We start from the raw sequence: 48380 nt of genomic DNA, 5'->3' as shown, positions 1-48380 counted from the left end.
TGGCGGACGGTGGTCAGCGGCGGGTTGGTGCAGTTCATGAACGCCGAGTCGTCGAACCCCACCACCGAGACGTCCTCGGGCACCGACATGCCGAGCCGCCGCACGGCGCGCAGCACGCCGAGCGCGAGCACGTCGCTCGCGCAGATGATGCCGGTGATGCCGTTCTTGACCAGCCGGGTCGCCACGGCCTGGCCACCCTCCAGCGAGAACAGGCTGTGCTCGACGGTGTCCGGCCCGGCCGCGAGCCCCGCGCGCCCGGCCTCGGCCTGGAACGCGGCCAGTTTCCGGCGCGAGGGCACGTGGTCGCGCGGCCCGAGCACCATGCCGATGCGGGTGTGCCCGAGCGAGGTCAGGTGGCCGAACGCCTGCTCCACGGCCACCACGTCGTCGGTGGCCAGGCACGGGAAGCTCAGTTCGGCGATCGCGGCGTTGACCAGCACGGCGGGCAGGCGCCGGTCGAGCAGGCGCAGGTAGTGCTCGTGCGGCGCGTCGGCCTCCATGTAGTGGCCGCCGGCGAACACCATGCCCGACACCTGCTGCTCCAGCAGCATCTCGACGTAGTCCGACTCCGACAGCCCGCCCGCGGTCCGGGTGCACAGCACGGGGGTGAAGCCGCGCTGGGCCAGCGCGCCGCCGACGACCTCGGCCAGCGCCGGGAAGATGGGATTGCCCAGTTCGGGAAGCACCAGGCCGACCAGCCGGGCCCGCTCACCGCGCAACTGCGTGGGCCGTTCGTACCCCAGCACGTCGAGGGCGGTCAGCACCGCGGCCCGGGTGGTCTCGGAGACGCCCGGCTTGCCGTTCAGCACCCGGCTCACGGTGGCCTCGCTGACGCCGACCTTGCGGGCGACCTCGGCGAGCCGCCGGGTCGTGGCGCGGGAGGCGGGGATGTCACCGTTCGGACCGGGAACCGCACTGTCGCTCGTCACGCTCGCAAATATACGGCAGCGACCTGCAAATGGTTTGCGGAGGGTCTCCGGTGCACTCGCTCCGCGCGGCGGCTCGCGAAGGCGTCATCCCCCGAATGGCACGAGCAGGGCGACTTCGCGACTCGCGAGGTGGTCGAGGACCGCCATCCCCGCCCGGCACGGACCGGGCCCCGGCGGCAGGGGGACGTACCTGCCGCCGGGGCCCCTCCCACCGCCGGCGGCCCGGATCTCCGGCCGTCCTGTTCGCCGGTCTCCCGGCGGGCGACGGCCGCCCGCGGCGTCCGGTGGTCGCCCGGCCCGGGGCGTACGGTCGTCAGGCGGTCTGCTCCTCCACATGGAAGGAGATGCCGCCCTGGTCATCCACATCGGCGTCCAGCGACTTGTCGTCGAGCACACTCGCGGCCACCGGGTCCAGGTAGACCTTGGCACCTGAGCTCTCGACCACCTTGTCGGTGCTCTCGGGACCGTCGGCCACCGACAGCATCAGCGAACCGGCGTCCTCGCCGTGTGAGGAGATCCGGATTCCCTTGTCGGACGACGCGCCCGCTTGCGCGTTGAGGTCGCGGATCACCTTGGCGGCGGTGTCTGTCAGCGTGAGCATGGGGTCTCCTCGCCGGGGTCGACTTTCTCGGGCTATTTCGGCCCATGCCCGGTTTGTCGCGACCAAACCACTTCGCCGGATTCCTTGGGCCGAATCTCGCTAATCTCGCCGACGCGACGCCGACCCGTGGCGCCGGTCGTACCGCTCTCCGCCCGCCGGCGCGTACGCCGCCCAGCGGGCGGCGAGAACGCTCACGAGGTACGTCCCGCCGCGGAACGCTACGCAGGGCACGATTGTCGGCGAATGCGTGGTCAAGCAGGGCATCAGCGGTCATAGTGGAGCGGCGGGACGGCGCGGTGCCGATCCCGCCGTCACAGGGGAGGGGCGTCCTTCCCGCGCGCGGCACCGGGGGCGAACTGGCCGTCACGCTCGCCGGCGTCGCCCCGGACGTCCTCGGCGTCCAGGAGGTCGGCGACCCGGGCGCGCTGGACGACCTGGCGGCGGCACTCGGCGAGGGCTGGCACACGGCGCTGTCCGGCCACCCCGATGCCAGAGGCATCCGGGTCGGCGTGCTGAGCCGCCTCCCGATCACCGTGCTCCACGACGTCACCGCGTTCACCGCCCCGCTGGCCGCCGTGCAGAGCGCCGACTCCGGGCCCGCGACCGCGCAGACCAGCCGCGGCATGCTCGCCGTCCGGGTCGAGCCGCGTCCCGGCGTCCCGCTCGACGTGGCCGTCTGTCACCTGAAGTCCAAGCTGCTCAGCTTCCCCGGCGGCCGGTTCCAGGCCCGCGACGAGGGCGAGCGGGCCCGGTACGGCGCCTACGCCCTGTACCGCAGGGCCGCCGAGGCGACCACGCTGCGCGGCCTGGCCGACCGCCTGCTCGGCGGGCACGGGCCGGAGCGGCCGGTCGTGGTGCTCGGCGACTTCAACGACGAACCGCAGGCGGCCACCACCCAGATCGTCCTCGGCCCGCCCGGTTCGGAGCTCGGCACGGCCGGGGCGCTGCGCCCGGACAGGGGCGACGCCTGGCGGCTGTGGAACCTCGCCACGCTGATCCCCGAGGCCGAGCGCTTCTCCCGCGTCCACAACGGCCGCGGAGAGCTCATCGACCACATCCTGGCCAGCCGCGCCCTCATCGAGCGGGTCGAGGAGGTGCGGTCGGTGGTCGGCCACGGCCTGCCGTCCGTCGCCGAGGACCCCACCCCCCGCCGCGACGCCCCCGACTCCGACCACGCCCCCATCCTCGCCCGCTTCACCCTCTGAGCGCGGAGCCGGGAGGCACGGCTTGCCGCCGGTGTTGTACCGGAGGCCTAGCGCAGGGTGGAGGAGACGATCTGGGGGCGGCCGGCGCCGAGGAAGAAGATGCCGGGGAAGCCCTTGGTCTCGAAGCCGGCGCTGTGGTTGCGGCGGAACGACGACCGTTCGATGCGCAGCGTCCCGGTGCGGTCGTTGCTGACGAAGAAGATCGCCCCGCCGCCCTCCCGCGCGGTGTTGCCGGTGACGATCGAGCCCGCGACGCGCACGGTGAACCGGTTGCCGTCGGCGTAGATCGCCCCGCCGCTGCCGCCGCCGGGGGTGCCGCCCCGCGCCGGGTTGGCGCCGCGCCCGATCGCCCTGTTGTGGGTGAGCACGCTGTTCAGCACCTCCCACGACACCCCGATGCCGCTCAGCGCCCCGCCGTTGGAGCATTCCCCGCCCTGCCCGGCGGCGCCGCCGAACGTGCTGTTCACGACGTACACCGGCAGGTCACGCCACTGGTCCAGCACCCGGATCGCGGCCCCGCCGACGTCCGGACCGGTGGGGTCGCAGCGGTTGCGGACGAAGGTCGCGTTCACGGCCTTGAACCGGCCGCCCCGCGCGAACACGGCACCACCACCGCCGCCGTCGGCCCGCTCTCCGGTGGCGTTCCCGTCGGCGAAGCGGATGTTCTGCACGGTGAGCTGCGGCCACTGCTGGTCGTCGCAGTGCGGCGTCGTCCACACCTGCGCCTTGTCGCAGGTGTTCATGTACAGAACGCGCCGCTTCCCGCCACCGCTCAGCGTCACCTTGCCCCCGCCGTCCAGCACCACGCGCTTGCTGGTGTTGCGGACCTTCGCGGTGGCCTGCATCGTGATCGTGACGGCCTTGGACCCGCAGGCGAACCGGATGAGCCCTCCCTTGGCCACCGCCGCCACGACCGCCGCCGACGTGCAGCTCGCGGGCGTGCCGTTCCCCACCACCCGATCGGGGCGCGATGTGTCGATCGCCCTGCCGTCCGCGGGCACCACCGCGCGGCCTGCGGGGTTGCCCGGCCCGGCGGCCCCCTGAGCGCTGGCCGGCACGGCCAGAGCCGTCCCGGTCATGACGACGACGACAGCGGCATGGCTCATTCGCACGCCCGCGATGCTACTGCGGCACTTGGCCGCATCACTCCCTTTCGTTCGATTTCGTCACCGGAAGCGCGCCAGTCACGGTCGGGCGGCCCGCACCGGGGTCAGGAGCCGGGTTCGATGTCGTGGAGGACGGCTTCCAGGGCGCGCAGGACGGAGGACCGCCAGCCGCCGTCCATGATCTGGCGGGCCCGCTGCTGGAGCGGGTCGCCCGGGTCGAAGCCCTCGTGCGACAGGAAGAGCCGGGTCCCCCTGCCCTCCGGCTCCAGCGTCCAGGTGATCGTCCAGTCGGCGTCGCTGCCCGGCTCGGCGTCCCGCCACCGCACGCTGAGCATCTTCTCCTCGGTGAAGGCGAGCACCTCGGCGGCGGCCGTGCCGGAGAACCCGGTGCCGGGCATGGCGATGCCCTGCATGGTGTAGCGGTGGCCGACCTCCAGCCGGAAGTCGCCGGGCATCATCCACCGGGCGAGCAGAGCGGGCTCGGTCAGCGCCCGCCACACCTTGGCGGGCGGATGCGGCAGGTACTGGTCGAGCCGGATGGCCGTCGGATCGCCGGCGGTGTGGCCGTCGCTCGTGGAGGGGCCGCCGGCGGGAGCGTCCTGCGGGGCGTGGCCGTCGTTCGTGGCCCTGGGGTTCATCGCCGTTCCTCTTCCTGTCCGTGTTCTTCGCGTTCGTCGCGGTCTTCGCGTTCGTCGTCCTGGCCTTCGTCGTCCAGGCGGTCGAGCAGGTCGCGCAGGCCGGTGAGCCGGTCCCGCCAGAAGCGCTCGAAGGGACTCAGCCACTGCTGCACTTCGGTCAGCGGAACGGCCTCCAGCCGGTAGAGCCGTTCCCGCCCTTCCTTGCGCTCGGTGACCAGCCCGGCCTCGCGTAACACGCGGAGGTGCTCGGAGAGGCTCGGCCGGGCCATCGCGAAGTTCCCGGCCAGCTTCCGTACCGGCTGCGGCCCCCCATCTCTGAGCAGGCGCAGCACCTCCCGGCGCACCGGGCTGGCCAGGGCCGCGAAGACCTGGTCCTCGGACGCGCTCACCGCGTCCACGGCCGGTCCTCCTCAACGGGGGTGACGTGCATGGGTCCCACTATAGGTAGGAAATCTCCTACCTGTCACACCGGCCGGTCGGCGACCGGTGCGGCACGGCCACCGAGGGCTTCCGGCGCAGGTCAGACCGCTTCGAGCGCGCCGAAGGCCGGCCGGGCGATGGAAGGCCGCGGCGGGGCGGCGTCCGACCGTGCCGCGCATGAGCGCGGTACGGGCCGAGGGTCAGCGTCCGGTGGCGCCGAGGACGATCGCGGCGAAACGGGTGGCCACCGTGCGCCACGCCGCCGTCGCGGCCTCCTGGTCGGCGACCGCCGCCGCGTACAGCTCCTCGCGGTCGAACCCCTGCTCCAGAAGCGGCCCGGCGTCCCATTGCAGGATGCGCTCGGGGGTCACCTCGGGGTGGAACTGGACGCCCCAGGCGCGATGGCCGACCCGGAACGCCTGGTAGGGGCACCGGGCGGTCTCGGCCAGCCAGACGGCGGCTGACGGCAGCGCGGTGATCGCGTCGACGTGGTGCTCGATCGCGGGCACCACCGCTGGCAGCCCGCGGAACAGCGGATCGCCCGCCGCCTCCGCGCGCACGCCGACCGGCGTGCTGCCGTGCTCGGGCGCGCCCGCGTCCGCCCGGACCTTCCCGCCGGCCACCGCGGCGAGCATCTGACCGCCGAGGCAGACGCCGAACATCGGCACCGAGCGGGTCAGGGCCTGGGAGACCAGAGACCTGGTGGCGGGCAGCCATGGCGCCCGCTCGTCGTCATCGGGCATGTAGCCGCCGCCGAGCACGAGCAGGCCGTCGTGCGCGAGCCGCGAGGGCGGGACGGCGCCGTCGAACGCGGCCACGACGTCCACCTCGACGCCCGCCTCCGACAGCCACTCCCCGAACCGCCCCGGCCCGCCGTTCACCCCGTGCTGGACGGCCAGCACCCGCGCCACCTCGGACATGAGCCCCGATGCTACCCGGCCCCCTCCCGCGTGCCTTCGCGCGGTCCGAGCCCGGCGTGCCCGCTCCGTACGCCCCGGGCTCAGGCCACCCTCGTCGCCCGTCCCGGTTCGGTGGTCTCCGCGGATGCCGGAGTCGTCCCGGATTCGAGGGAAGCGGACCCCTGATGCCGGTGCGGCGGCCCTTCGTGGCCGCAACCGGGAGGCGAGCCGTCTGGTGCTGCGTTTTACCCGGCCATTGCCAACGCCTTCACTAATCGTGATTGTTCCACTACTCTTCGTGTTCGACGCGAGCCGCGATTGCGGCCCGACAGGGACGGAGATCCAGTCATGCGCGGTATCACCAGGAAGATCGGCCTCGCCCTCGCGGCGGCCGGTGCGTTGCTCCTCACGGTCGCCCACCCCGCCGCGGCCGGGCGGGTCGGCGCTTCGCCGGGGCACGCCGCCGCGGCGGCGTACTTCGAGTTCGACTACCCGCCGATGCCGGACAAGTTCGTCGTCGAGATCGCCGATCCGGCCGAGGTTCAGCACGCCAGGGCCCTGCTGGACGGGACGGCCACGGACCGCCCGCACGTCATGGGGCGCATCGTCAAGCGCTCTGCGCCCTACAACCCCGGCTGGAGCTACCACCTCGACCCGGCGAGCGTCCGGTTCTTCGACGTCGCCATCGAGGTGTGCGACGCCGCGCCGCAGTACGTCGAGGACCACCTGGACGAGGCGGGCGGCGCGTTCCTCCCCGGCGGTTTCTGGTGCCCCTGGGGCTCCCGTCTCCTGCGTGAGGTGCGGGCGTCCTAGCGGCCCGGGCCGGCCCGGAGCGGGGAGGCGCGCCCTGGCTCCGGGCCGGCCCGGCGGACCGGTCTGGTGAGCGCGACCGGCCCGCCGAGCTCTTCCGTGGTTTCTCCAGACGCGCCCGCGGTCGGCGTCAGTCCGATGGCCTGCCGGGCCAGTGCTGGAGCAGGAAGTGGAGCCCGTCGAGAGCGCTGTCCCAGGACGCCCGCACCTCACGCGAGTGGCTGAATCCGCCGTTCAACTCCAGCGTGACGTACCCGTGGAAGGTGCTGCGCAGCAGGCGGCCCGCGTCGGTCAGGTGCGGCTCGTCGAGGTCGTAGGCGCGCAGCATGGCGTAGGTCAACTCGACGTTGCGGACGTAGGCGGCCGACCGGGCGGCGACCGCCGGGTCCAAAGGCGTCTGGTAAGCCGCGTACCGGCCGGGATGGGCGAGCGCGTAGGCGCGGTAGGCGTTGGCGAAGGCCGTCATGGCCTCCTTACCCGACCGTCCCGCCACCGCCGCGGCGATGCGGTCGGCGACCTCGCCCGCGGCGAGCAGGGTGACCCGTTCTCGCAGGTCCTGCAGGTTCTTGACGTGCGAGTACAGACTCGCGTCCCGTACGCCGAAGCTCCGGGCCACCGCCGACACGGTCACGTTCTCGAACCCGATGGCGTCCGCCAGGTCGGCGGCGGCCTCGGTCACCCGCTCGGCCGTGAGACCCGCACGAGCCATCCATCGCCTCCACGAAAACCGTTACCTAGGAGCCCTAGGTTTGTGCCTATTATGCCTAGGCAATGGTAGCGCCCTGGCGGCACGCCTGTCCTGGGCGCCGCGGAAGGGCGACCCGATCGAGGAGGACATCATGGACTTCGGCGGAGCGGCCGACGAGGGCTTCAGCGCGGTGGCGGACGTCTTCGCGCGGAACTTCACCGACTTCGGCGAGCTCGGCGCGGCCGTCACCGTGTACGCGGGCGGGCGCCCGGTCGTGGACCTGTGGGGCGGGGTGGCCGACCCGCGGACCGGCCGCCCATGGGAGCGCGACACGGTGGTCCCGGTCTTCTCCTGCACCAAGGGCATCGTGAGCATCTGCGTCCACCTGCTCGCCCAGCAGGGGCGCCTGGACCTCGACGCCCCGGTGGCCGCCCACTGGCCGGAGTTCGCCCGGGGCGGCAAGGACGCCATCACCCCGCGCATGGTGCTCACGCACCGCGCCGGCCTCCCTGTGCTGGACCGCACCCTCACCTTCGCCGAGATCACCGAATGGACGCCGGTGATCCGCGCGGTCGAGGAGCAGGAGCCGCTGTGGACGCCGGGCGAGGCCTACGAGTACCACGCCCACGTCTTCGGGTTCCTGCTCGGCGAGCTGGTCCGCCGGATCACCGGGCTCACCCCGGGCGCGTACTTCCGCACCGCCGTGGCCGACGAGCTGAAGCTCGCCACCTGGATCGGCCTGCCACCCGAGGAGGTCGGACGAGTGGCCAGGCTGGCCGAGGCCGAGGGACGGCCCCCGATGCCCGGCCCCGAGACGCTGATCATGCGCATGGTGACGATGAACGGGGCGATCCCCTTCCCGGGGCTGGAGGAGCCGCACGGCTGGAACGACCCCGCCCTGCTCGCCGCCGAGATCCCCGGGGCGGGCGCGGTCTCCTCGGCACGCGGCCTCGCCGCGGTGTACGCCGCCGCCGCGACCGGGGTGGCGGGCCGGCCGCGGCTGCTGTCGGCGGAGACCCTCACCGGGGCCGTACGCGAGCGGTCGGCCGGCGTGACCTGGTCGGGCATGGACGCCGGCCAGCGCTGGGGGTCGGGCTTCCTGCTCGACTCGGCGTTCCGGCCCATGCTCGGGCCGCGCAGCTTCGGCAACGACGGCGCGGGCGGGCAGTTCGCCTTCGGCGACGACGAGCACGGGGTGGGCTTCGCCTACCTGGCCAACCGCATGATCGGCCACGGTGACGCCCGCGCCACCCGCCTGGTGGAGGCCCTCCGCGACGCCCTGCGCCGCCACTGATTCCGGCCGCGGTAGCCCGCCCGCATCCCGACGACGCCGGCCGGGGCACTGGTGTGGCCCGGCCGGCGTCGTCGCCCGCTGAGACGGCCGAGGCTCCTGGACATCCGGCCTCTCCTGCGGCCGGCACGGCGAGGAGCCTCCCTCGGCCCGAGGTGGTGCGTCTACGAGCGGACGAAGACCGCGACCGTGCGGGGCGGGACGGTCAGGGTGCCGGTCGAGGCGTCGAAGGCCGACCGCCTGACGACCGGGTCGTCCGAGGCGGCCTGCACAGGGTGCAGGGCGACGGCGCCGCCCTTCAGCGCGGCCACCGTCTGCCGCTGCTCCTGCGGTGTCGCGTTGAACACGACCGTGATCGACTTCCAGCGCGGGTCGAGGCCGGCGGAGTCCAGGTGCATGGTCAGCACGCCCGGAGTCTCGTCCGGGCCCGCGAGCGGGAACGACAGCCGCCGCTGCACCTCGGCGAGCGAGCCGAGACCGAACACGGGGGAGGAGGAACGGATCTTCAGTAGGTCGCCGAACCGTGCCCGTGCCGCCCCGATCGCCGCGCAGTCCGCCTTGAGGGCGGGGTCGGCCAGCAGCGGCCGGGCGTAGGGCCACTTGGACTCGTTGTCGCCCTTCGGTGGCAGGCCCGCGCCGAACCCGTTGCCCGCCGCGCAGTCCCACAGCAGCCGGTTGAACCAGTCGCCGGAGTCGTAGGAGTTGCGGTCGAGCGACTTGGAGCGCAGCCGCTCGCTGCCCGCGTGGACGAACGCCGTGCCCTGGGACAGCACCGCCGAGGCCAGCGAGAGCGCCTGCATGCGCACCCGGTCGCCCATCGGCGTGTCCTGCGGCAGCTTGTAGGCGAGCGCGTCGAACAGCGTCTCGTTGTCGTGCGCGTCCACATAGGTGACCGCCTCGCCCGGCGCGGAGGTGTACCCGGCGGGGGAGCCGTTGTAGTCGACCTGGGCGCCGGTGACCGGTGCGCCGCTCGCCGAGGTGAACCGGTAGTCGCGCAGGTTGCCGGCCAGCCCCACCTTGATCAGGTCCTGGTAGTGCCGCAGCCGGGCCCGCTGCTGTTCGGCCGTGCCGTTGGCCGGGGATCCGTTCGGCGCCCCGGCCAGGCCGGAGCCGAAGCCCTGGACGCGCGGGTCGGCGTCGAACGGGCCGCCGCCGCGCACCGCGTCCCGCAGCCGGTCGTTGAACGTGCCGACGCCGGTGCCGGCCATGTTCGCCTGGGTGGCCTGGACGAACCGGGTGTCGTTCGCGACCTCCCCGAAGTTCCAGCCCTCGCCGTACAGGATGATCGACCTGCCGTCCACGCCGTCGCGGGCCGGGGTCAGCCGGTCCAGCGCGGCCCGCACGGCCAGGATGTTCGCCTTCGGGTGGTGGCCCATCAGGTCGAAGCGGAAGCCGTCCACCTTGTACTGCCTGGCCCAGGCCACCACCGAGTCCACGACGAGCTTGCCCATCATGGTGTGCTCGGGCGCGGTGCCCGCGCAGCAGGTGGAGGTGGCCACGGTGCCGTCGGGCAGCAGCCGGTGGTAGTAGCCGGGCACGACGCGGTCCAGCACCGACTTCGGGTCCTGCCCGGCGGCGTAAGTGTGGTTGTAGACGACGTCCATCACCACCCGCAGCCCGGCTCCGTTCAGCCTGGCCACCATCGAGCGGAACTCCTGGATCCGTCGGGTGCCGTCGGGGTCGGTGGCGTACGACCCTTCGGGCACGGTGTAGTGGACCGGGTCGTACCCCCAGTTGAACGAGTCCTTGGCCGCCGTCCGGGCCACGCACTCCTGCTGCTGTTCGGAGTCGGCGGGCATCGCGGCGAGGTCGCAGCCGGGTTCGGTGCGGTCGGCCCGCCGTTCGGGGACGCTGCCGATGTCGAAGGCGGGCAGCAGGTGGACGTGGGTGAGCCCGTCGGCGGCCAGCCGGCGCAGCTCCCTCATGCCGGCCGAGTCGCCGGTGAAGGCCGCGAACGTCCCGCGCCGCTCCGCCGGGACGGTGGCGTCGGAGGCGGAGAAGTCGCGCACGTGCAGCTCGTAGACCGACGCCTTCTCCTGCGGCACGGCCTTCGGCTTGCGCAGGCCCTCCCAGCCGGCCGGGCGGGTCGCCCGGTCGGCCAGGTCGGCGAGCTGGCTGCGCGCCGAGTCGGCGGCCAGGGACACGCTGTAGGGGTCGGTCACCTCGTTGGTGACCACACCGCCGGCCGCCGGGGAGTACACGGTGACCAGGAAGGTGTAGTAGCGGCCCTTCCAGGTGGGCAGGCCGCGCACCGACCACACGCCGGTGGCCTCGTCGCGCCGCATCCGGTGCACGGTGCGCCCGCCGCCGGACGGCCGGTCGTAGAGCGCCAGCTCCACCGTGCGCGCCGTCGGCGCCCACACCGACACCGTGGGCGCGGCCGACCCGGCCGACAGCTCCGAGGCCCGCGACGCGGCGGACGCCGGCCAGACCGGGCCGAGCTCGGCCCCGGCCGCCGCCGCGTACAGGTCGTCGAGCACGCCGGGGATCTGCACGCCGGTCGCGGTGCGCAGCGCGCCCGCCGCGTCGCGCTCGACGGCGACGACCTGGCCGCGCAGCGCCTCCCGCACCAGATCGGCGTCCCGTGGATCCACCTTCAGCGCGGCGTAGGAGGCCAGGTGCGGCCACGTGGCCTTCTGCGCGTCGCTCAGGCCGCCGCCGTCGGTGAGCCGGATCACCCGGATGTCGCCGGTCAGGTCACCGGTGCCCTCGTCGTAGGCGAGGTCGCCCTTGGCCGAGAACGCCAGCGCGTAGTGCAGGGCGGCGGACGGCATGACGTTCCAGGCGAGGGTGTCCCGGTCGATCCAGTGCGCGGTGGCCTTGGCCAGGTCGGCGTCCGCGCCCCGCGCCGGGGGCTGCGGCAGCAGGTAGCCCTCGGTGGCCGCCACCCGCCACGCCTCGTGGCCGGTGGCGCTCAGATCGAGCGACTGGTCGGCCGACAGGTCCTTGTCGTCGCCCTTATGGATGATGTAGCTCAGGCTCGTCGCCCCCTCGGCCAGTGGCACCCGGAAGTACACCCCGAAGCCGTCCCGGCCGGCCGGGAGGAGGGGCGTGGCCCACTCGGTGGGCCCGGCGGCCCCGGTCCACACGTGCAGTCCCCAGCCGTCGTAGTTCCCGTCCGGGCGGTGGTAATGCAGGATCGCGGTGTTCTCGGCGGCGGCGCGATCCGGATGCACGGTGGCGTCGCCCGAGTTCACGTACGCCTCGGGTCGCTCGGCCGGGACGAACGACTGGTCCGGGCCGGGGTCCTTGGCGTCGCCCTTGTGCACGATGAAGTTCAGCGGGACCGTCGGGTCCTTCAGCGGCACCTTCCAGTACGCGCCGTAGGAGTCGGTGCCGTCCGGCGGGCGCGGGCTCGCCCAGTCGGTGCCCGCGCCGTCGGCGATCGCCTCGCCCCACAGGTGCAGCCCCCAGCCGCCGTAGTCCCCGTCCGGCCGGTGGTAGCGCACGGTCGCGTACCCCTGGGCGGCGGCGCGCGAGGCGTACACGCCGGGCCTGCCCTCGGTCAGCCACACCTCGCCGGTCCGGCCGGGGTCGACCAGGCGGTCGCCGCCGTCCTTCTCGTCGCCGTTGTGGGTGATCAGGCCGACGCTCGCCGCGCCGGGCCTGAGCTTGATCCAGGCGAACCGGCCGGAGGAGTCCTCGCCGGTCAGCGGCAGCGGCGTGCCCCACTCGGTGGGCTGCTCGACGTCGCCCCAGACGTGCAGCCCCCAGCCGTCGTAGCCGGAGCGCTGGTAGTGGACGACCAGCCAGTCGCGGGTGACGGCGCCGGGCGGCTCGGGAGCGGGCGGGGCGGCCACGGTGGCGGTCGCCGTCGCGGCGGCGTACCGGCCGGCCGAATCCTTGACCACCGCCTTGTAGGTCACCTTCGTGCCGGGGGCGATCCCGGTCAGGTCGTGGAAGACCCGGAAGGTGCGGGCCTGACCCGAGACGGTGGGCGCGTCGTCGGTGCCGAGCACCGTCCAGCGGCCGTCACCGGCCTTGGCGGCGAAGGTCACCTGGTCGAACCCCTCGCCCGGGACGGTCGCGGTGACCGGGACGCGCGGGTCGCCGGCGGTGCCCCTGATCTCGGCGCCGGGCAGCGCCACCGAGACGGCGGGACCCGCGGCGGGAGCGGCGAGCCCGGCCGCGGCGCGGTAGACCACCGCGGACAGGGCGGGGACCGTGACCTGGAGCGTGCGGCCGGCGCCGGTGGCGAGGCTCGCCGCGCCCTCGCCGTACACGCGGGTGAAGGTCATGCCGGCGGAGTAGGTCGGGACGGCGGCCGTGGCCGGGGTCTCGGCGTTGTTCACCGCGACGACGTACTCGACCTGCTCCTTGGCGCCGATCCGGCTGAAGGCGTACAGCCCGCCGGACGCCAGCCGCTCGACCTGCGCGCCGTCGGCCAGTGCCGGGTGCGCGTCGCGCAGTTTCGCCAGCGCCGCGATGCCCTGGTAGATCGGGTGCGCGGGGACGAAGTTGTCCCGCGCGTGCGTCGCGGTGGTGCCGATCAGGTCGTCGGTCAGGTAGCTCGCCGTCGTGGTGGCGAACATCGGCTGGCGGGCGTCCTTGTCGCCGCCCTTGCCGGTGAACCCCTGCTCGTCGCCGTAGTACACGACCGGCTGGCCGCGGGTGAGGTACATCAGCTCGTGCGCGAGCAGGTCGCGCCGCAGCAGTTCGGCGTCGGACGCGCCCGGGTTGTCCTGGGTGACGAACCGGCCGATGCGGCCCATGTCGTGGTTGCCGAGGAACGTCGGCAGCGAGGCGGCGTTCCGGTCGGTGGTGGTGTGGTGGTCGTCGCCCGCGTACAGCCGGGCGAGCCGGGAGGCGTCGGCCGTGCCGCCGCCGAACGACCGCGCGGCCTCCTGGAACGGGAAGTCCAGCGTCGCGTCCATGCCGCCCTGCGTGGAGTAACGGCTGGTCACGGCCGGGTCGCCGGAGTACACCTCGCCGAACATGAAGAAGCGGTCCTGGCCGCGGCGGGCGGCGTACTCGTGCAGCGCCGGGGAGAACTCCCGCCAGAACTCCATGTTCACGTGCTTGGCGGTGTCGATGCGGAAGCCGTCGATGCCGGTGTCGCGGACCCACGTCCTGTAGACGTCGATCATGCCCTTGACGACCTCGGGCCGTTCGGTCCACAGGTCGTCCAGGCCGGAGAAGTCGCCGTACTCGTCGGTCTCGCCGCCGCTGAAGGTCGAGTCGCCCCGGTTGTGGTACATCGTCGGATCGTTCAGCCACGCCGGGGTCTTGACGCCCTTGGCCGCGACCGGCGTGTACGGGAAGGAGTCCGCGTCGACCTGGGGGAAGGTGCTCTTGCCCGCGTAGGCGCGATCGTCGAACGGCCGGCCGTCGACGTCGACGTAGGGGTAGGCGCCCTTGGACCGGTAGGTGGAGGTCTTCTCCTTGTAGTCGACCACGTCGGCGGTGTGGTTGGTGATGATGTCGAAGAACACCTTCATGCCACGCTTGTGCGCCTCGCGGACGAGCTGTTTCATCTGCGCGTTGGTGCCGAGGTGCGGGTCGATCGAGGTGAAGTCGGTGATCCAGTAGCCGTGGTACCCGGCCGAGGCGTCGGCGCCGGTGCCCTGGACCGGGCGGTTGCGGAACGCGGGAGTGAGCCAGATCGCGGTGCTGCCCAGCCCCTTGACGTAGTCCAGCCTGCCGATCAGCCCGGCCAGGTCGCCGCCCTGATAGAAGCCCTTGTCGGCCGGATCGAACCCGGTGGTGAGCCGGTCGCCGGTCAGCCCGCCGCGGTCGTTGCCCGGGTCGCCGTTGGCGAACCGGTCGGTCATCACGAAGTAGAACCGCTCGCGTGACAGCCGGTCGCGCGGAGCGTCGCGGGCCAGGTCCTTGTCCGACGGCCCGGCCGTCCTGCTCACCGGCGACACCACCGGCCCGCCCCCACCCGATCCTTGCCCGCCACCGCCGGATCCTTGCCCGCCACCGCCCACCACCGGCCCCGGCGGCCCGGCCGTCCCCGCTGAGCCGCTCGACCCGCTCCAAGCGCTCGACCCGCTCGATCGGCTCGGCTTGCCCGGCCCGGTCGAGCCGGTCGAGGCCGTCATGGTGGTCGAGTGGGCGAGGCCGGCGCCGCCGGCCGTGGTGGCGTGCGCGGCGGGTGCCGGGGAGACCGCGGCGAGCGGCGCCGCGCAGAGGACCGCTGTGAGGACCGCGGCGAGCGGGCGGCGGGTCGCGCCGTGCGCGGACGCCCTCCTCGCGGACCGTGGGGGGACTGGCCAGACCACGAGGGCCTCCGCATGTCGTATTTCACGGTTGTTGCCCGGAAGTTACTCAGCCGATCAGCTCGAAGCAATCCCTTTCAGAAACTTCCTGAAAATTACCAACCAGCCCTGATCGGGGTGCCTGCACCGCATGACCGGCCTTTCGCCCTGCGGTCTCCCTACCGTCCGTCGGGGGAACCGGGCTGTTCGGGACGGCCGGGCGGGGGTGTGGGGGAGGGGCCGAGGGTGATGGGGCCGGTGAAGGTGTGGCCCTGCACCACCGAGCCGTGGACGGTGCCGCTGATGGTGTTGCGTACTGACGGCTCCTGGGGGCCGGGGGCGCCGCGCCGTCCTTCCTCCTCGTCGTGCGGGGGCCGCGCGTCCGGGTCGTGCTCGTGTGTCGCGGGCGCCGAGCCGTCCGCCTCCCGCGCCGGCGCGCCGGTGCCCTGAGGGCGGCGGGCCAGGACGACGCCGTACGCCGACAGGGCCAGCCCGGCGACGCCGGTGAACGCGCCCAGCACGCTGGCGAGCTTGTCGGCGTCGTCCAGACCGGCGCGGCTGAACAGCACGCCGAGCCCTGCCAGGACGAGGACGAGCCCCGTGCCGAGCACCGCCACCCGGACGAGGGGCCTTCCGCGTGATCGCCTCACCCGGCGATTCTGCCCCGCCGGGCCGCGCCGGGTACAGCCTCGGCCAGGACAGGTATGGCAGTCGGACGACAGGTATGGCCGCCGGACAAGGCGTCCGGCGAGGACGCCGGCGGACGCGTACGGGTGGCGAGGACGGTGTCAGCCGGCACGAGGGCTCGCACTGCGAGCGCGGCGGTGGCTCGGCCGGCGAGGGCTCGGGTGTGGGTGGCTTGGGTGGCCGGGTGGTCAGGCGGGGCGGTGGGTGGGCAGGTCGGCGAGCGCGTTGGCGAGGGCGGTGTCGACGTCCAGGTCACGCCCGCGGGCGAAGGCGGTGTCGAACGGCCGGTCCCCGAGGGCGGCCCGCACCCGCGACTCGGTGCGCTCGCGCAGGCCGTCCTCCCGGGGCAGCCAGGGACACAGGCCGAAACTGCTCTCGACCAACTGGCCGCTGCCGAGGAGTCGCGCGGCGCGCTCCATGTCGCCCCGCTCGGCCGCGATGTGGGCCAGGCCGCCCAGCACGAACGCCATGCCGAACGCGTCGTGCAGCAGCGTCTTGTCCCGCAGGGCGGCACGGGCGCGCTCGTCGGCGGCGGCGAAGTCACCGCGGTCGGCCTCGACCAGGCTGCGCACCGCCTCACCCGAGGAACGCAGCCAGATGTCCCCCCAGGCGCCGCACAGTGACCGCTGCCACCGCAGGCACGCGAGGGCCTGCTCGTGCCTGCCGAGCCGCCACAGGGCGTGGGCCTGGCCGGTCACCGCGAGGGCGAGGCCCGCGCGACGGTCCCCGCCGTCCTCGTGGGTCTGCCGGGCGCTCTCGTACAGCGACAGTGCCTCGGCGACGTACCCCCAGCGCAGTCCGGTGGCCGCGCACCAGGCGGTGCCCCAGCCCACCGCGGTCAGGTCGTGCTGGGGGAACGCCTGGGACAGGCACTCGGTGGCCAGGTCGTTGGCCTCGTCCAGGTCTCCCTGCAGGTCGGCGAGCCACGCCGAGGCCCACAGCGCCCGGGAGAGGACCGGGCCGGCGGGCTGGGCGTAGGAGAGCGCCCGCCGCAGGTGGCGGCGTCCCTCCGCGACGAACCCGCAGGCCGCCCAGAAGCAGGCGAGCCGCCCGGCCAGGTCGAGGCCGGCCCCGCGCTCGGCGGGCTCGTCCAGGCAGAAGTCGAGCGCGGCCCGCAGGTGCGGCAGCTCGTGGCGGACGCGGGCGTACCACGCGGCCTGCTCGGGGCCGAACCATTCCTCGTCGAACCGGCGGGCCAGGGCGAGGTAGTGGTCGCGGTGGCGCCGCCGCGACGCGGTGGTCTGCCCCAGCTCGCGCAGCCAGGCGGCGCCGTACGCGCGCACGGCGCCGAGCATGCGGAAGCGGATGGCCGCGCCGGTGTCCAGGCGGAGCACGACGGACTTGTCCACCAGGGCGAGCAGCAGGTCTTCGATGTCCTCCGGGTACGGGCCGGTGGCGTCGTCGGGGCAGACGCCCACGGCCTGCGCCGCCCGCAGGTCGAAGTCGGCGGTGAACACCGACAGCCGTGCCCACAGCAGCCGCTCGGGCGGCTCGCACAGCTGATGGCTCCAGCCGATGGAGGTGCGCATGGCCCGGTGCCGGGTGGTCCCGTCGCGTCCGGCGTCCGACAGCAGGTCCAGAAGGTCGCCGGCGCCGTCCAGCAGCCGGGGCAGGGGCAGCGTGGTCATGCGCGCCGCGGCCAGCTCGATCGCCAGCGGGACGCCGTCCAGCCGCCGGCACAGCGCCGTCACCTCGGGCGTCGTGGTGAAGCCCGGCACGGCGGCCGCGGCCCGGTCGGCGAACAGCGCGACGGCGCCCTCAGCGCCGGTGCCTGCGCCGTCCTCCTCGACCGGCAGCGGCCCCACCTCCAGGCGTGCCTCGCCCGGCACCCCGAGCACGCGCCGGCCGGTCGCCAGGACGCGCAGCCCGGGCGCCGCCTGCAGGAGCCGGCCCACCGCTGCCGCGCAGGCGCAGGCGAGGTGCTCGCAGGTGTCCAGTACCAGGAGCGCGCGGCGCCGGGCGAGGAACTCGGCCAGGACGTCCAGCGCCGGGCGGCCGGGCCGGGCGGGGACGCCGAGCGCCGAGCCGATCGCGTCTCCCAGCGCCTCGGGCGCGCACAGGGAGGACAGCTCGACCAGCCACACGCCGTGCGGGAACCGGGAGGTCAGCTCGCGGGCGGCGCGCAGCGCGAGACGTGTCTTGCCGATTCCGCCGCCGCCGGTGAGCGTCACCACGCGCGACTCCTGGAGCATCCGGGCGATCTCCGCCCGCTCGTGCCGCCGCCCCACGAAGCTCGTCGTCTCGACGGGCAGATTGCCCACCCCTGCACCGACCGGCCCGACCATGGCCGCCCCACGTCGCTCGGTTCCAGATGTGCAGCAATGGTAATTCAGCCCGCGTCACTGGCAAATATCGGCTTTGTCGCGTGGCTACGCCGGCCGCGAAACCGGCCAGGCACGCTGTTCGCCCGCCGTATCCGTCCTGGACGAGGCCGTGCCGGTGCGCGTGTACGGGAGGACCTATGGGCCGATGGCGCTCGGAGGAGATCGGCGGCGGTGGCGCCATGGAGGAGTCGGAGACCGCCGGCGCCGCGAGGGCTCCGAGCCCGGTGGGGCGCCGGGTCTCTCAGGGGCCGGACGTGAGAGGGAGGGCCGGGAGGCGGAGCAGGCGGGCTGGAGGCCAAAGGGCTCGTCCGGCGGCGCCGGCACGAGGGGGACCGGCGATCGGTGGTGATCGAGGTGACCCCGGAGGGGGAGGCGCTCGCCCCACGGCTGGCCCCGGTGTTCGGGCGGACCGTCAGCCGGTTGCCGGCCGGCTTCGCGGAACCGGAGTTGCGGCAGCTCACGGGCATGCTGCACCGCATGCTGGACAACCTCCGCGAAAGCCGTGAAAATCCAGTTGATTAGTGCCTGTGCGAAGCTGTTGACAGCAATGCCACAAATGACATTATTCAGCCATGCGTGAGGAAGCCGAGCGGCTGCTGCTGATCCAGGACGATTTCGAGCGCTTCCGCGCCGCCACGCGGCTCCTGGTCGATCTGGACGATCTGATGCTGGAGATCTCGCGCATCCGCAACGAGAGCGCCTCCCGGATGCAGATCATCTCGGTCACCCCGCCCGCCCGTTCGGACGACGCGCTGCCGGACGACGCGCGGGCCGTGCTGGAATGCATCCGCAGAACCGGTGCCCAGCGGTTCCGCAGGCGTGACATCTTCCGCCGCATGGCCCGGAGGTTCAAGCGCGTCGCCGCCATGGTGCCCGCGCTGGACCTGCTGGAGGCCGCGGGCTACATCCGCAAGATCGAGCCGGCCGTCGTGGCGGGCCAGCCCGGCCGCAGGCGCTCCCCGGAGTACGAGGTGCGGCTCTAGGAGCTCGCCCGGCGCCCGCGCCGGACGCTTCGCCCGCCGCCGCTCAGACCTGCGGGGCGGGCTCGGTGGCGGCCGGATCGGGCGGAGGGGTGTCCTCGGCGGCGGCCGGATCGAGCGAGGGAGTGCCCTCGACCGTCGCGGCGTCGTCGATGCCGGAGAGCGTGGCCCGCACGCTCAACATGGCCTCACCGGTGGTCTCGTAGGTGTCGAACGCCTTGCGCAGCCCGGTGATCGTCAGCACCCGCAGCAGCGTGCCCTGCACGCCGCTGATCATCAGTGCTCGGCCGGTGGCCTCGCTGCGCCGCAGTGCGGCGATGAGCTCGCTCAACCCGACCGAGTCGCAGAAGGTGACGGCCGAGAAGTCGAGAATGACGGCGGTGATCCCCGGTGCGCTCCACACGCGGCTGAGCTCGTCGCGGAGCAGCGGGGCGGTGCGATGGTCGAGCTCTCCCTGGGCCTCCACGACGATGGCGTTCTGCCGCACCTCCGAGGACACCACCAATCCCATTTGCGGATCGGCGCCAAACTGCATGATCAGCTCCTTCGGCCTGCGGGGTTCAGGGCAGGCATGCATCCCTTCCTACCAGGTTCGGAGCATCACCAACGACACACGGCCGTACAGGTTAGGGCGCATCCACCGCCCGCCGGCCGGTCCGGGCGAGGTGGAGGCGGGCTTGGCGGCCTCCGATCCCCGGGCCGCGGGTGGAGAAAATCTTTCGCCGATGATCCGCTGCCGGCGCTCGGCGACGGCGCCGGGCGGGATCAGCGGGGAGTGGGGACGATCACCGTCACGCCGGGCACGCCGGCGGAGGCCATGGTGGTGAGCGCCTCGGGAGCCTCGTCCAGGCCGATGGTCCGGGTGATCAGGACGTCCGGCCGCAGCCGGCCATCGGCGATCATGCCGAGCATCGGCGGGTACGCGTGCGCGGCCATGCCGTGGCTGCCGAGGATCGTGAGCTCCAGGCCGATCACCCGGTCCATCGGCACGGCGGGGTGCCCGGCGGCCGCGGGGAGCAGACCGACCTGGACGTGCCGGCCGCGCCGCCGCAGGCTCTCGATCGCCGCCCCGCAGGTGGCCGGGCTGCCGAGCGCGTCGACGGTCAGGTGGGCGCCGCCGCCGGTGATCTCGCGCACCACCGCGGGCGCGTCCTCCGCGGGAACCGCGTGCGTGGCGCCGAGGCCGGTGGCCAGTTGCCGGGCGGCGGCGGAGACGTCCACGGCGATCACCCGTGCCCCGCACGCGGCGGCGATCATGACGGCGGACAGCCCGACGCCGCCGCACCCGTACACCGCCACCCATTCGCCCGCCGCGACGCGCCCCTGCGCGACCACCGCGCGGAAGGCGGTGGCGAAGCGGCAGCCCAGGCTCGCGGCCGTGGGGAACGTCATGGCGTCCGGCAGCCGTACCAGGTTGACGTCGGCGTTCCCGACCGCGACGTACTCGGCGAAGGAGCCCCAGTGGGTGAAGCCGGGCTGCGTCTGCCGCTCGCAGACCTGCTGGTCGCCCGCCGCGCAGGACGGGCAGCTCCCGCAGGCGCAGACGAAGGGGGTGGTGACGCGGTCGCCGGGACGCCACCCGCGCACCTCGCCGCCGACCGCCTCGACCACACCGGCCAGCTCGTGCCCCGGGACGTGCGGGAAGTCGCGGATGTCCGGGTCGTGACCCATCCAGCCGTGCCAGTCGCTGCGGCACAGCCCGGTCGCCGCCACCCGGATCACCGCGCCGGCGCGGTCCGGGAGCGGGTCGGCCGCTTCGCGCACCTCCGGCCGCCCGCCGAACTCGTCGTACTGCACAGCGCGCACCCGCGAACTCCCGTCTTCCGGTACCGCCCCATTCTGCCGCCCGCCCGTTCCGCGCGTCGCCGGGTCCACCGGCCGTCAGGCCGGTGCGCCGTTCCCGCTCGGCTCGGCCAGTGGCCCCTCGTTCTCCTCGTCCTCCGCGAGCGGGTCGGGCAGGCGCCAGCCGGTGATCAGGTGGGGCAGGATCAGGTGGGTCAGGAAGAGCGCGAAGACGTAGATCACGGCCGCCGCGGTGGGAATCCGGACGAGGAAGTGGTCGGCGCCGTCCAGAAAGAAGGTCAGCGCGAGGGTCAGGCCGAGCAACCAGGCGGTGGCCCGGTGGGCCAGGGAACGCACCTGCCGGCGCTCGGCGAGCTGGCGTTCGTCCAGCCGGTTCTCGCCCATCGCGACCGCGCCGCCGGAGGCGACCAGGAGCACGGCGTACGCCCAGGCGTAGACCAGCAGGCCGATCCCGCCGAGCGTGAACGTCGTCCACATCGCCGGGTCGCTGGGGGCCAGGAACCAGCAGACGACCGCGCTGACGTACCCCAGGGCGACCGCGGCGGCGCCGAGCACGACGGCGGTCCGGCGTCCCCGCCGGGTGCCGTACCAGAAGAAGGGGACGCTGCGCCGCACTTCGGCGAACTGCCGCTCGTTGATCTGGCCCATCACTTCACCACCTCACTGCCCAGCCGGGGAAACGGCCTGAGCGAGAAGACGACTTCGACCGGCACGCCGAAGTACTCGGCGATGCGCAGTGCCAGGAACAGGCTGGGGCTGTACTCGCCCCGCTCCAGGTAACCGATGGTCTGGTAGTGCACGCCGAGCGCGGCGGCGAGGTCCTTGCGTGAGACGCCGCGCTCGGCCCGGAGCATCGAGATGCGGTTGTGGACCTCTTCAGCGGACACGGCTGCGCCCTGCTCCCGGGACCCGGTGGAAGGGTTCCCGCCTGAGCGGTGGCCGCGCGGTCCGCGTGGCCATGAGTGGAGTATCCATGCCGCTGAATGTAGTACAAGTACTACATTCGATCCAGTACCTACGACGAAATATCCGGGGACTACCTCACCTCGCCGTTCGCCCGGGTGGTGGCGGCCGTGCCCGGTGGGAGGCCGGCGCTGACCTGGTGTTCCCGGACGTCTACGGGGCATGGGGCACACATGGCCACCACCGCGCTGCTTGTGATCGACATGCTGAGCCCGTACGCGCACGAGGACGTCGAGCTGCTGGAGGGCAGCGCGGAGCAGGTGGTGCCGCCGCTGGCCGAGCTGGTGCGGCGGGCGCACGACCGCGAGGACGTCGAGCTCGTGTACGTCAACGACAACCACGGCGACTTCACCGCGTCGCGGGAGGAGATCGAGGACCGCGCCCGCAAGGGCAGGCGTCCCGACCTGGTCGAGCCGTTGCTGGCGCCGCCGGACTGCGCGTTCCTCACCAAGGTCCGGCACAGCGCCTTCTTCGGCACCTCCCTTTCGTACCTCCTGCACCACCGGGGCGTGGAGACGATCATCTTGACCGGCCAGGTCACCGAGCAGTGCATCCTCTACACCGCGCTGGACTCCTACGTGCGGCACTACTCGATCAAGGTCCCGCGCGACTGCGTGGCGCACATCCACGCCGACCTCGCCGACGCGGCGCTGCGGATGATGGAGCGCAACATGCGCGCCGAGATCATCACCTCCGCCACCTGCCTGGACGGCTGAGCCGCCCGCGCTTCCCGACATTTGACCTCTCGTCGAGCTTTAGTTGGCCATCAACCGGATAGGGGTGGACGACCGACGCCAACGGAGGGAGCCGTCGTCATGACGGACGTGTCCAGCAAGGGCCCGCAGCCGGGGGACGAGCGTCCTGTGCTGACCAACCGGCAGGGCCATCCGGTCCATGACAACCAGAACCAGCGGACGGTGGGCGCCCGGGGCCCGGCCACGCTGGAGAACTACCAGTTCCTGGAGAAGATCAGCCACTTCGACCGCGAGCGCATCCCCGAGCGCGTCGTCCACGCGCGCGGCGTCACCGCCTTCGGCTACTTCGAGGCCAGTGGATACCTCGGTGAGGAGCCGATCAGCCGGTACACCCGCGCCGTGCCGTTCAGCGAGCCGGGCAAGCGCACGGACGTCGCCGTGCGGTTCTCCACCGTGATCGGCGGACGGGACTCCTCGGAGTCGGCACGTGACCCGCGCGGCTTCGCGGTGAAGTTCTACACCGAGCGCGGCAACTGGGACCTGGTGGGCAACGACCTGGCGGTGTTCTTCATCAGGGACGCCATCAAGTTCCCCGACGTGATCCATGCCCTCAAGCCGGACCCGGTGACCTTCCGGCAGGAGCCCAACCGCATTCTCGACTTCATGTCGCAGACGCCCGAGTGCATGCACATGCTCGTCAACCTGTTCAGCCCGCGCGGCATCCCCTCGGACTACCGGCACATGCAGGGATTCGGGGTCAACACCTACAAGTGGGTCAACCAGCGCGGCGAGACGCACCTGGTCAAGTACCACTGGATGCCCAGGCAGGGCGTCCGGAGCATGACCGAGGAGGACGCGGCGGTCATGCAGGGCCGCGACCTCGGGCACGCCACCAAGGACCTGCAGAACGCGATCGACCGCGGTGACTTCCCCGAGTGGGACCTGCTGGTGCAGATCATGACCGACGACGAGCATCCCGAGCTGGACTTCGACCCGCTCGACGACACCAAGGTGTGGCCGGAGGACCGCTTCCCGGCCCTGCCGGTCGGCCGCATGGTGCTGAACCGCAACGTCGACAACTTCTTCGCCGAGAACGAGCAGATCTCCTTCGGCACCGGAGTGCTGATCGACGGGCTGGACTTCTCCGACGACAAGATGCTGGTGGGCCGCACCTTCTCCTACAGCGACACCCAGCGCTACCGGGTCGGGCCGAACTACCTGCAACTGCCGGTGAACCAGGCCAAGAACGCGGCGGTCCACACCAACCAGCGCGACGGCCTGATGACCTACCACGTCGACGGGCAGGGGGAGAACCCGCACGTCAACTACGAGCCGTCGATCACCGGAGGGCTCCGCGAGGCCGAGTACCCCACGCAGGACGAGCAGGGGCCGATGATCAGCGGGCGGGTCACCCGCACGCGCATCCCGCGCACCAACGACTACAAGCAGGCCGGTCAGCGCTACCTGCTGATGGAGCAGTGGGAGCGTGACGACCTGGTGCGCAACTTCACCACGTTGCTGGCGCAGTGCGACCGGCCCATCCAGGACCGGATGGTCTGGCACCTGCTCATGGTCGAGGACGACCTCGGGCTGCGCGTCGGCGCCGGTCTCGGCATCGGGCCCGAGGACGTCCTGCACCTGGAGCCGCTGGCGAGCCAGGACCTGACCGACGAGGACCGCGAGCGGCTGTCCAAGCTCGGCAAGAACGGGCCGCGGGACGTGACCGGGCTGAAGATGACCCACTGCGTGCCCAACGAGCGTTTCATCCCCTGACCGGCGGCCCCGCCACGGCCGGCCCTGGAACGCGGCCGGCCTGCGCGGAGCGCCGGTTGCGGCGGCCGCGGCGGGGCCAGGGGCGGTAGCGTTCGGGTATGACCGGTCCATCCCGGGAGTGGCGGGTCCGCCGCGAGTTCACCTTCCTCAAGGTGGCCGCCGCGGCGGCCTTCGCCGTCACCGCCTTCGCCGTGTCCGGTGACACGCGCGGCATGCTGCTGTGCGCGGCCGCCGCGGTGATGCTGGGCGGCTTCGCCCTGCGCGACGTCCTGGCCCCGGTGCGGCTCGCCGCCGACCAGGGCGGGCTCACCGTGGTGACCGGCGTCGCCCGCCGCGTGCGGGTGCCCTGGCCGCACGTCGCCTACATCCGCGTCGCGCCCAACGCCCGGTACGGCCTGCGCTGGGACATGCTGGAGATCGAGACGGCCGAGGGCCTGCACCTGTTCTCCTCGCACGAGCTCGGCACCTCCTGCATGGACGCGGCCGACGAGCTGTTCCGCCTCAGGCCCGCCTGACGCCGCGGTCAGAAAACGCTCTCTCAACCGCGCCGCCCGGCGCCCCGTCGGCCCGGCGCATGCACTCCGGAGCCCCTGCTCGGCACGGGAATCGGGCGCGAAGGACGCTCCGGACGCCGATCACGCGGGTCTCAGCCCTCTCGGAGAGCGCTCTACCGCACTCTTGACTCCGCGCTTTCACACGGTGAAGATCCGAGCAGTGCGGCTGCGGGGGGCCGTACCCGACCCGCGCAGTGCAACAGAACGGACGCCAATGACCAGACCCCCTGTCCGATCACGCGCCCGCCGCCGCGCCACCGTGCTGCTGGCCGGGCTCGCACTCCTCGCCGGTGGCGTCGTCGGAGTGCCCGGCGCGGGCGCAGACAGCGCGAAGGGCCCACGGCAACCGGTGATCGGCAAGCCCGCCCTGGACGAGCACGGCTGTGCCCGCATCGAGAAGACCCTGCCCAAGCTCGCCGACTGGCCCAAGGTCGTCAGCCGGATCGAGAAGAACCCCGCGGACGAGCGGCGGATCGCCAAGATCGTCTCGGGCATGACCCTGGCAGAGAAGGTCGGCCAGATGGTCCAGCCGGAGATCTCGGCCATCACCCCGGCCGAGGTCGCGCAGTACTTCATCGGCACGGTGCTGAACGGCGGCGGCTCATGGCCCGGCCGTGACAAGCACGCTCCGCAGAAGGCGTGGCTCGACCTGGCCGACGCCTACTGGCAGGCGTCCGTCTCCACCCGGACCAAGATCCCGGTCATCTGGGGCATCGACGCCGTTCACGGCAACAGCAACGTCTACGGCGCCACGCTCTTCCCGCACAACATCGGCCTCGGCGCCGCCCACGACCCCTGCCTGATCCGCGACATCGGCGCCGCCACCGCCGCCCAGGTCCGCGCCACCGGGCAGGACTGGGCGTTCTCGCCGACCCTCGCCGTCGTACGCGACGACCGGTGGGGCCGCATCTACGAGGGCTTCTCCGAGGACCCGCGCATCACCCGCGCCTACGGGTACGAGGCCGTGCGCGGTCTGCAGGGCACCCACCCGCGCGGCGTCGGCGACAGGGGCGTCCTCGCCACCGCCAAGCACTTCATCGGTGACGGCGGCACCATCAAGGGCACCGACCAGGGGGTGAACCCGTCCTCCGAGGCCGAGATGGCCAACATCCACGGCCAGGGCTACTACGGCGCGCTCGCCGCCGGCACGCAGACCGTGATGGCCTCGTTCAACAGCTGGGCCAACGCCGACCTCGGCATCGACGAGGGCAAGATCCACGGCAGCAGGCACGCCATCACCGACATCCTCAAGGGCAAGATGGGCTTCGACGGCCTGGTCGTCGGCGACTGGAACGCCCACGGCCAGGTCACGGGCTGCACCAACTCCAGCTGCGCCCGGGCGATCAACGCCGGCCTCGACGTCATCATGGTGCCGAACGACTGGAAGGCGTTCATCGCCAACACCATCGCCCAGGTGCAGAGCGGGGAGATCCCGATGGCGCGCGTCGACGACGCGGTCACCCGCATCCTCCGGGTGAAGCTGCGCGCCGGCCTGTTCGGCGCGCCCAAGCCCTCCAAGCGGGCCTTCGCCGGCTCCGCCACCGCGCTCCAGGCCGGCGCGCTCGCCCGCAAGGCCGTCCGCGAGTCGCAGGTGCTGCTGAAGAACAACGGCAAGGTGCTGCCGCTCTCGCCGAGGTCGAAGGTGCTGGTCGTCGGCAAGAGCGCCGACAGCCTGCCGAACCAGACCGGCGGCTGGAGCCTCACCTGGCAGGGCACCGGCAACACCAACGCCGACTTCCCGAACGGCACGACCATCCTCGGCGGACTGCGCGAGGCGCTCGGCGCCGGCAACGTCACCTTCAGCGAGAACGCGGACGGCGTCGACCCGTCGGCCTACGACGCGGTCATCGCGGTGATCGGCGAGACGCCGTACGCCGAGGGCGTCGGCGACCTCGCCCGCCGCTCGCTGCAGGCCGCCGCGCTGTACCCCGGCGACCTGGCCGTCCTGGACAAGGTCCACGGCAAGGGCACCCCGGTCGTCACCGTGTACCTCTCCGGCCGCCCGCTGCAGGTCAACAAGGAGCTCAACCGCTCCGAGGCGTTCGTCGCGGCCTGGCTGCCCGGCACCGAGGGCGGCGGCGTCGCCGACCTGCTGGTGCGCGGCCCGCGCACGGGCCAGGGCTACACCGGCAAGCTGTCCTACTCCTGGCCCAAGGAGGCCTGCCAGACCCCGCTCAACGTGGGCGACCCGGGCTACGACCCGCTCTTCCCGATCGGCTACGGCCTGCGCTACGGGCAGACCGGCTCGGTGGGGGCCCTCGACGAGACCGCGCAGACCGGCGCGTGCGGCTCGACCGGCGGCGGCGGAGGCACCGCCACCGAGGACCTGGAGGTGTTCAACCGCACCGACGTCGCCCCGTACAAGAGCCTCATCGGCTCGGCGGAGAACTGGAGCGGCACCGAGATCGGCGCGGACGGCGAGGCCGCCCACACCGAGATCAACGTCGTGCCCTCCGACGTGAACGTCCAGCAGGACGGCCTCAAGGCCACCTGGACCGGCGGCCCCGCGCAGCTCTACATGCAGAACCCGGCCGGCGGCACCGACCTGCGCGGCTACCTGAACGCCGACGCCGCCCTGGAGTTCGACACCATCGTCCACCAGCCGCCGGCCGGCCGGACGGTGATCAGCGCGCACTGCGTGTACCCGTGCCTGGCCGAGGTGGTGGCGACCTCGCTGTTCCAGAACCTTCCGGTGGGGAGCAAGGCCACCGTCAAGATCCCGGTGTCCTGCTTCTCGCCGAACCTGGATTTCGAGAACGTCAACACGCCGTTCCTCGTCTACACCGAAGCGGCCTTCTCCGCGTCCTTCGCCAACGTCCGCTGGGTGCCGGGCGCCGGCAAGGACCCTGACGCCCGCAAATGCTCCGATCTGACCTGACCCCGGCGGCTTGGCCGGGCCGACCTGGCCCGGCCTGCTGAGGCGGGAACCCCCGGGGCCGCGGAAAGAACCCTTTCCCGCGGCCCCGGGCCGCCCGAGCCCTGCTCGTGGTGGTAACACCAGCGTCCGGGGCGAGGGACGACGCGGGAGCCTCAGCCGAGGGCGCGGGTCCCGGGCGGGGCGCCGGGGACCTCGCCCAGCCAGGCGGTGGCCTCGTGGGGGGCACCGAAGCGGATCACGCGCAGGTGGGAGAAGCGGGGGTCGCCGACGCGGCTCGCGATGTCGGCGCGGCGGGCGCCGTGCTGGGACCAGGCCCACCACGCGGGGTGGTCCCGGCGGAACCAGCCGGACAGCGTCTCGCGGTTGCCGCCGAAAATCCGCTCGCGCAGCAGCGTCCGGCGCAGCGAGCGGCGCAGGACGCGCGGCATGATGACCGCCCGGCCGTAGTCCAGCCAGACCACGGTGTCGGCGCGCTCCCACAGCAGATCGCGCACCTCGGGGTAGCCGAACGAGTCGAAGATCCAGGCAGGCGCCGCCGTGATGGCCGCCACCTTGGCCGCGAACTCCTCGTCCACGCCCCAACCCGGAGCCACATAGTGCAGGGCGTCCATCTCGTGGTACGGCACCCCGAGGCGCCGGCCCAGCTCCCGCGCCATCGTCGACTTGCCGGCCCCGGTGATGCCGGCGACGAGAATCCGCCGCACACGCCGCACCCTAACACCATGGTCGCGACGGCCCGCCCGGCCGAGCCCGGGCCGGCCCGACGCGGGGAGGTCACCGCGCACCCCGCGGGGTGCGCGGTGACCGTCCGTCAGTTCCGGACGATGGTGAAGGTGGAGGTGGTGTTCTTGATGTCCTGCGCGTTGTCCCGCAGGACGAGGTTGTTGAACGTGGCCGAGCCGACCGCCGGGCCCTGGCCGGGCTCGGGCAGTTCGTTCACCCAGATGCCGAACCCGGACTTGGCGTCGAACGCGTCGCCGCTCTTGCGCGCTCCGGAGATCGTCACGTTGGTCAGGACGGTGTCGGTGATCGGATTGACCGGCTGGCCGCCGATGTACTGCGTCTGGAACATGATGCCGCTGTAGGTCGGGTCGACGATGTCGACGTCACTGATCCGGATGCCCTGGAACACCTTCGAGGCCGAGAAGAGCCAGATGGCCGGGAAGGTCTGCTGGCCCCAGAAGTGCCCGCCCGCGCGGACGATGCTGATGTTCTGGAACTGGGTGGGCGGGCTGGCGCCGAAGCCGTTCATCGGGTACCCGAAGTCCAGCGAGCTGATCGTGATGCCCGAGTAGACGAGGGTGTCGGCGATGTAGATGTTGCGGAAGGTGTTGGCGTACCCGCCGTAGACCGCGACGCCCGCGGCGCGCCAGGTCAGCAGGGACGTCAGGTTCTCGTACACGTTGTTCTTCTCGTCGGCCCCGCCGGCGTCGATGGCCGAGAACAGCGCGAAGCTGTCGTCGCCCGTCGAGCGGGCCTCGTTGTTGACCACGTGGTTGTCGGTGCTGCCGTTGGTCATGTTCACGCCGTCGGCCCACATGTCGCGGATCCGCGAGTTCTTGATGGTGATCCGGTCGGTGTTCTGGCCCCAGTACAGGCAGACCATGTGCTCGGCCCACACGTTGTCGATCGTCATGTCGGCGACGCCCGCCCAGTTGAACACCTTGCCGGGGCCGTCGATGCGGGTGGTGTAGTTGCCGAAGTAGGCGAACCCGGAGAAGGAGGACCCGTTGGCCGAGGACGAGGTGTCGAACCCGATGTCGGTGTTCTCCTGGTTCTGCGGCGCGCGGAACTGGGTGTACCACGGGCCGGCGCCGACGACCTTGATCGGCTTGCCGTACACGTTGAACTTCTGCGCGGTGTCGTAGGTGCCCGGCGGCAGGTACACGCCCACCAGGGTGCCGGTGGTGTCCATCCGCACCCGGTCCAGCGCGTTCTGCACGTCCTGGTGACCGAACCCGGACGGCACCGCGTACTTCGCCGTGTCGGGGTTGGCGATCGGCGACACCTGCTCCAGGTTGACGAAGTCGATCGCGTAGGTGGTGGAGTTGGCCGGGTCCTTCTGCAGCCTGATCTTGCTGCCCGCGGGGACGGTCTGCCCCAGCATGACGCTCGCCTCGTCGTAGATGTGCCGCGGCGCGCCCGCCCCCGGCGAGTTCGACGGGCCCGCCTCGTTGCCGTACACCCAGATGTACCGCGAGGTCAGGTCGATCGGCTTGAGGAAGGTGCCGTTGACGTAGATGTTGAGCGTCGAGGTGATGCCGCCGCCGCCCGCCGCGTCCGGGATGGAGAACCGCGTGACGAGCGTGTTCGTGCTGGCCTTGGTGGTGAACTCGACGTAGCTGCCGGTGGAGTTCAGCGTCACGGCCTTGCGCCCGGAGGCCTCGCCCGCCAGGTCGCCGATGGTGCGGTTGGGGCCGACCACCTGCGCGCCGCCGCCGGTCACCGCATCTTCGGCCTCGTACATGTCGTAGGGCATGTTCGCGCCCCGGCCGACGAAGAAGGACTGGCTGGTGGTGTTGTTCGCCTGCTTGACCGGCAGCTCGCCGGCGTCGGCCGCCAGTACGGTACGGACGGTGAACCTGCCGTTCGCCGCCGTCCAGGTGCCGAGGTTCACCGGGCTCGTGGTGGCCCCGGCGGCGATGACGCCGTTGTAGGAGCCGGTCAGCGTACGGACCACCGTGCCGTTCTGGTCGGCGACCGTCAGCGTGATGCCGTGCGCGCCCGAGGCGGACGCGATCGTGCCCTGGTTCTTGATCGCGACGGAGAAGGTGACGGTGTTGCCCGCCGACGGGTTGCTCGGCGTCCAGCTCGTCGCGGCGACCAGGTCGGAACTGTCGACCGGCCGGACGACCAGCGAGGTGGGGCTGGTGAAGGAGTTGTTGGTCTCGTTCAGCTCGACGACGGCGTTGGACTCGTCCACCTTGGCGGTCAGCTGGTAGGTGCCCGCGTCCCGCGGCCCGATGGTGGCGGAGACCGAGGAGGTGGCCCCGGCGGCCAGCGCGCCGACCGACGCGGTGCCCACCTTGGTGGCGCCCAGATAGAAGTCGACGTTCGTCGCGCCCGAGGCCGCCGTGCCGCCGTTGCGCACCGTGGCCGACAGGGTGACCGCGTCGGTTTCCACAGGGGAGGCGGGGGAGGCGGTGACGCCGGTGACGGTCAGGTCGGGGTTCGGGGCGGCCGTGCCGATCACCTGGAGCTCGGCGACCTGCCCGGCCGGCGCGCCGGTGTTGGCGGTGAACCTCAGCTGCACGTCGGCGACGGTGGCCGTCACCGGGATCGTCACCGTGTTGCCGGTGGCCGGGTCGAAGGAGTACGCCGCCGAGGACACCAGGCTGGTGAACGAGGTCGCGTTCTGGTCGCGGCCGAGCACCTGGAAGGTCTGCGTGCGCGAGCCCCAGGCCGGGTCCGGGTTCAGCTTGACCACGACCTGGCGGACGCTCGCGTTCGCGCCGAGCTGCACGGTCAGCGTGTTCGGGTAGCTGCCGCCGGCGCCTTCCCAGTAGGTGGTCAGGTTGCCGTCGTTGGCGTTGGTGGCCACGAAGGTGTGCACGTACGACGAGGCGCTGACCGGCTTGTTCGCGGCCAGGTTCGTGCCGGGGTCACCGCTTCCGGTGCGGGTGACGGTGTTGCTGCTCGCCGACTCGTGCCCGGCGGCGTCCTTGGCCGTGACCCGGTACGACACGGTCGCGGTGTCCGGCTGGGTGTCGGTGTAGGTGAGCACGTTGCCCGCGACCGTCGCCCGCACGGCGTTGTTGGCGTAGATGGTGTACCCGGTGACCCCCACGTCGTCGGTGGAGGCGTTCCAGGTGAGCTTGACCTGCCCGGAGGCCGGCTGGGTGTAGGCCAGGCCGGTCGGCGCGGTCGGCGCCTGGGTGTCACCGCTGACCGGGCCGTACACCTCGAACTCCGAGAGCTGCGCGGCGGGCCACCCGGTGTTGGCGGTGAAGGTCAGCCGGACGTACCGGGTGGTGGTCGTGGTGAGGCCGATGGTCACCACGTTGGTGCCGCTGAAGGTGTACCCCGCCGAGCCCACGATGGTGGAGAACGTCGAGCCGTTGGTGCTGCCCTGCACGGTCAGGGTCTGGGTACGCGCTCCCCAGCCGGAGCCGGGCAGCTTGAGAACGAGCTGATCAACGCTCAGGGCGGATCCGAGGTCCACCTGGATCCACTGCGGGAAGGCGTTGTTGGCGCTCTCCCAGTAGGTCGCCTGGTTGCCGTCGCCCGCGTTGCCGGCCGGGTAGACGTCGGTGAAGCTGCTCGCGGTGAGCGTCTTGCCCGCCGCGAGGTTCGGGCCGGCCGCGGACGCCGGCAGGACCGGCCCCGCGAGAACCAGCAGGCCGGCCGCGAGGAAGGCCGCGACCAGCCGTAAAACCGTGTGCTGCTTGTTTCGCATCGCGTTCTCTATCTCTCGGTGGGACGACACGCGGCGGAGCGGGGGTGCCCGCCGGGTCGCCGGGGGGTGTGATCTCGAGGCAGAGGTCGAAAGGAAGCGGAACGCCCGTGACCAGGAGCGCCCAGGAGGGGACGGAACCCGTGCGCGGGCGACCGCCGGGGGAGAGCGGCGGATGGGCGGGCCGCTCGCGAAGGGTCGCCGGGGAGGGGGAGTGAGGGTCGCGCGGATCGCCGGCGGTGACCGGCAGCGCGACGTCGTGGCCGACATCACCGAAGGGCCTCCCTGAATGGGAGCCGGGTGGACGCACGCACGCATTGCGGTCCAGCCGGAAGTTGCAGGCTGTAGAAAGAAAAGGAACAGCTATTTGCCGATTTCTTGCAGTGCGTTGGCCAAAGGTTACATACGTGCTACAGCCGAGTCAACGGCCTGTAAGCAACAAGGCGGGCCATCCCGGGAGCCGTCTCGGTGCCGGGACCGGATCCTTCGCCCGGTGTCTTCCTCCCGTCCGTCCGATGGTCCTGTCATCGGCACCGCGTCGGCGGGGAAGGTGTACGGCGAACGCCGGTGCCGCCCTGCGGCGGGGCCCCGTGCACCTCCCCGGTGACCGAACCACCTGGAGGCATGGACCCGCCGCGGCACAGGAGGGCCGTCCGGATGGAGACGGCGTTCCAGACCGGGCGGTCAGATCTCCTCGGGGTCGCGGCCGAGCACCGAGCGCCCGCCGTCCACCGGCAGCACGGCCCCGTTGACGAAGCCCGCCTCGTCGGACAGCAGGTACGCGACGGCCGCCGCGACCTCCTCCGGGCGGCCCACTCTGCCCAGCGGATGGAGCAGGCGCATCTCCCGCTCGACGTGCTCGGCCGCGGCCGGCTCCTGCCGCCGCAGGTACTCCTCGTACCGCGCCGTGCTGATCGACCCGAGCGCGACGGCGTTCACCCGGATCCCCGACGGGCCGTAGTCGACGGCCATGGCGCGGGTCAGCCCTTCGACGGCGGCCTTGGCGGTCGCGTACGGCAGTGCGCCGCGGACCGCGCGCTGCGCCTGGTGGGAGGAGACGTTGACGATCGCCCCTCCGCCGCCGGCCGCGAGGAAGCGGCGCACCGCCGTGGCGCAGCCGGCGACCGCGGGAGCGAGGTTCAGGCCGATGAGGTCGAGGACCTCGCGCGCGGGCGCCGCGTGCAGCGCGGCGTCGCGGAACACCGCGGCGTTGTTCACCCAGCCGGCCAGGGGAGCGCCCGCCTCGGCCCGGTCGGCGGCCCGCTCGGTGACCGCCTCGTCGGCGGCGTCACCGGTCACCGCCGCCACCCGGCCTCCGGCGGGATGTGCCACGGTCCAGGCGACGGCGGCCGGGTCGAGTTCGATGACGACGACGTGACCACCTTGCGCCAGCAGCCGCTCGGCCACCGCCCGCCCGACGCCCTGCCCGCCACCCGTCACCACGTACGAACGCTCCACGACCCCTCCTCGCGCACCGCTAAGGTCACCGACTGCCCGCAACGGCGGTGCCCTATGCGGGACCGATGGCCACGGCGAACTCCGGGCCGTGCTCCTGCAGGGCACAGGCGGTGGCCAGGCCGTTGCGCAGCCGCGCGAAGATCACCTCGGGGCCCGCCTCCGCGGCGGGGACGGCGCGACCGGCCGGTAGGCCATCGAGCGGACGTCCACGCCCCACTCGCGCGCAAGCACGGCTACCAGCGTGTCCTCGGGAAGGCCGTCGGGGGGCGTCAGCACCGGGCCATCGTAGGACCACCCCCCGCCTCGCCGGCCACCGGTTTTCGGACGGAGAACCCTCGGCGACCGACGGCGAGAAACCGATGACTTCCGGACGCACATCGATAACTGCGGACGCGGTGGCCAAAGCGGGCTTCGATTGCCGTGGCGATGGCTTCGGCGTTGCTGCCGCTCCGTACGTCATATCGGAATTGCACCCAGACCTTGCCGATCTCTGTTCGTTCCATTGCCGAAAGCGCAGGTGAACCCTGGTTCCATAGATCACCGCACGGGGATGACGAAGCGGGTCACCACGGCCGCGGCCGACCCGGCGGCGGCCCTCGGCTGAGACAGCAAGGAGATGGGTACATGTCAAGCGTTTCCCTGGGAGCGGCCGTCGTCGGACGCGCGTGCATCGCCGTGACCGCGTCGGCCATCGGCTTCGCGGTCGCGACGGCTCCGGCCGAGGCGTTCGCCGCCGACCTCCGGACCGGTCCCGGCTCCGGCGCCGAGACGTGGCTCGATCCCTCGACCGGCTCCACCCCGCCGAGCGGCCAGGACCCGACGGACGGCGTCGTCGTCGCGCCTGCGGTCGGCACCGAGCAGCCGGACCAGGCGAACCTGGTCCTGTACGCGCGGCTCGGCGGCGGTTGCTGGCACCCGATCGGTCGCGTCGTGGTCCCGGCGACCGGCCAGGTCACCGACATCGGCTCCACGACGCCCCCGAGCACGCCGCCGGCGTCGTCCAAGGCTCCGACCACACCGCCGGCGTCGTCCAAGGCTCCGACTACGGCGCCGGCGTCGTCCAATGCCCCGAGCGCGTCGTCGACATCATCTAAGGCCCCGAGCACGTCGTCGGCGTCGTCCAAGGCTCCGACCACACCGCCGGCGTCGTCCAAGGCCCCGAGCACGCCATCGGTGCCGGTCGGCACGACGTGACCGGCGGCGTGCCGGTGATCCCTCTGTCGAGGTGATGCCCGGCCCGGCGTCAGGGGCGCCGGTGGGGCAGGTCGGGGACGTCGTCCACCGGAGCGGGTGGTCTCACCGTCAGGGTGCGGCGGATGAAGCCCACGCGCAGCACGGCGGCGGTCACGGCCGCCGCCAGGACGACGATGGCGGCCAGGATCAGCGCCTGGTGGTAGCCGTCGCGGAGCCTTCCATCGTCCGGCCCGCGCCGGATCGACGCCACGACCGGTGTGCTCCCTGCTGGTAGGCACAGCCTCTCAGCCGCGTAGCATGACCAACGTGGAGCTGCGCCAGCTGCGGTACTTCGTCGCGGTCGCCGAGGAGCTGAACTTCGGCCGCGCCGCCGGGCGCCTGCTGATCGCCGGCCCGTCCCTGTCCCAGCAGATCAAGGCGCTCGAACGCGACCTCGGCGTGCGCCTGTTCGACCGGGACCGCCGCTCGGTGTCCCTCACCGCGGCGGGCGCCGCGCTGCTCCCGCACACCCGGGCCCTGCTGGAAAGCGCCGACGACCTGCGGCACCGCGCCCGCCGGCTGTCCGGCTACGAACCGGTCCGGCTCGGCTACGTGAACCGGCTGCCGCCGGGCCTCGCCGCCCGCACCGCCGAGGTGGCCAAGGTCCACGTCGACGCCTGGGTCGCGCCCTCGCACACCCAGGCCGCCCGGGTGGCCGAGGGCGGCCTGGACCTCGCGGTGTGCTGGGTGCGCGCCGGCGACCTGGAACAGCGCGGCCTGCATGCCCGGCTCATCGGCGCCGACCGCCTCTACGCCGTCGCCCCCGGTCCCGCCACCAGTACGGTTCCCGCCCGGGATACCGCCGTGCTCCTCGACGACGACGCGACCTCCTGGTCGTCCTGGAACGTCTACGCCGAGGAGCTGGCCCGGCGGACCGGGGCGCGCGCGGTGCGCATCTCCGACGGCGGCATCACCGGCCCGGCGTTCTTCGACCACGTGCGCCGCTGCGGCCGTCCGATCATCAACTCCCCCAAGGGGCAGGACACCCCGCTGCCACCGGACCTGGTCCGGCGCCCGGTCGCGCGGCCGGAGGTCTACTGGACCTGGTCGCTGGTGTGGCGCCGCGGCGAGACCCGCGCCGAGGTGCTCGCCGTCGCCGAGGCGCTCCGCGACGAGGGTGACTTCGGGATCCACGGCCCGGACGCCTGGCTGCCCGAGGACGACCCGCACCGGCGCCGCCCGGACGGCGCCGTGTCCCGGTCGGCCGGGCGAAAGGCCGCTGACCTGGGCTGAGAGCCTGGGGCTAACAACTTGGAGGTTTCCGGTCCCGGCTCGGGCGCCATGGACCTTTGACTTCACCCCGTTGTCTGCCTACGTTCGGATTTCAATAGACGACCGGTTGTCTAGTAAGTCGATCGGCCGAGATCATCACCACCTGAAGAAGGTCATCATGAGCACTGAGCAGCAGAAGGTCGCCATCGTCACCGGTGCGTCGCAGGGCCTCGGGGCCGGCATCGTCGAGGCCTACCGCAAGCTGGGTTACGCCGTCGTCGCCGTCTCGCGCACCATCGCCCCCTCCGCGGATCCCGGCATCCTCACCGTCCAGGGCGACGTCGCCGACCGCGCCACCGCCGAACGCGCGGTCACCGCTGCCGTCGAGCGGTTCGGCCGGGTGGACAGCCTGGTCAACAACGCGGGCATCTTCGTCGCCAAGCCGTTCACCGACTACACCCTCGACGACTACGCCGCCGTGACCGGAGTGAACCTCGACGGCTTCTTCCACATCACCCAGCTCGCCGTCGCACGCATGCTCACCCAGGGCGGCGGCCACGTGGTCAGCATCACCACCAGCCTGGTCGACAACCCCGACGCCCGCGTCCCGTCCGTGCTGGCCTCGCTGAGCAAGGGTGGCCTGCAGGCCGCCACCAGGTCCCTCGCCACCGAGTACGCCACGCGCGGCATCCGGGTCAACGCCGTCTCGCCGGGCACCATCAAGACCCCGATGCACCCGGAGGAGACCCACGAGGCCCTCGCGGCGCTGCACCCGGTACGCCGGATGGGGGAGACGAGCGACATCGTGGACGCGGTCGTCTACCTGGAGAACGCACCCTTCGTCACCGGTGAGATCCTGCACGTCGACGGCGGCATGAGCGCCGGCCACTGACCGCGGCCCACACGAGTCTCGGCCCTATGGCGAGGAGAAGCCCGATGAGCAGTGACCAGGACAGAGAGACGATCCTCAGGGACGTCCTCGACCGGTGGAAGGCAGGTGTCGACGCGCACGAGCCGCAGCAGGTGGCGGCTCTGTTCACCGAGGACGCGATCTTCCAGGGCCTGCACCCCTACAGCGTCGGACGGCCGGGCATCGCCGCCTACTACGACTCCCAGCCGCCCGGGCTGGCGGCCGCGTACCGCGCCCTGGAGACCAGAGCCCTCGCCGACGACCTCGTCCTCGGCTACCTGGCCGTCGACTTCTCCTTCACCGACCGCCCCACCCTCCACGTCCACCTCGGCGTGCTGGTGAAGCGGACGCCGGAGGGCTGGCGCTTCGCCCACTACCAGGTCTCCCACCTCGGCTGAGCGGCAGCGCGACCTTTCCCCGGCCGGTGAGACTCTAAGATCGACCGCGGTGAGTCTCACCGCGCCGGCACCACCGACCAGCGCAGGAGGCGCAACTTCAATGGACATGAAACTCGAAGTCGTCGTGATACCGGTCTCCGACGTCGACCGGGCCAAGGACTTCTACACGGCGCTCGGCTGGCGACTCGACGCCGACATCGCCACCGGCGAGGACTTCCGGGTCGTGCAGGTCACCCCACCCGGCTCGCCGGCCTCGGTCATCTTCGGCACCTCGGTCACCTCCCAGGCGCCGGGTTCGGCACAGGGACTGCACCTGATCGTCGACGACATCGAGGCCGCGCACGCGGAGCTCACCCGGCTCGGCGCCGGCCCGAGCGAGGTGTTCCACGACGCCGGCGGCGTTTTCCACCACGCGGGGACCGACGCCCGCGTGCCCGGCCCCGATCCGCGGCGCGGCAGCTACGGCTCGTTCCTGTCGTTCAGCGACCCGGACGGCAACGGCTGGGTGCTGCAAGAGATCACCACCCGGCTGCCGGGACGCCTGGACCCCTCGGTCACCACGTTCACCTCGGCCTCCGATCTCGCCGCCGCACTGCGCCGCGCCGCCGCCGCCCACGGCGAGCATGAGGCGCGCATCGGCGCCGAGGACCCGGACTGGCCGGCCTGGTACGCCGACTACATGGTCAGCGAGCAGGCCGGCACCGAATCGCCCTCCTGAAACCCCCGACCGACCGAGCGACCCGCGGCTCGCGGCGAGGACTCGTTCGTGTTGCGCGGACCTGCCGACACGCCTGTCACACCCGCAGAACGGTGACCTGGCGTCCGGACGGCGTGGTCGCCTGGTCGAAACCGCCGCGTTCCTTCCACGGCGGGGCCTCGGGGCGGCGGTCGAAGATGACCAGGGAGCCGGTGGTGAGGGTGAGACGGTCCAGGTAGCGGTCGAGCTGCGCGAGGCCGTCGGGCATCGGGTCGTTCTCACCCGCTCGCCAGACCTTGAGCTCCATGGCCTCTCGCTGCAGGTGCCGTCCGCCTTCGGAGTCGGTGAAGGGCCAGCGGACCAGCACGTCCAGGCGTTTGGTGCCGGCGGCGTACTCCCGGTCGAGCTGGCCTCCGCCGTTCACCAGCCGGTGCAGAAAGGCCATGAGGATGATCTGGCAGGCGGCCTCGTGGTAGCCCTCCTGCCGGATGAGCACCTCGCCGTGCTCGCGCCAGAACACCACGAACTCCTCCAGCAGGCGCGGCATGTCGAACCGCCCATCCGGCAAAACGAAGCTACGCGGATCGGCCTGCACGAACCGTTCCGTACGATGGCCCAGAACCCGTAGCAAGACCTCTCGGTAGATCGGGTTGGCGATCTCCAGCTCCCTGGTCCCCCGGATGAGGCCCAGATCGTGAACGTAGGAGACATCATCGTCGAAAGAAGTGTCTATGTCTGGCCACGTTCCTGCCAGGATCGGTTCGATCACCCGTTCCACCCGTAGTTCGCGCAGCCGCGCTACGAGGGCGTCAAGGTGGGTGGCTCGCTTTCGGATCAAGCGCTCCTTGGCCTCCTCCACCTGCCCGATGGTGATGGTGGCGGTCGTCCCTATCTGGAGGATGGTCTCGAAGGCGAGGGCGTTGACCAGCCATGGTTGTCCTTGTGTGAGTTCGAAGACGCGCTCCAGCGCGTCCTTGGTGAACTCCTGGCCGGTCTCCTGTGTGTGCTGGTCGTACAGCTCGGCGATCTCGTCGGCGGTGAAGTCGCCCAGGCGCAGCGATTCGGCGACGATGTTGAACGGGCTGGCCGGGTTGGAGCGGCCGGGTTCACCGCCTGAGGCGACCTTGTAGTCACGCAGGTCGCGCAGCCCGCACAGCACCACTGAGGCGGGGAACGGATAGCCCTCATGCCGCGCGTTGTGACCGGCGCGGAGCTGGCTGAGGATGCTGACCATGCTGTTGCCCTGCAGTGCGTCGATCTCGTCGAGGAGCAGCACCACCCGGCGCGGGCAGCGGCGGCACCACTCGCTCAGCGCTGTACGGACCCGGGTACCCGGGGGCGACTGCGGCCACGAATCGGGTGGCATCAGCTCCTCAGGCCATCCCGACCGCTCGGCGGCCTCACGGATGGAACCCAGCAGGATCGATTCCGCAGCCGTGAAGTCGTCACCGGCCACCTTGGTCTCTTCGCAGGAGAACATCAGGGCGGCGATGTCCCCCTCGGCGGTCAGCTCGGACGCCAGAGTGCGCAGCATGGTGGTCTTGCCGGTCTGCCGGGGCGCGTGCACCACGAAGTAGCGGTCCATCTCGATGAGCTCACGCGCCTGCGGGAGCCGCTCGGTGGGGGGCAGCATGTAGTGGTGCGAAGGGCCGCATGGGCCGGTGGTGTTGAAGTACCTCGCTCGGGGTGGCCGCATGGTCACATTCTGCCACGATGTCGAGCTGGGGACTCGAAGATCATCAGGTCTGCCTCGGCCGATTGCGCCAAGGTGACATGCGGGTACCAGGCGGTGTGCTCGCTAACCTCGTAGTGGTCCAGCCCGACCTCGTTCTCGGCCGCCCTTCACGCTCCATCTGGACCCCGCGACCCTGAACCAACTCAGGCGGGCCGATCGACGCGTCGCGTAGCAGCGGTGGAAAGCCACATCAGTGGGCCCCCGCTCGCCCGCCCAGGGAGCACCCGCTTCCGCTCGCGCGGTATTGAGAAGTAGGGCGGGTGGGACTTGAACCCACGACCTACGGATTATGAGTCCGCTGCTCTGACCGGCTGAGCTACCGCCCCGCAAAAACACCTATCTACCAGGGTCTATCCCGCGCTGCTTCCGTAAGACCCTGTCGCACACACAGGCGAGAGCATAGTATTCGCCGCGTGACCCCCCGGCGCAAGACCCAGGATAGATCATCGCTCCTGCGCCCCCTGCTGGGCTCCTGGGAGCTCTCACTCACCGCGTCCAACAAGTCCAAAGGGACCATCACCTCCTACCTCCTCACCGCCCGGCAGTTCGACCACTACCTGACCGAGCATGACATGCCCCGCACGGTTGAGGGAGTACAAGCCGATCACATTCGGGCCTATCTCGCCGTCAAGATCCACGGCTGCTGGGTCGACGGCGAAGACGACACCGCCGAACCACAGCCGCACGGCTGCTCGATCACCCAGTCCAGCCCCGGGGACGCGGCCAAGCACTTCCGTAACCTCCGGGTGCTGTTCGGCTGGCTCGTCAGGGAAGGCGAGCGGACCAGCCCCAACCCGATGGCAAACGTCACCGAGCCCAAGGTGCCCGACAACCCCACCGAGACGTTCTCCGACGAGGAGCTGGCCAAGCTGCTGAAGGTCGCCTCGGGCGCGCAGTTCAACGACCGGCGCGACACCGCGATCATGCGGATCCTCATCGACACCGGGCTCCGGCTGAACTCGCTGGCCACCCTGCGCTACTCGGCCGAGCAGGACGACAGCGACGTGCTGTTCTCCCGCAAGCTGCTGCGCATCCGCAAGAAGGGCGGCGACACGATGTTCATCCCCATCGGCAACAAGGCCGCCCGCGACCTGGATCGCTACATCCGGGCCCGGGCCCGCCACCCGCAGGCCGACTCCCAGTGGCTGTGGCTCGGCCCCAAAGGGCAACTGAAGGACTCGGGGATCCACCAGATGCTGCAGCGCCGCGGTAAGCAGGCCGGCGTGACCGGCGTCCACGCGCACCGGTTCCGGCACACCTTCGCCGACGACTGGCTGGAGGCCGGCGGCAACGAGGGCGACCTGATGCGGATCGCCGGGTGGGCGTCGTGGGAGATGGTCCGCCGGTACGGACGGTCGGCGGCGGATCGGCGGGCGTGGCAGGCGCATGCCCGGCTGTCGCCGGGGGACCGCATCTGAGCTTCGGCTTCTTCCTGGGACACTAGCCCACGGGTGAGATCAGTGTTACCGATGTTCGCGGGGCGTAACCGACATCGCGGGCATAAGCCGCACTTGGTGAAGATTTCAATCACAGTACGTAGCTTGCTGCATGCGTGCAGGTGAAGTGGATTAGACCACCGACAAAAAAATTATTTGGAACCGTTCCATACCCCGCCGACTTGTCCTAAAGTGGGGCCCGCTGCCGCGAATGCCTGGGGAAAGCACCGTGTCGCAGTAGCCGCACCGCGCGCGGCTGATGGAGGGGAACGAATGACGACCGCAAGACGATCACGTTTGATCATTAAGGGCGGGGCCGGACTGCTCTGGGCGATCACTATTACCGCAGCCGCGGCGGAAATCCCGCTCAAGCTGTTTCTCGTTCTGTGGCTGGCCACCCTGCTGGTCAGCCTTCTCGCGCTGGCGACCTGGCTGACCAGGGGGGATCACGGCGCCTTGGCGATCGCGCGGACCCAGATCGAATTGGCACGCCTGAAGGGTGCCCTGGAAGAGGAAGCCGAAGACCGGCGGCCTCAGCAGTTGCACCCTGAAACACGGGTGCGCAGCGTCGCCTGAGGAAGGCGAGAGGTCTACCTGCCCCTCTTGAATTTCTCCAGAGCTTCTTGCCGCGCATTGGCGATGAGCTCTTCGATCTCTCGACGTTTCCGGGCGGAGAGGAAGCGAGAGGAGGTAATACTCTCCATCGCTTGATCGAATTCTGCGAGCGCCTCGCTCCCTCGCTGGGAGACGGGGCGCTCGCTTATTCTAAGATCGTTGTCGTCGGCCAGCCCGGCGTTCAGCAGCAATTCCGCGAGTGTGTATCCGTAATATGCCGCGATGCTTCGCAGGTGTGCGAGCGTCAGCGCCTCGACCTGGAGGCCGCGGCGGGTCACTTCGGTGGCGAACCAAGACGGGACCCGCTGGCCGGTATCCGCTGCGGTCATCGTCACCGTCTCGCCGCCGTTGCGCACCTCGACTCCGGCGGACGGAAACTCCGAGTAGGTGGCGAACCCGCTAGCCGGTGTAAGCGCCGACGGCTTCTCGCCCCTCAAGATCGCATCGACGCTCCCAGGTGACCATTGCATCGCAGTTTCGATGCCACGCTTGGTCAGCTCTCGTATCTCACCCTCGCCTCGGCGCACCTGACGTAGCGTCTCGCGAGTCACGCCGGCGAGCTCAGACACATCGGTCCAGCGTAGGCGCAACTCAAGGCGGCGCTCGTTCAGTAGCTCCGCGAGACGAGCGCGGTTGGCGTCCATGTGCCTGAGTGTGCCTGACAAAGCTGGGCCGGTCTAGCCGCCACCTGGCGTCAATTCCGGGCCAGTAGCGGCCATCATCCACCGGTAGCGCTTGGACTTGTCCAGTCAAGCCCAGTAACTTCCCTAACTGGCCTTCCATTGGGGCATAACTTGGCATAACCTGCCATGCATGCGATCCATCCCGATCGACGGGCGCAAGCTACAGATCACCCGCGAAGAGCGAGAGCTTTCCGGGCCGGCGCTGGCCGAACTCCTGTCCGCTGACCTCGGTCGAAAGGTTCACGCCTCGACCATCTATCGGCTGGAGGGCGGCGACCGGCAACCGAGCCCGAAGCTCTTTGGAGCGCTCCTGCGCATCTTGCAGTGCGACAAGTCACAGCTGGCCAAGGCTTCGACCACGTCCAAGCGGAGTCGGTCCTGATGGCCGCCTCGACACCCGAAGAGCGCCGCGTCATCGCGAGCATCGCCGCGAACACCCGCTGGTCCCGCGAAGGCAACAGGGTTGGCGCGACTGCCAAGGCCCGCAACAACTCGCCGGCCTCCATCGAGTACTGGAAGAAGAAGGTCGACCCCGAGAGCACCATGCTCCCGGCGATCCGCCTGAAGGCCGCGATGAACGCCAAGAAGGCGCACTACGACCGGATCGCGCTGCGGATGCGCCAGGCCAAGGCCGCCAAGAGGCAGGCCACGGCAGAAGAGGCGGGTGCGGCGTGACCCCCGAAGAGTACGCGATCGCCGGCTTCAAGGCCCGCTGCGAGCTGCTCGCCGAGCTCGACGCCAAAGACGACGACACCCCCACGACCCCCTGAGGAAGCTTCCATGCTGCTCGTCCTCAAACCCGCCCCGGTGCGGCCCAAGGCCGATCCGGGCGACAACCACCTGATCTGCTGCTGCACCCCGGACGTGTCGCTGTGTGGCCTGGACGTGTCCGACGAGGTTGTGGCCGACTTCGGCGACGACGAGACGTGTCTGGTCTGCCTTGCGCTGGCCGACGTCGACTGTCCGGCCTGTAGCTGACCGTGCAAACGCCGCGGGCCCGCGCCGATTCCGCCGGCCGGGCCCGCCAACCACCCGCAACGTCAAGAAGGAGGTGGCCGTGAAGAACACGGTAACCCAAAACGAGCAGGCGACACCCCCGGTGGTCGTCGAAGCCCGCCAGTACGCGGATGGCTGGTCCCGTCTCGCCGGGTTCCTGGAGGACCACCCGGAGATCGCCGAGGGTGCCAGCGTCGGATCGATCAGCTCGGTCATGCGCTATCTCAGCCATCACACCGAGGACCCGGCCCGGTTCATGGTCGACGCCTCGCAGGCGTGCGTGGACGCTGGCGGCCGGGTCGAGCCGGACGTCGACGGGCGCTTCGCCGGAGTGAAGCTGAGCTTTGGACCGGTCCGCGTCTTTGTGTACACCGACGCGCACCGCGTGGCCACCCACCGGGTCACCGGCACGGTCGAGAAGGTCGAGTACACCCTGACGTTCGACCTGCCCGAGCAGGCCGCGGCGGTGACGCGGTGAGCGCCGTCCTGGAGCAGAACCGCATCGTCGCGGTGATGGTCGAGAGGGCCCGCACCTGGGACACCGGCCGGTTGGAGGCCGAGCGGCAGGAGGGTCTCCGGTTGGCGGCCGAGGGCGGGCTGACGGCGCTGTGGGAGGAGACGCTCCAGGCGCTCGACGTCGTCCTGTTCGAGCGGGCCGACGCCAAGGCCGTCCCCTCGGAGGCGACGGCGTGATGAGCCTGACGCACGAGCCGTACATCGCGGCCGTCCTGGCCGCTCTGACCGCCATCGACCTGGAGCCCACGCGGTGGTGGGTGTCGGATGCGGAGATCGACCCGCGTGGCGACGGCTGCACCACCATGGACGACGCCGTCCTCATCTGGGATGACCAGTCGGCGGTCAACATCGACGAGCACCCGCACGGGGTGCTCGTCTCCTGGGAGTCCTCCGCCGACGCCTGGCGGTGGGCGCGACTCCGGTCGGACGGCAGCAACGAGTTGCTGGAGGCCCTGGACCTGCCGCTCGACGCGGCGCCGGAGCACGTCGTGGAGACCCTCCGCACGGTCCTGTCCGGGCACGCCGCCGGGGGTGAGGGCCAGTGACCGCCCGCACGCCCCTCGTGGACCAGATCGAAGCGCTCGGCCGCGCCGTCGACGACGGGCTGATCTCCCGCGGCGAGGCGGTCGCCAGCCTGGCCGAGTGGTCTCAGGGCGGGCTCACCGAGCTCGGCGCCGCCAAGGCGATCGACGACTGGAAGAACATGCGCGTCCGCTACACGTCGCTGTACCTCGACACGGTCGAGGCGATCGAGCGGATCACGCGCGGGCTCGGAGGTGCCCAGTGACCCCGGAGAACATCCTCAACGCCGCGATCGGTGTCCTGGAGATGCGGGGCCGGTGCCGCGGGAACTACGAGCTCGGCGACGGGTCGGTCGACCCGCTCGGCGCCCTCGCGGTCGCGGCCGGCTTGGAGCCCGACGACTGGATGGGGCTCCGCACCCTGCCCGAGTCGCAGATCGCCGGCGGCGACCGGGTCCTAGTGGACGCCGCGTGGTTCCTGGTGGCCGCCGCGGTGCCGCGCGTCGAGACGTGGCACCTGCCCGTGGACGACATGGTCCGCGCCCTGGGTGACTGGGCGGACTGCGCTTCGGACGCCGAGATCCTCGGCGCGCTGACCAAGGCAGCCCACCACGCCGGACAGGTGCTGGAGGTGACCCGTGGCTGAGCTGGAGGTCGGGGCGACCTACGACATCACCATCAAAGGCGCCCGTGCCATCAACCTGTTCGGCACCAAGCGCGACGGCATCGACACCGGGACGGTGCTGGTCTTCCGTGTCCCCGGCAGCAAGGACGACCGCACTCACACCGTGAACATGGGCGACCCGGGGGTCACGGTCGCACGGGCAGCGCCCGCCAACTGGCCGCCACAGGTCGGCGACAAGTGGCACGACGGCGAAGGTCGGCCATGGTTCGCCCTCGCCCATGTCGTGCCCTTCGGGGCCGTCTGGATGTATCGCGCCGACCGGGCAGAGGACTGTTCGCCAGAGGACTTCAAGGACTCGCTAGGGCCGGTTGTCCTGGTCCACCGCGAAGAGAAGGCGGGCGGTGAGCCCTGTGGGTGAGACCAAGCTTCTGACCACTGGCGAGGTCGCCAAGCTTCTGAGGGTCGACGCGAAAACGGTCACTCGGTGGGCCGCCGCTGGGCGTATCCCGTCGATCAAGACCCCTGGCGGTCATCACCGCATCCCCCGGGCGCACGTCGAGGCGATCCTGCGGGGCGAGACGCCGGACGGTGGCCGATGACCCGGGACGGGTGGATGACGGTCACCGAGGCCGCGGTCCGGATGCGGATCCCCGAGCGCGAGGTCCTGGAGATGGCCGTGGCCGGCGAGCTGACGCACCGGGTGGACCTCGACCACCAGGTGGTGTCCCTCGCCTCCGTGGACGCCTGGGTCGTCTCGCACCGGCAGGCGCCGGACATCGGTGGCGGGCCCGACATCGGAGACGAAGCCGAAGAGGAATACCGCCGCTCCCAGCGCGACGACGACGTGAACGAGAACGTAGGAGACACGCAGTAATGCCGTTGAAGACCCGCCGCCCCACGGGCGCCGTCCCGTGGCCACTGATCCTCATCGAGGGTGGAGAGAAGGCCGGCAAGAGCTGGTCGTGCGCCGAGTTCTCGGCGTCCGACCGGATCGGCCAGATGTACTGGATCGACCTCGGCGAGGGATCCGCCGACGAGTACGGCGCTATCCCGGGGGCGGACTACCTGGTGGTCGAGCACGACGGCTCGTTTGCCAGCCTCTACGCCGCCGTCGAGGAGGTCCGCGCGATCGCCGGGCAGGCCGCCGCCAAGGGCGAGAAGCCCGTGGTGCTCACCATCGACGCGATGACCGCCGAGTGGGATCTGCTGAAGGACTGGGCCCACAACCGGGCCAAGGGTTCGAAGTCGAACCGGAAGAAGCTCGCAGAGGACCCCAACGCCGAGATCTCTGTCTCGACGAACTACTGGAACGACGCCAACGCACGGCACGGCAAGCTGATGCGCCTGCTCATGACGTTCCCCGGCATCGTTCTGATCACCGCGCGCGGCAAGGAAGTCGCCGTGATCGGCGACAACGGCCAGCCGGTCGAAGGTAAGAAGACCTACCGGGTCGAGGGCCACAAGAACCTCGCGTTCGACGCGACCTGCTGGGTTCGCGTCTCCCGGGACGGGCCCGGAGTCGTCATCGGTGCCCGATCGGTTCACGCCGGCATCCGGCCCGGCCGAGACGAACCGCGGACCCTGCCCGGCGAGTGGAACCTTGAGTGGCTGGTCTTCGAGGTCCTCAAGTGCGACCCGGCCAAGGCGCACGCCCGGGACCTGGTGGAGGCGAAGCCGGAGCGCACCCCGGAGCAGATCCGCGACGAGGTGTTCGACCCCGCCACCAACTCGGCGCGGCTGCGGGAGCTGTATCGGGGCGAGGCCAAGTCGATGCTCGGCGTCCTCGTGCCGAACGAGCACGACAAGGAAGAGGCGCTCGGCGCTCTCATCGGCCGTCTCGGCCAGGCCAAGGCCGCGGCGGAGCCGGCGACCGAGCAGCAGCTCGCCCATCTCGCGGCTCTGTGGGGTGACGCGGACATGCCCGACCAGGATGCGCGGCTGAAGTTCACCGGCGAGATCCTCGGCCGCGAAGTCGTCGAGTCCGATGTCCTGACGGGCGGGGAGGCCGACCAGGTCATCAAGAGGCTGCAGGCGTACATCACGCAGGACTCCCAGCCCGCCAAGGAGCAGGGAGTCGCCGCGTGAACGCGAAGCAGCAGGCCCTCAAGGTCGCCGCGGCGCGAGCCCTGTCGGACATCGTCGCCGAAGGCTACGAGCGGATCCGCAAGGAAGCAGAGCCGGTGTTCGCCGAGCTCCGCAAGGACAGCGGAACCAAGTCGCTGGACGTGGAGATGCCCGACGGGACGGTCCTCGGCCCGTTGAGCATCCTCGCCGGCCCGGCGACGCGCAAGTACCGCATGTCGACCCTCGCCGCGATCGTCGCGAACGACGACCCGGACGAGCTGGTCGAGGAACTGCGGCCGGAGGCCCTCACGGACCCCGATCTGATCGAGTTCGTCCGCGACCACATGCCGCACCTGCTATACCGGAAGATCCGCGACGCCCACCTGAAGTCACTGTTCAAGAAGACCGACAGCAACGGCTACCTGAAGGACGCCGCGGGTACGCGCATCCAGGTTGCGGACGTTACCCGGCAGGAGCCGACCGGCGAGTTCCGATACAAGCCCGACGAAGGCGCCCGCGCCGTGGTGTGGAAGGCGTGGGAGGCCGGCGAGCTCCAGCCGCTCATCGGTGACCTCCTCAAGCCCGCGATCGAGGCGGGCGAGCAGCATGACTGACCACTGGGACATGGACCACCCCCAGGTCGACATCACGCCGAACAAGGCGGCCGGGATCATCATCCACATCAGCCGCATGATCAAAGACAAGATCGACGAGTACGAGCGGCTCAACAACGAGGCAGCCGAAGCGACCAAGACAGCCGAGGTCACATTCGCCGAGGCCTTCCTGAAGGCTGAGCATCGCCCCATGGACGAGCGGCGCCAGATCGCGATGCTCGCCGCCGCCGATGCCCGCTTCAACGCCAACGTGGCCGAGCGCAAGGTGAAGGCGTGCGACAAGGCGCTTAAGGCGCTGTCGGACGACCAGGACGCCGCTCGCACAATCTCCGCGACAGCCCGCGACGAGATGAAGTCGCTCGGGGGGCACCCGTGAAGCAGACCGGCATCAAGCGGGGCATACCTCCGCAGCGCAAGACGCCGATGTCCCGCGGTGAGGGGCCGAAGCGGAAGGCGTGGATGCCCTCCGGTGGCAAGGCCCTGGAGCGCAAGGCCGGCGCTAAGTCCAAGCGTCCGAAGCGCACACGCACGAGGCCTACGCCAGACGTCAAGGACCTGCTCCGCGACAGGAACGGCACCTACTGCGAGGTCGGCATCAAGTGCGTCGGCCAGGCGTGGGGCGACCTGCAGATGGCTCACCGCGAAGGGAAGAAGTCGGGCGGCACGAAGAAGCGGTGGTCGAGCCAGTCCAGCAATCTGCTGTGGGCGTGCCCGCGTTGCCACTACGAGATCGACCAGGTGTCGCCCGCTGACGCCGAGCGGTACGGCTTCAAGATCCGTGAAGGTGTCGCGAGGCCCTGGGAGATCCCGGTCAAGCACTACGAGCACGG

The 48380-nt window shown here is 71.4% G+C and carries 52 protein-coding genes and 1 tRNA gene; 31 read left to right on the top strand and 22 right to left on the bottom strand.

Annotated features, from left to right (window positions below; translation table 11 throughout):
- A partial coding sequence (locus IEY93_RS01055; protein WP_229690747.1) for a LacI family DNA-binding transcriptional regulator occupies window positions 1–929 on the bottom strand: 929 nt, incomplete at its 3' end.
- A 313-nt stretch (window positions 930–1242) separates the two neighbouring features.
- Entirely contained in the window at window positions 1243–1530 is a 288-nt protein-coding gene (locus IEY93_RS01050; protein WP_189161007.1) for a Fe-S cluster assembly protein HesB, read from the bottom strand.
- 275 nt (window positions 1531–1805) lie between these two features.
- Here IEY93_RS01050 and IEY93_RS01045 point away from each other — a divergent pair, with 275 nt between their 5' ends.
- A complete protein-coding gene (locus tag IEY93_RS01045; protein WP_229690746.1) occupies window positions 1806–2735 on the top strand; it encodes an endonuclease/exonuclease/phosphatase family protein in 930 nt (309 codons plus the stop codon).
- A 47-nt stretch (window positions 2736–2782) separates the two neighbouring features.
- On the opposite strand, the gene IEY93_RS01040 is transcribed toward IEY93_RS01045, so the two are convergent.
- From IEY93_RS01040 to IEY93_RS01025, 4 genes are all read right to left on the bottom strand, one after another.
- A complete protein-coding gene (locus IEY93_RS01040; RefSeq protein ID WP_203967892.1) occupies window positions 2783–3847 on the bottom strand; it encodes a hypothetical protein in 1065 nt (354 codons plus the stop codon).
- Window positions 3848–3945: 98 nt separating this feature from the next.
- The gene (locus tag IEY93_RS01035) at window positions 3946–4479 is read right to left on the bottom strand and encodes an SRPBCC family protein (RefSeq protein ID WP_189161005.1); all 534 of its coding nucleotides are present in this window, start codon (window positions 4477–4479) and stop codon (window positions 3946–3948) included.
- Complete coding sequence (locus tag IEY93_RS01030) at window positions 4476–4877, bottom strand: ArsR/SmtB family transcription factor (RefSeq protein ID WP_189161004.1); 402 nt, start codon at window positions 4875–4877, stop codon at window positions 4476–4478. The genes IEY93_RS01035 and IEY93_RS01030 overlap by 4 nt, the downstream gene beginning before the upstream one ends.
- 222 nt (window positions 4878–5099) lie before the next feature.
- A complete protein-coding gene (locus IEY93_RS01025) occupies window positions 5100–5819 on the bottom strand; it encodes a type 1 glutamine amidotransferase (protein ID WP_189161003.1) in 720 nt (239 codons plus the stop codon).
- A gap of 327 nt (window positions 5820–6146) precedes the next feature.
- Here IEY93_RS01025 and IEY93_RS01020 point away from each other — a divergent pair, with 327 nt between their 5' ends.
- On the top strand, window positions 6147–6611 hold the full coding sequence (locus IEY93_RS01020; RefSeq protein WP_189161002.1) for a BP74-related protein: 465 nt from the start codon (window positions 6147–6149) through the stop codon (window positions 6609–6611).
- Window positions 6612–6738: 127 nt separating this feature from the next.
- Here IEY93_RS01020 and IEY93_RS01015 read toward each other — a convergent pair whose 3' ends face one another.
- Window positions 6739–7317 (bottom strand): TetR/AcrR family transcriptional regulator, encoded by a 579-nt coding sequence (locus IEY93_RS01015; RefSeq protein ID WP_189161001.1) that lies wholly within the window; start codon window positions 7315–7317, stop codon window positions 6739–6741.
- Window positions 7318–7447: 130 nt separating this feature from the next.
- Between IEY93_RS01015 and IEY93_RS01010 the strand changes: the two genes are divergently transcribed.
- Window positions 7448–8590: a serine hydrolase domain-containing protein gene (locus IEY93_RS01010; RefSeq protein ID WP_189161000.1), complete on the top strand. Its 1143-nt coding sequence runs from the start codon at window positions 7448–7450 to the stop codon at window positions 8588–8590.
- 161 nt (window positions 8591–8751) lie between these two features.
- On the opposite strand, the gene pulA is transcribed toward IEY93_RS01010, so the two are convergent.
- From pulA to IEY93_RS00995, 3 genes are all read right to left on the bottom strand, one after another.
- A complete protein-coding gene (gene pulA, locus IEY93_RS01005) occupies window positions 8752–14445 on the bottom strand; it encodes a pullulanase-type alpha-1,6-glucosidase (protein ID WP_229690745.1) in 5694 nt (1897 codons plus the stop codon).
- Between the two features lie 521 nt (window positions 14446–14966).
- Window positions 14967–15437, bottom strand: a complete 471-nt coding sequence (locus IEY93_RS01000) for a hypothetical protein (RefSeq protein WP_189160999.1) — start codon at window positions 15435–15437, stop codon at window positions 14967–14969.
- A gap of 225 nt (window positions 15438–15662) precedes the next feature.
- Window positions 15663–17735 carry an ATP-binding protein gene (locus tag IEY93_RS00995; protein ID WP_189160998.1) on the bottom strand — a complete coding sequence of 691 codons (2073 nt, stop codon included), beginning with the start codon at window positions 17733–17735 and terminating at the stop codon, window positions 15663–15665.
- A 405-nt stretch (window positions 17736–18140) separates the two neighbouring features.
- On the opposite strand from IEY93_RS00995, the gene IEY93_RS00990 reads away from it, so the two are divergent.
- Window positions 18141–18320 (top strand): winged helix DNA-binding protein, encoded by a 180-nt coding sequence (locus tag IEY93_RS00990; protein WP_189160997.1) that lies wholly within the window; start codon window positions 18141–18143, stop codon window positions 18318–18320.
- Window positions 18321–18370: 50 nt separating this feature from the next.
- The gene (locus tag IEY93_RS00985) at window positions 18371–18781 is read left to right on the top strand and encodes a hypothetical protein (protein ID WP_189160996.1); all 411 of its coding nucleotides are present in this window, start codon (window positions 18371–18373) and stop codon (window positions 18779–18781) included.
- Window positions 18782–18824: 43 nt separating this feature from the next.
- Here IEY93_RS00985 and IEY93_RS00980 read toward each other — a convergent pair whose 3' ends face one another.
- From IEY93_RS00980 to IEY93_RS00965, 4 genes are all read right to left on the bottom strand, one after another.
- Window positions 18825–19313, bottom strand: coding sequence for an STAS domain-containing protein (locus IEY93_RS00980; RefSeq protein WP_229690744.1), 489 nt, complete (start codon window positions 19311–19313; stop codon window positions 18825–18827).
- Window positions 19314–19543: 230 nt separating this feature from the next.
- Window positions 19544–20584, bottom strand: a complete 1041-nt coding sequence (locus IEY93_RS00975) for a zinc-dependent alcohol dehydrogenase family protein (RefSeq protein WP_189160995.1) — start codon at window positions 20582–20584, stop codon at window positions 19544–19546.
- A 75-nt stretch (window positions 20585–20659) separates the two neighbouring features.
- Window positions 20660–21229, bottom strand: a complete 570-nt coding sequence (locus IEY93_RS00970; RefSeq protein ID WP_189160994.1) for a hypothetical protein — start codon at window positions 21227–21229, stop codon at window positions 20660–20662.
- Complete coding sequence (locus IEY93_RS00965) at window positions 21229–21468, bottom strand: helix-turn-helix transcriptional regulator (protein ID WP_189160993.1); 240 nt, start codon at window positions 21466–21468, stop codon at window positions 21229–21231. Before IEY93_RS00965 ends, IEY93_RS00970 begins: the two co-directional genes overlap by 1 nt.
- A gap of 249 nt (window positions 21469–21717) precedes the next feature.
- Between IEY93_RS00965 and IEY93_RS00960 the strand changes: the two genes are divergently transcribed.
- From IEY93_RS00960 to IEY93_RS00945, 4 genes are all read left to right on the top strand, one after another.
- The gene (locus IEY93_RS00960; protein WP_189160992.1) at window positions 21718–22260 is read left to right on the top strand and encodes a cysteine hydrolase family protein; all 543 of its coding nucleotides are present in this window, start codon (window positions 21718–21720) and stop codon (window positions 22258–22260) included.
- 99 nt (window positions 22261–22359) lie between these two features.
- Entirely contained in the window at window positions 22360–24012 is a 1653-nt protein-coding gene (locus IEY93_RS00955) for a catalase (RefSeq protein WP_189160991.1), read from the top strand.
- Between the two features lie 98 nt (window positions 24013–24110).
- On the top strand, window positions 24111–24527 hold the full coding sequence (locus IEY93_RS00950) for a PH domain-containing protein (RefSeq protein ID WP_189160990.1): 417 nt from the start codon (window positions 24111–24113) through the stop codon (window positions 24525–24527).
- A 253-nt stretch (window positions 24528–24780) separates the two neighbouring features.
- Complete coding sequence (locus IEY93_RS00945; protein WP_189160989.1) at window positions 24781–27444, top strand: glycoside hydrolase family 3 protein; 2664 nt, start codon at window positions 24781–24783, stop codon at window positions 27442–27444.
- 152 nt (window positions 27445–27596) lie between these two features.
- On the opposite strand, the gene IEY93_RS00940 is transcribed toward IEY93_RS00945, so the two are convergent.
- The 4 genes from IEY93_RS00940 to IEY93_RS39235 all read right to left on the bottom strand — a co-directional run bounded on the left by IEY93_RS00940 (window position 27597) and on the right by IEY93_RS39235 (window position 33571).
- Window positions 27597–28148 (bottom strand): P-loop NTPase family protein, encoded by a 552-nt coding sequence (locus IEY93_RS00940; RefSeq protein ID WP_189160988.1) that lies wholly within the window; start codon window positions 28146–28148, stop codon window positions 27597–27599.
- 107 nt (window positions 28149–28255) lie between these two features.
- Complete coding sequence (locus tag IEY93_RS00935; RefSeq protein ID WP_189160987.1) at window positions 28256–31840, bottom strand: discoidin domain-containing protein; 3585 nt, start codon at window positions 31838–31840, stop codon at window positions 28256–28258.
- A 681-nt stretch (window positions 31841–32521) separates the two neighbouring features.
- Complete coding sequence (locus IEY93_RS00930) at window positions 32522–33295, bottom strand: SDR family NAD(P)-dependent oxidoreductase (protein WP_189160986.1); 774 nt, start codon at window positions 33293–33295, stop codon at window positions 32522–32524.
- A 141-nt stretch (window positions 33296–33436) separates the two neighbouring features.
- Complete coding sequence (locus IEY93_RS39235) at window positions 33437–33571, bottom strand: hypothetical protein (RefSeq protein ID WP_268241513.1); 135 nt, start codon at window positions 33569–33571, stop codon at window positions 33437–33439.
- Between the two features lie 348 nt (window positions 33572–33919).
- Between IEY93_RS39235 and IEY93_RS00925 the strand changes: the two genes are divergently transcribed.
- Window positions 33920–34489, top strand: a complete 570-nt coding sequence (locus IEY93_RS00925; RefSeq protein WP_189160985.1) for a hypothetical protein — start codon at window positions 33920–33922, stop codon at window positions 34487–34489.
- Window positions 34490–34538: 49 nt separating this feature from the next.
- Here the strand turns inward: IEY93_RS00925 and IEY93_RS00920 are convergent, their stop codons facing one another.
- Window positions 34539–34739, bottom strand: coding sequence for a hypothetical protein (locus IEY93_RS00920; protein ID WP_189161174.1), 201 nt, complete (start codon window positions 34737–34739; stop codon window positions 34539–34541).
- Window positions 34740–34786: 47 nt separating this feature from the next.
- Between IEY93_RS00920 and IEY93_RS39510 the strand changes: the two genes are divergently transcribed.
- The 4 genes from IEY93_RS39510 to IEY93_RS00900 all read left to right on the top strand — a co-directional run bounded on the left by IEY93_RS39510 (window position 34787) and on the right by IEY93_RS00900 (window position 37766).
- Complete coding sequence (locus IEY93_RS39510) at window positions 34787–35761, top strand: LysR family transcriptional regulator (RefSeq protein WP_189160984.1); 975 nt, start codon at window positions 34787–34789, stop codon at window positions 35759–35761.
- 157 nt (window positions 35762–35918) lie between these two features.
- Window positions 35919–36632: an SDR family NAD(P)-dependent oxidoreductase gene (locus IEY93_RS00910; RefSeq protein WP_189160983.1), complete on the top strand. Its 714-nt coding sequence runs from the start codon at window positions 35919–35921 to the stop codon at window positions 36630–36632.
- A 44-nt stretch (window positions 36633–36676) separates the two neighbouring features.
- On the top strand, window positions 36677–37048 hold the full coding sequence (locus IEY93_RS00905; protein WP_189160982.1) for an SgcJ/EcaC family oxidoreductase: 372 nt from the start codon (window positions 36677–36679) through the stop codon (window positions 37046–37048).
- Between the two features lie 106 nt (window positions 37049–37154).
- Window positions 37155–37766 (top strand): VOC family protein, encoded by a 612-nt coding sequence (locus IEY93_RS00900; RefSeq protein ID WP_229690743.1) that lies wholly within the window; start codon window positions 37155–37157, stop codon window positions 37764–37766.
- 76 nt (window positions 37767–37842) lie between these two features.
- Here IEY93_RS00900 and IEY93_RS00895 read toward each other — a convergent pair whose 3' ends face one another.
- Both IEY93_RS00895 and IEY93_RS00890 read right to left on the bottom strand, forming a co-directional pair.
- Entirely contained in the window at window positions 37843–39441 is a 1599-nt protein-coding gene (locus IEY93_RS00895) for an ATP-binding protein (RefSeq protein ID WP_203967890.1), read from the bottom strand.
- Window positions 39442–39732: 291 nt separating this feature from the next.
- A tRNA-Ile gene (locus IEY93_RS00890) sits at window positions 39733–39806 on the bottom strand.
- A gap of 87 nt (window positions 39807–39893) precedes the next feature.
- Here IEY93_RS00890 and IEY93_RS00885 point away from each other — a divergent pair.
- Together IEY93_RS00885 and IEY93_RS00880 are read left to right on the top strand one after the other, a co-directional pair.
- A complete protein-coding gene (locus IEY93_RS00885; RefSeq protein WP_189160980.1) occupies window positions 39894–40898 on the top strand; it encodes a tyrosine-type recombinase/integrase in 1005 nt (334 codons plus the stop codon).
- A 291-nt stretch (window positions 40899–41189) separates the two neighbouring features.
- Window positions 41190–41492 (top strand): hypothetical protein, encoded by a 303-nt coding sequence (locus IEY93_RS00880; protein ID WP_189160979.1) that lies wholly within the window; start codon window positions 41190–41192, stop codon window positions 41490–41492.
- A 14-nt stretch (window positions 41493–41506) separates the two neighbouring features.
- Here the strand turns inward: IEY93_RS00880 and IEY93_RS00875 are convergent, their stop codons facing one another.
- Window positions 41507–42175 carry a hypothetical protein gene (locus IEY93_RS00875; RefSeq protein ID WP_189160978.1) on the bottom strand — a complete coding sequence of 223 codons (669 nt, stop codon included), beginning with the start codon at window positions 42173–42175 and terminating at the stop codon, window positions 41507–41509.
- 169 nt (window positions 42176–42344) lie between these two features.
- On the opposite strand from IEY93_RS00875, the gene IEY93_RS00870 reads away from it, so the two are divergent.
- The 15 genes from IEY93_RS00870 to IEY93_RS00800 form a co-directional block, all read left to right on the top strand.
- The gene (locus IEY93_RS00870) at window positions 42345–42596 is read left to right on the top strand and encodes a helix-turn-helix domain-containing protein (RefSeq protein WP_189160977.1); all 252 of its coding nucleotides are present in this window, start codon (window positions 42345–42347) and stop codon (window positions 42594–42596) included.
- The gene (locus IEY93_RS00865; RefSeq protein WP_189160976.1) at window positions 42596–42889 is read left to right on the top strand and encodes a hypothetical protein; all 294 of its coding nucleotides are present in this window, start codon (window positions 42596–42598) and stop codon (window positions 42887–42889) included. The genes IEY93_RS00870 and IEY93_RS00865 overlap by 1 nt, the downstream gene beginning before the upstream one ends.
- A gap of 105 nt (window positions 42890–42994) precedes the next feature.
- A complete protein-coding gene (locus IEY93_RS00860; RefSeq protein WP_189160975.1) occupies window positions 42995–43192 on the top strand; it encodes a hypothetical protein in 198 nt (65 codons plus the stop codon).
- A 79-nt stretch (window positions 43193–43271) separates the two neighbouring features.
- The gene (locus IEY93_RS00855) at window positions 43272–43688 is read left to right on the top strand and encodes a hypothetical protein (protein ID WP_189160974.1); all 417 of its coding nucleotides are present in this window, start codon (window positions 43272–43274) and stop codon (window positions 43686–43688) included.
- The gene (locus IEY93_RS00850; RefSeq protein WP_189160973.1) at window positions 43685–43903 is read left to right on the top strand and encodes a hypothetical protein; all 219 of its coding nucleotides are present in this window, start codon (window positions 43685–43687) and stop codon (window positions 43901–43903) included. The genes IEY93_RS00855 and IEY93_RS00850 overlap by 4 nt, the downstream gene beginning before the upstream one ends.
- Entirely contained in the window at window positions 43903–44271 is a 369-nt protein-coding gene (locus IEY93_RS00845) for a hypothetical protein (protein WP_189160972.1), read from the top strand. The genes IEY93_RS00850 and IEY93_RS00845 overlap by 1 nt, the downstream gene beginning before the upstream one ends.
- A complete protein-coding gene (locus IEY93_RS00840; RefSeq protein WP_189160971.1) occupies window positions 44268–44513 on the top strand; it encodes a hypothetical protein in 246 nt (81 codons plus the stop codon). The genes IEY93_RS00845 and IEY93_RS00840 overlap by 4 nt, the downstream gene beginning before the upstream one ends.
- Entirely contained in the window at window positions 44510–44893 is a 384-nt protein-coding gene (locus tag IEY93_RS00835) for a DUF6197 family protein (RefSeq protein ID WP_189160970.1), read from the top strand. The genes IEY93_RS00840 and IEY93_RS00835 overlap by 4 nt, the downstream gene beginning before the upstream one ends.
- A complete protein-coding gene (locus tag IEY93_RS00830; protein WP_189160969.1) occupies window positions 44886–45290 on the top strand; it encodes a hypothetical protein in 405 nt (134 codons plus the stop codon). Before IEY93_RS00835 ends, IEY93_RS00830 begins: the two co-directional genes overlap by 8 nt.
- Window positions 45274–45471: a helix-turn-helix domain-containing protein gene (locus IEY93_RS00825; RefSeq protein ID WP_203967889.1), complete on the top strand. Its 198-nt coding sequence runs from the start codon at window positions 45274–45276 to the stop codon at window positions 45469–45471. The genes IEY93_RS00830 and IEY93_RS00825 overlap by 17 nt, the downstream gene beginning before the upstream one ends.
- Window positions 45468–45746 (top strand): MerR family transcriptional regulator, encoded by a 279-nt coding sequence (locus IEY93_RS00820; RefSeq protein WP_189160967.1) that lies wholly within the window; start codon window positions 45468–45470, stop codon window positions 45744–45746. Before IEY93_RS00825 ends, IEY93_RS00820 begins: the two co-directional genes overlap by 4 nt.
- Window positions 45746–46957, top strand: coding sequence for a hypothetical protein (locus tag IEY93_RS00815; RefSeq protein WP_189160966.1), 1212 nt, complete (start codon window positions 45746–45748; stop codon window positions 46955–46957). Before IEY93_RS00820 ends, IEY93_RS00815 begins: the two co-directional genes overlap by 1 nt.
- Window positions 46954–47550, top strand: coding sequence for a hypothetical protein (locus IEY93_RS00810; RefSeq protein WP_189160965.1), 597 nt, complete (start codon window positions 46954–46956; stop codon window positions 47548–47550). Before IEY93_RS00815 ends, IEY93_RS00810 begins: the two co-directional genes overlap by 4 nt.
- Complete coding sequence (locus tag IEY93_RS00805; protein WP_189160964.1) at window positions 47543–47926, top strand: hypothetical protein; 384 nt, start codon at window positions 47543–47545, stop codon at window positions 47924–47926. Before IEY93_RS00810 ends, IEY93_RS00805 begins: the two co-directional genes overlap by 8 nt.
- Window positions 47923–48380, top strand: a 458-nt coding sequence (locus IEY93_RS00800; RefSeq protein ID WP_189160963.1) for a hypothetical protein, incomplete at its 3' end; no start/stop codon positions are given. The genes IEY93_RS00805 and IEY93_RS00800, both read left to right, overlap by 4 nt.

The organism is Sphaerisporangium melleum, assembly GCF_014646695.1.
GTDB lineage: Bacteria > Actinomycetota > Actinomycetes > Streptosporangiales > Streptosporangiaceae > Sphaerisporangium > Sphaerisporangium melleum.
This window is presented reverse-complemented; position numbering and strand designations above follow the sequence as displayed.

Excerpts from the sequence above, each read along its gene's own strand:
- IEY93_RS01050 (WP_189161007.1), bottom strand. The coding sequence starts at position 1,530 with ATGCTCACGCTGACAGACACCGCCGCCAAGGTGATCCGCGACCTCAAC.
- IEY93_RS01035 (WP_189161005.1), bottom strand. The coding sequence starts at position 4,479 with ATGAACCCCAGGGCCACGAACGACGGCCACGCCCCGCAGGACGCTCCC.
- IEY93_RS01025 (WP_189161003.1), bottom strand. The coding sequence starts at position 5,819 with ATGTCCGAGGTGGCGCGGGTGCTGGCCGTCCAGCACGGGGTGAACGGC.
- IEY93_RS01020 (WP_189161002.1), top strand. The coding sequence starts at position 6,147 with ATGCGCGGTATCACCAGGAAGATCGGCCTCGCCCTCGCGGCGGCCGGT.
- IEY93_RS01015 (WP_189161001.1), bottom strand. The coding sequence starts at position 7,317 with ATGGCTCGTGCGGGTCTCACGGCCGAGCGGGTGACCGAGGCCGCCGCC.
- IEY93_RS01010 (WP_189161000.1), top strand. The coding sequence starts at position 7,448 with ATGGACTTCGGCGGAGCGGCCGACGAGGGCTTCAGCGCGGTGGCGGAC.
- IEY93_RS00985 (WP_189160996.1), top strand. The coding sequence starts at position 18,371 with ATGCGTGAGGAAGCCGAGCGGCTGCTGCTGATCCAGGACGATTTCGAG.
- IEY93_RS00980 (WP_229690744.1), bottom strand. The coding sequence starts at position 19,313 with ATGCAGTTTGGCGCCGATCCGCAAATGGGATTGGTGGTGTCCTCGGAG.
- IEY93_RS00970 (WP_189160994.1), bottom strand. The coding sequence starts at position 21,229 with ATGGGCCAGATCAACGAGCGGCAGTTCGCCGAAGTGCGGCGCAGCGTC.
- IEY93_RS00960 (WP_189160992.1), top strand. The coding sequence starts at position 21,718 with ATGGCCACCACCGCGCTGCTTGTGATCGACATGCTGAGCCCGTACGCG.
- IEY93_RS00955 (WP_189160991.1), top strand. The coding sequence starts at position 22,360 with ATGACGGACGTGTCCAGCAAGGGCCCGCAGCCGGGGGACGAGCGTCCT.
- IEY93_RS00950 (WP_189160990.1), top strand. The coding sequence starts at position 24,111 with ATGACCGGTCCATCCCGGGAGTGGCGGGTCCGCCGCGAGTTCACCTTC.
- IEY93_RS00945 (WP_189160989.1), top strand. The coding sequence starts at position 24,781 with ATGACCAGACCCCCTGTCCGATCACGCGCCCGCCGCCGCGCCACCGTG.
- IEY93_RS00935 (WP_189160987.1), bottom strand. The coding sequence starts at position 31,840 with ATGCGAAACAAGCAGCACACGGTTTTACGGCTGGTCGCGGCCTTCCTC.
- IEY93_RS00925 (WP_189160985.1), top strand. The coding sequence starts at position 33,920 with ATGTCAAGCGTTTCCCTGGGAGCGGCCGTCGTCGGACGCGCGTGCATC.
- IEY93_RS39510 (WP_189160984.1), top strand. The coding sequence starts at position 34,787 with ATGACCAACGTGGAGCTGCGCCAGCTGCGGTACTTCGTCGCGGTCGCC.
- IEY93_RS00910 (WP_189160983.1), top strand. The coding sequence starts at position 35,919 with ATGAGCACTGAGCAGCAGAAGGTCGCCATCGTCACCGGTGCGTCGCAG.
- IEY93_RS00905 (WP_189160982.1), top strand. The coding sequence starts at position 36,677 with ATGAGCAGTGACCAGGACAGAGAGACGATCCTCAGGGACGTCCTCGAC.
- IEY93_RS00900 (WP_229690743.1), top strand. The coding sequence starts at position 37,155 with ATGAAACTCGAAGTCGTCGTGATACCGGTCTCCGACGTCGACCGGGCC.
- IEY93_RS00895 (WP_203967890.1), bottom strand. The coding sequence starts at position 39,441 with ATGCGGCCACCCCGAGCGAGGTACTTCAACACCACCGGCCCATGCGGC.
- IEY93_RS00880 (WP_189160979.1), top strand. The coding sequence starts at position 41,190 with ATGACGACCGCAAGACGATCACGTTTGATCATTAAGGGCGGGGCCGGA.
- IEY93_RS00875 (WP_189160978.1), bottom strand. The coding sequence starts at position 42,175 with ATGGACGCCAACCGCGCTCGTCTCGCGGAGCTACTGAACGAGCGCCGC.
- IEY93_RS00870 (WP_189160977.1), top strand. The coding sequence starts at position 42,345 with ATGCGATCCATCCCGATCGACGGGCGCAAGCTACAGATCACCCGCGAA.
- IEY93_RS00865 (WP_189160976.1), top strand. The coding sequence starts at position 42,596 with ATGGCCGCCTCGACACCCGAAGAGCGCCGCGTCATCGCGAGCATCGCC.
- IEY93_RS00860 (WP_189160975.1), top strand. The coding sequence starts at position 42,995 with ATGCTGCTCGTCCTCAAACCCGCCCCGGTGCGGCCCAAGGCCGATCCG.
- IEY93_RS00845 (WP_189160972.1), top strand. The coding sequence starts at position 43,903 with ATGAGCCTGACGCACGAGCCGTACATCGCGGCCGTCCTGGCCGCTCTG.
- IEY93_RS00820 (WP_189160967.1), top strand. The coding sequence starts at position 45,468 with ATGACCCGGGACGGGTGGATGACGGTCACCGAGGCCGCGGTCCGGATG.
- IEY93_RS00815 (WP_189160966.1), top strand. The coding sequence starts at position 45,746 with ATGCCGTTGAAGACCCGCCGCCCCACGGGCGCCGTCCCGTGGCCACTG.
- IEY93_RS00805 (WP_189160964.1), top strand. The coding sequence starts at position 47,543 with ATGACTGACCACTGGGACATGGACCACCCCCAGGTCGACATCACGCCG.